The sequence below is a fragment of the Streptomyces marokkonensis genome (assembly GCF_008312835.1).
Taxonomy (GTDB): domain Bacteria; phylum Actinomycetota; class Actinomycetes; order Streptomycetales; family Streptomycetaceae; genus Streptomyces; species Streptomyces marokkonensis_A.
In genome coordinates, this window is sequence record NZ_VSKS01000004.1 from 55,759 (window position 1) to 110,967 (window position 55,209).

The 55,209-nt window shown below is 70.9% G+C and carries 53 protein-coding genes, 2 tRNA genes and 3 pseudogenes (2 of these 58 cut by a window edge); 30 read left to right on the top strand and 28 right to left on the bottom strand.

Features of this window, described 5'->3' with window-relative positions; genetic code table 11:
* Together F1615_RS08610 and F1615_RS08615 are read left to right on the top strand one after the other, a co-directional pair.
* A protein-coding gene (locus F1615_RS08610) for an ABC transporter ATP-binding protein (protein ID WP_149548300.1) crosses the window boundary here: on the top strand, positions 1–516 show its 3' portion. It extends 501 nt beyond the left edge of the window; the window shows 516 of its 1,017 coding nt (coding positions 502–1,017); its start codon lies beyond the left edge, outside the window; it ends in the stop codon at positions 514–516.
* Between the two features lie 61 nt (positions 517–577).
* Positions 578–1,357 carry a DUF1707 SHOCT-like domain-containing protein gene (locus tag F1615_RS08615; protein ID WP_149548301.1) on the top strand — a complete coding sequence of 260 codons (780 nt, stop codon included), beginning with the start codon at positions 578–580 and terminating at the stop codon, positions 1,355–1,357.
* Positions 1,358–1,480: 123 nt separating this feature from the next.
* Here F1615_RS08615 and F1615_RS08620 read toward each other — a convergent pair whose 3' ends face one another.
* Positions 1,481–2,848 (bottom strand): SGNH/GDSL hydrolase family protein, encoded by a 1,368-nt coding sequence (locus tag F1615_RS08620; RefSeq protein ID WP_149548302.1) that lies wholly within the window; start codon positions 2,846–2,848, stop codon positions 1,481–1,483.
* A gap of 210 nt (positions 2,849–3,058) precedes the next feature.
* On the opposite strand from F1615_RS08620, the gene F1615_RS08625 reads away from it, so the two are divergent.
* From F1615_RS08625 to F1615_RS08635, 3 genes are all read left to right on the top strand, one after another.
* Positions 3,059–4,450 (top strand): DUF445 domain-containing protein, encoded by a 1,392-nt coding sequence (locus F1615_RS08625; RefSeq protein WP_149548303.1) that lies wholly within the window; start codon positions 3,059–3,061, stop codon positions 4,448–4,450.
* 263 nt (positions 4,451–4,713) lie between these two features.
* A complete protein-coding gene (locus F1615_RS08630; RefSeq protein ID WP_149548304.1) occupies positions 4,714–6,243 on the top strand; it encodes an MFS transporter in 1,530 nt (509 codons plus the stop codon).
* A gap of 124 nt (positions 6,244–6,367) precedes the next feature.
* Positions 6,368–6,727: a VOC family protein gene (locus F1615_RS08635; protein ID WP_149548305.1), complete on the top strand. Its 360-nt coding sequence runs from the start codon at positions 6,368–6,370 to the stop codon at positions 6,725–6,727.
* A gap of 29 nt (positions 6,728–6,756) precedes the next feature.
* On the opposite strand, the gene F1615_RS08640 is transcribed toward F1615_RS08635, so the two are convergent.
* Positions 6,757–7,059, bottom strand: coding sequence for a hypothetical protein (locus tag F1615_RS08640; protein ID WP_149548306.1), 303 nt, complete (start codon positions 7,057–7,059; stop codon positions 6,757–6,759).
* A gap of 210 nt (positions 7,060–7,269) precedes the next feature.
* On the opposite strand from F1615_RS08640, the gene F1615_RS08645 reads away from it, so the two are divergent.
* From F1615_RS08645 to F1615_RS08680, 8 genes are all read left to right on the top strand, one after another.
* Positions 7,270–7,698 (top strand): Hsp20/alpha crystallin family protein, encoded by a 429-nt coding sequence (locus tag F1615_RS08645; protein ID WP_208818274.1) that lies wholly within the window; start codon positions 7,270–7,272, stop codon positions 7,696–7,698.
* Between the two features lie 118 nt (positions 7,699–7,816).
* Positions 7,817–8,308, top strand: coding sequence for a DUF2267 domain-containing protein (locus tag F1615_RS08650; protein ID WP_149548308.1), 492 nt, complete (start codon positions 7,817–7,819; stop codon positions 8,306–8,308).
* Positions 8,309–8,612: 304 nt separating this feature from the next.
* Positions 8,613–8,987 carry a VOC family protein gene (locus F1615_RS08655; protein ID WP_149548309.1) on the top strand — a complete coding sequence of 125 codons (375 nt, stop codon included), beginning with the start codon at positions 8,613–8,615 and terminating at the stop codon, positions 8,985–8,987.
* A 39-nt stretch (positions 8,988–9,026) separates the two neighbouring features.
* Positions 9,027–9,608, top strand: coding sequence for a sugar O-acetyltransferase (locus tag F1615_RS08660; RefSeq protein ID WP_149548310.1), 582 nt, complete (start codon positions 9,027–9,029; stop codon positions 9,606–9,608).
* Between the two features lie 15 nt (positions 9,609–9,623).
* Positions 9,624–10,169, top strand: a complete 546-nt coding sequence (locus F1615_RS08665; protein WP_149548311.1) for a TetR/AcrR family transcriptional regulator — start codon at positions 9,624–9,626, stop codon at positions 10,167–10,169.
* Positions 10,170–10,295: 126 nt separating this feature from the next.
* Complete coding sequence (locus F1615_RS08670) at positions 10,296–10,703, top strand: YciI family protein (RefSeq protein WP_149548312.1); 408 nt, start codon at positions 10,296–10,298, stop codon at positions 10,701–10,703.
* 8 nt (positions 10,704–10,711) lie between these two features.
* Positions 10,712–11,857, top strand: coding sequence for an RNA polymerase sigma factor (locus F1615_RS08675; protein ID WP_149548591.1), 1,146 nt, complete (start codon positions 10,712–10,714; stop codon positions 11,855–11,857).
* A 169-nt stretch (positions 11,858–12,026) separates the two neighbouring features.
* The gene (locus F1615_RS08680) at positions 12,027–12,491 is read left to right on the top strand and encodes a PPOX class F420-dependent oxidoreductase (RefSeq protein WP_149548313.1); all 465 of its coding nucleotides are present in this window, start codon (positions 12,027–12,029) and stop codon (positions 12,489–12,491) included.
* Between the two features lie 58 nt (positions 12,492–12,549).
* Here F1615_RS08680 and F1615_RS08685 read toward each other — a convergent pair whose 3' ends face one another.
* Positions 12,550–13,452, bottom strand: coding sequence for a helix-turn-helix transcriptional regulator (locus F1615_RS08685; protein WP_149548314.1), 903 nt, complete (start codon positions 13,450–13,452; stop codon positions 12,550–12,552).
* Between the two features lie 103 nt (positions 13,453–13,555).
* On the opposite strand from F1615_RS08685, the gene F1615_RS08690 reads away from it, so the two are divergent.
* From F1615_RS08690 to F1615_RS08700, 3 genes and pseudogenes are all read left to right on the top strand, one after another.
* Positions 13,556–15,079 carry an MFS transporter gene (locus tag F1615_RS08690; RefSeq protein WP_149548315.1) on the top strand — a complete coding sequence of 508 codons (1,524 nt, stop codon included), beginning with the start codon at positions 13,556–13,558 and terminating at the stop codon, positions 15,077–15,079.
* Positions 15,080–15,170: 91 nt separating this feature from the next.
* A pseudogene (locus F1615_RS08695) lies at positions 15,171–15,365 on the top strand (GNAT family N-acetyltransferase); the annotation flags it as partial.
* A 77-nt stretch (positions 15,366–15,442) separates the two neighbouring features.
* On the top strand, positions 15,443–15,985 hold the full coding sequence (locus F1615_RS08700; RefSeq protein ID WP_149548316.1) for a GNAT family N-acetyltransferase: 543 nt from the start codon (positions 15,443–15,445) through the stop codon (positions 15,983–15,985).
* Positions 15,986–16,018: 33 nt separating this feature from the next.
* Here the strand turns inward: F1615_RS08700 and F1615_RS36165 are convergent.
* The 6 genes and pseudogenes from F1615_RS36165 to F1615_RS08730 form a co-directional block, all read right to left on the bottom strand.
* Positions 16,019–16,363, bottom strand: a pseudogene (locus F1615_RS36165) (methyltransferase domain-containing protein); the annotation flags it as partial.
* 108 nt (positions 16,364–16,471) lie between these two features.
* Complete coding sequence (locus tag F1615_RS08710) at positions 16,472–17,446, bottom strand: GNAT family N-acetyltransferase (RefSeq protein ID WP_167533692.1); 975 nt, start codon at positions 17,444–17,446, stop codon at positions 16,472–16,474.
* A 382-nt stretch (positions 17,447–17,828) separates the two neighbouring features.
* Positions 17,829–18,116: a hypothetical protein gene (locus tag F1615_RS08715; RefSeq protein ID WP_149548317.1), complete on the bottom strand. Its 288-nt coding sequence runs from the start codon at positions 18,114–18,116 to the stop codon at positions 17,829–17,831.
* The gene (locus tag F1615_RS08720) at positions 18,113–18,409 is read right to left on the bottom strand and encodes a DUF6247 family protein (protein ID WP_149548318.1); all 297 of its coding nucleotides are present in this window, start codon (positions 18,407–18,409) and stop codon (positions 18,113–18,115) included. The genes F1615_RS08715 and F1615_RS08720 overlap by 4 nt, the downstream gene beginning before the upstream one ends.
* Positions 18,410–18,490: 81 nt before the next feature.
* The gene (locus F1615_RS08725; protein ID WP_149548593.1) at positions 18,491–18,676 is read right to left on the bottom strand and encodes a DUF397 domain-containing protein; all 186 of its coding nucleotides are present in this window, start codon (positions 18,674–18,676) and stop codon (positions 18,491–18,493) included.
* Positions 18,677–18,687: 11 nt separating this feature from the next.
* Positions 18,688–19,536, bottom strand: a complete 849-nt coding sequence (locus tag F1615_RS08730) for a helix-turn-helix domain-containing protein (RefSeq protein ID WP_149548319.1) — start codon at positions 19,534–19,536, stop codon at positions 18,688–18,690.
* A 246-nt stretch (positions 19,537–19,782) separates the two neighbouring features.
* On the opposite strand from F1615_RS08730, the gene F1615_RS08735 reads away from it, so the two are divergent.
* On the top strand, positions 19,783–20,400 hold the full coding sequence (locus F1615_RS08735) for an ATP-binding protein (RefSeq protein ID WP_149548320.1): 618 nt from the start codon (positions 19,783–19,785) through the stop codon (positions 20,398–20,400).
* Positions 20,401–20,461: 61 nt separating this feature from the next.
* On the opposite strand, the gene F1615_RS08740 is transcribed toward F1615_RS08735, so the two are convergent.
* The 7 genes from F1615_RS08740 to F1615_RS08770 form a co-directional block, all read right to left on the bottom strand.
* On the bottom strand, positions 20,462–21,814 hold the full coding sequence (locus tag F1615_RS08740) for a DNA cytosine methyltransferase (RefSeq protein WP_149548321.1): 1,353 nt from the start codon (positions 21,812–21,814) through the stop codon (positions 20,462–20,464).
* 9 nt (positions 21,815–21,823) lie between these two features.
* A complete protein-coding gene (locus F1615_RS36955; RefSeq protein ID WP_341873422.1) occupies positions 21,824–23,644 on the bottom strand; it encodes a DNA cytosine methyltransferase in 1,821 nt (606 codons plus the stop codon).
* A 2-nt stretch (positions 23,645–23,646) separates the two neighbouring features.
* Complete coding sequence (locus F1615_RS35915) at positions 23,647–24,540, bottom strand: hypothetical protein (protein WP_208818275.1); 894 nt, start codon at positions 24,538–24,540, stop codon at positions 23,647–23,649.
* The gene (locus tag F1615_RS08755) at positions 24,537–26,489 is read right to left on the bottom strand and encodes a hypothetical protein (RefSeq protein WP_149548322.1); all 1,953 of its coding nucleotides are present in this window, start codon (positions 26,487–26,489) and stop codon (positions 24,537–24,539) included. Before F1615_RS08755 ends, F1615_RS35915 begins: the two co-directional genes overlap by 4 nt.
* On the bottom strand, positions 26,489–27,514 hold the full coding sequence (locus F1615_RS08760) for a PD-(D/E)XK motif protein (RefSeq protein WP_149548323.1): 1,026 nt from the start codon (positions 27,512–27,514) through the stop codon (positions 26,489–26,491). Before F1615_RS08760 ends, F1615_RS08755 begins: the two co-directional genes overlap by 1 nt.
* On the bottom strand, positions 27,511–30,060 hold the full coding sequence (locus tag F1615_RS08765) for a Z1 domain-containing protein (protein ID WP_149548324.1): 2,550 nt from the start codon (positions 30,058–30,060) through the stop codon (positions 27,511–27,513). The genes F1615_RS08760 and F1615_RS08765 overlap by 4 nt, the downstream gene beginning before the upstream one ends.
* Positions 30,061–30,263: 203 nt before the next feature.
* A complete protein-coding gene (locus F1615_RS08770; RefSeq protein ID WP_149548596.1) occupies positions 30,264–30,656 on the bottom strand; it encodes a very short patch repair endonuclease in 393 nt (130 codons plus the stop codon).
* Positions 30,657–30,781: 125 nt separating this feature from the next.
* On the opposite strand from F1615_RS08770, the pseudogene F1615_RS08775 reads away from it, so the two are divergent.
* A pseudogene (locus F1615_RS08775) lies at positions 30,782–31,180 on the top strand (iron chaperone).
* 406 nt (positions 31,181–31,586) lie between these two features.
* Entirely contained in the window at positions 31,587–32,420 is an 834-nt protein-coding gene (locus F1615_RS08780) for an alpha/beta fold hydrolase (RefSeq protein WP_149548597.1), read from the top strand.
* Positions 32,421–32,501: 81 nt separating this feature from the next.
* Here F1615_RS08780 and F1615_RS08785 read toward each other — a convergent pair whose 3' ends face one another.
* Positions 32,502–33,515: an SEC-C domain-containing protein gene (locus F1615_RS08785; protein WP_149548325.1), complete on the bottom strand. Its 1,014-nt coding sequence runs from the start codon at positions 33,513–33,515 to the stop codon at positions 32,502–32,504.
* Between the two features lie 314 nt (positions 33,516–33,829).
* Here F1615_RS08785 and F1615_RS08790 point away from each other — a divergent pair, with 314 nt between their 5' ends.
* The 3 genes from F1615_RS08790 to F1615_RS08800 all read left to right on the top strand — a co-directional run bounded on the left by F1615_RS08790 (position 33,830) and on the right by F1615_RS08800 (position 35,988).
* Positions 33,830–34,153 carry a DUF6412 domain-containing protein gene (locus tag F1615_RS08790; protein ID WP_149548326.1) on the top strand — a complete coding sequence of 108 codons (324 nt, stop codon included), beginning with the start codon at positions 33,830–33,832 and terminating at the stop codon, positions 34,151–34,153.
* Between the two features lie 119 nt (positions 34,154–34,272).
* The gene (locus tag F1615_RS08795; RefSeq protein WP_149548327.1) at positions 34,273–34,989 is read left to right on the top strand and encodes a YidC/Oxa1 family membrane protein insertase; all 717 of its coding nucleotides are present in this window, start codon (positions 34,273–34,275) and stop codon (positions 34,987–34,989) included.
* 147 nt (positions 34,990–35,136) lie between these two features.
* The gene (locus tag F1615_RS08800; RefSeq protein ID WP_149548328.1) at positions 35,137–35,988 is read left to right on the top strand and encodes a fumarylacetoacetate hydrolase family protein; all 852 of its coding nucleotides are present in this window, start codon (positions 35,137–35,139) and stop codon (positions 35,986–35,988) included.
* Positions 35,989–36,094: 106 nt separating this feature from the next.
* On the opposite strand, the gene F1615_RS08805 is transcribed toward F1615_RS08800, so the two are convergent.
* The gene (locus F1615_RS08805; protein ID WP_149548329.1) at positions 36,095–36,595 is read right to left on the bottom strand and encodes a heme-degrading domain-containing protein; all 501 of its coding nucleotides are present in this window, start codon (positions 36,593–36,595) and stop codon (positions 36,095–36,097) included.
* Positions 36,592–37,659 (bottom strand): Gfo/Idh/MocA family protein, encoded by a 1,068-nt coding sequence (locus F1615_RS08810; RefSeq protein ID WP_149548330.1) that lies wholly within the window; start codon positions 37,657–37,659, stop codon positions 36,592–36,594. The genes F1615_RS08805 and F1615_RS08810 overlap by 4 nt, the downstream gene beginning before the upstream one ends.
* 56 nt (positions 37,660–37,715) lie before the next feature.
* Between F1615_RS08810 and F1615_RS08815 the strand changes: the two genes are divergently transcribed.
* The 5 genes from F1615_RS08815 to F1615_RS08840 all read left to right on the top strand — a co-directional run bounded on the left by F1615_RS08815 (position 37,716) and on the right by F1615_RS08840 (position 43,231).
* Positions 37,716–38,828: an ROK family transcriptional regulator gene (locus F1615_RS08815; RefSeq protein WP_149548331.1), complete on the top strand. Its 1,113-nt coding sequence runs from the start codon at positions 37,716–37,718 to the stop codon at positions 38,826–38,828.
* Between the two features lie 547 nt (positions 38,829–39,375).
* The gene (locus F1615_RS08825) at positions 39,376–40,092 is read left to right on the top strand and encodes a hypothetical protein (RefSeq protein ID WP_149548333.1); all 717 of its coding nucleotides are present in this window, start codon (positions 39,376–39,378) and stop codon (positions 40,090–40,092) included.
* A gap of 82 nt (positions 40,093–40,174) precedes the next feature.
* Complete coding sequence (locus tag F1615_RS08830) at positions 40,175–40,954, top strand: HAD-IIA family hydrolase (protein WP_149548334.1); 780 nt, start codon at positions 40,175–40,177, stop codon at positions 40,952–40,954.
* Between the two features lie 104 nt (positions 40,955–41,058).
* The gene (locus F1615_RS08835; protein ID WP_149548335.1) at positions 41,059–41,739 is read left to right on the top strand and encodes a sortase domain-containing protein; all 681 of its coding nucleotides are present in this window, start codon (positions 41,059–41,061) and stop codon (positions 41,737–41,739) included.
* A 454-nt stretch (positions 41,740–42,193) separates the two neighbouring features.
* Complete coding sequence (locus tag F1615_RS08840) at positions 42,194–43,231, top strand: glycoside hydrolase family 6 protein (RefSeq protein WP_149548336.1); 1,038 nt, start codon at positions 42,194–42,196, stop codon at positions 43,229–43,231.
* Between the two features lie 124 nt (positions 43,232–43,355).
* Here F1615_RS08840 and F1615_RS08845 read toward each other — a convergent pair whose 3' ends face one another.
* The 3 genes from F1615_RS08845 to F1615_RS08855 all read right to left on the bottom strand — a co-directional run bounded on the left by F1615_RS08845 (position 43,356) and on the right by F1615_RS08855 (position 47,863).
* Positions 43,356–45,296, bottom strand: coding sequence for a kelch motif-containing protein (locus F1615_RS08845; protein ID WP_149548337.1), 1,941 nt, complete (start codon positions 45,294–45,296; stop codon positions 43,356–43,358).
* Complete coding sequence (locus F1615_RS08850) at positions 45,293–47,326, bottom strand: glycosyltransferase family 2 protein (protein ID WP_149548338.1); 2,034 nt, start codon at positions 47,324–47,326, stop codon at positions 45,293–45,295. The genes F1615_RS08845 and F1615_RS08850 overlap by 4 nt, the downstream gene beginning before the upstream one ends.
* A 463-nt stretch (positions 47,327–47,789) precedes the next feature.
* A tRNA-Lys gene (locus tag F1615_RS08855) sits at positions 47,790–47,863 on the bottom strand.
* Between the two features lie 761 nt (positions 47,864–48,624).
* Here F1615_RS08855 and F1615_RS36960 point away from each other — a divergent pair.
* The 3 genes from F1615_RS36960 to F1615_RS08870 all read left to right on the top strand — a co-directional run bounded on the left by F1615_RS36960 (position 48,625) and on the right by F1615_RS08870 (position 51,265).
* Positions 48,625–49,302, top strand: coding sequence for a peptidoglycan-binding protein (locus F1615_RS36960; protein WP_341873423.1), 678 nt, complete (start codon positions 48,625–48,627; stop codon positions 49,300–49,302).
* A 78-nt stretch (positions 49,303–49,380) separates the two neighbouring features.
* Positions 49,381–50,535, top strand: coding sequence for an SPFH domain-containing protein (locus tag F1615_RS08865; protein WP_149548340.1), 1,155 nt, complete (start codon positions 49,381–49,383; stop codon positions 50,533–50,535).
* Between the two features lie 124 nt (positions 50,536–50,659).
* A complete protein-coding gene (locus F1615_RS08870) occupies positions 50,660–51,265 on the top strand; it encodes a lytic polysaccharide monooxygenase auxiliary activity family 9 protein (protein WP_149548341.1) in 606 nt (201 codons plus the stop codon).
* Between the two features lie 54 nt (positions 51,266–51,319).
* Here the strand turns inward: F1615_RS08870 and F1615_RS08875 are convergent.
* The 6 genes from F1615_RS08875 to ehuB all read right to left on the bottom strand — a co-directional run.
* Positions 51,320–51,393: transfer RNA gene (locus tag F1615_RS08875), tRNA-Lys, on the bottom strand.
* A gap of 85 nt (positions 51,394–51,478) precedes the next feature.
* Positions 51,479–52,237, bottom strand: a complete 759-nt coding sequence (locus tag F1615_RS08880) for an IclR family transcriptional regulator (protein ID WP_149548342.1) — start codon at positions 52,235–52,237, stop codon at positions 51,479–51,481.
* Between the two features lie 192 nt (positions 52,238–52,429).
* Positions 52,430–53,221: an ectoine/hydroxyectoine ABC transporter ATP-binding protein EhuA gene (gene ehuA / locus F1615_RS08885; RefSeq protein ID WP_149548343.1), complete on the bottom strand. Its 792-nt coding sequence runs from the start codon at positions 53,219–53,221 to the stop codon at positions 52,430–52,432.
* Positions 53,211–53,861: an ectoine/hydroxyectoine ABC transporter permease subunit EhuD gene (gene ehuD / locus F1615_RS08890; protein WP_149548344.1), complete on the bottom strand. Its 651-nt coding sequence runs from the start codon at positions 53,859–53,861 to the stop codon at positions 53,211–53,213. Before ehuD ends, ehuA begins: the two co-directional genes overlap by 11 nt.
* Positions 53,861–54,574: an ectoine/hydroxyectoine ABC transporter permease subunit EhuC gene (ehuC, locus tag F1615_RS08895; protein WP_149548345.1), complete on the bottom strand. Its 714-nt coding sequence runs from the start codon at positions 54,572–54,574 to the stop codon at positions 53,861–53,863. The genes ehuD and ehuC overlap by 1 nt, the downstream gene beginning before the upstream one ends.
* A protein-coding gene (gene ehuB / locus F1615_RS08900; protein WP_149548598.1) for an ectoine/hydroxyectoine ABC transporter substrate-binding protein EhuB crosses the window boundary here: on the bottom strand, positions 54,571–55,209 show its 3' portion. 279 nt of this gene lie beyond the right edge of the window; the window shows 639 of its 918 coding nt (coding positions 280–918); its start codon lies beyond the right edge, outside the window; the stop codon is at positions 54,571–54,573. Before ehuB ends, ehuC begins: the two co-directional genes overlap by 4 nt.

Genomic DNA, 55,209 nt, shown 5'->3' on the forward strand with positions numbered 1-55,209 from the left:
GATCCGGAGGTGCTGTACCTGGACGAGCCGACCATCGGCCTGGACGTGATCTCCAAGACCAGGGTGCGGGAGTTCCTGCGGCAGTTGAACACCGAGCGGGCCACGACGGTGCTGCTGACGACGCACGACCTGCAGGACATCGAGCAGTTGTGCTCGCGGGTGATGGTCATCGACCACGGCCGGCTGGTGTACGACGGCGCGCTCGCCGGTCTGCACGAGGTGGGGGAGAGCGAACGGACCCTGGTGGTGGACCTGGAGCGGGAACTCCCGCCGATCGACGCGCCGGCGCCCGCGCGGGTGGTACGGGTGGAGGGTCCGCGGCAGTGGCTGGCGTTCCCGGCGTCGGAGTCGGCGGCGGGGCTGGTGGCGCGGATCGCGGCGCGGTATCCGCTGGTGGACCTGTCGGTGCGGGAGCCGGACATCGAGGCGGTCATCGCGAAGATGCTGCGCGGGACGGGAGACGTCCCCGAGCCGCCGCCGGATCGCGACGCGAGCCCCGTCACGGAGCCCTCGTAGCCCGCGTGGCTCTCGCGGCCCTCGTAGCCGTGTGACGGAGACAACTCGTAGGCTGCTGTGTATGACCGACGACGCAGCCGCACCGGATCTCCGCGCCTCCGACGCCGACCGTGAACGGGTCGCCGACATCCTGCGCGACGCCCTGGCGGAGGGCCGCCTCGACATGGAGGAGTTCGGGGAGCGGCTGGACGCGACGTACAAGGCGCGCACGTACGGCGAACTGGCGCCGATCACCCGCGACCTGCCGGGCCCGGGCACGACGGGCGTGCCCGCCGTCTCCCTGACGAAGGACCCGGAGGCGGGTGGCGACTGGGCGGGCCGGATCGTCGGCGACGGCGACGGGGGAACGTCGACGTGGGCCGTGGCCGTGATGTCCGGCTTCCAGCGCAAGGGCCGCTGGACAGCCCCGCGCCGCTTCAACTGCTTCGCCTTCTGGGGCGGCGGCGAGATCGACCTGCGCGAGGCCTACTTCGCCGACCGCGAGATCGTGATCAACGCGGTCGCGATCATGGGCGGGGTCGACGTCGTCGTCCCGCCCGGTGTCGAGGTCGTCGTGCGCGGCATCGGCATCATGGGCGGCTTCGACCACAGTGAGGAGGGCGTGCCGGGCGAGCCCGGCGCCCCCAGGGTGATCGTCACGGGCGTGGCCTTCTGGGGCGGCGTGGGCGTCCAGCGCAAACTGCCGCGGGCTGAGAAGCAGCGCCTGCGCGAGGAGCGCCGCCGCGAGAAGCTGGAACGCAAGGAGGAACGCCGCCGGGAACTGGAGTCCTCCCTCCAGGACCACCTGAACCTCCACCCCATGCGGAAGGAACGCGACCCCCACCGCCGCGACGACCGCTGAGCGACCCGGACGCCACCCACCCGGCTCAGCCTCGCGCGCCCCACTCAGCCCCTCCGGCGCTTGAGGAGCGGGGTCCGGGGCGGAGCCCCGGGGCGAAGAACTTCCCATGCCCCCCGGCAACCGCTACAGCTCCGCCGGAGCCCCGCCCTTCAGCGAGCCGAGCTCGAACGCCTCCGCCATCCGCGTGTACCCGCGGTCACTCGGATGCAGATGGTCCCCGGAGTCGTACACGGGACGGAACCGCCGCGGATCGTACGGATCCCGAAGCGCCGCGTCGAAGTCGGCGACCGCGTCGAAGACACCTCCCGCCCGGATCTCCGCGTTGATCCGCTGCCGCACCGCCTCCCGCGCCTCCGTGTACCCGCGATGCCCGCCGAACGGCATCAGCGTCGCCCCGACGACCTTCAGGCCCCGCGCGTGCGCCCGCTCCACGAGCGTCTCGAGCCCCGTCACGATCCGCTCCGGATCGGCGGCCCCCGGCGTACGCAGGATGTCGTTGATGCCGAGCACGACGACGACGGCCCTCACGTTCGTCCGCCCCAGCACGTCCCGCTCGAAGCGGTGCAGCCCGCTGGGGTTCTCGGCCGGCCGGCCGAGCCCGTCGGCGAGCACCTGGTTCCCGCTGATCCCCTCGTTCACGACGCTGTACCGCGGCACGTCCCGCCCCGAGGCGAGCGCCGCCCGCAGCCGGTCCGACAGCACGTCCGGCCAGCGGTTGTTCGCCCCGGTCGTGGAGGTGATCCCGTCGGTCAGCGAGTCACCGAGGACGACGACCGTGCCGTCGGACTCGTTGCTCAGCACGTCCAGCGCGGTCACGTACCGCCAGACCGAACTCCGCCCGGTGTACGCCGTCCCGGTCGCGTCCCTCGTGTGCTCGCCCTCGGCGACGTACGAGATCTGGCGCGCGTGCGGGTGGTAGGTCACCGGCCCGGACTCGGTGGGGGAGTAGGTGGTGATCAGGACGTCCCCGTCGTGCGGCACACGGACGCGCACGATGTCGCTCATCACCTGCCCGCCGGCCGGGACGACGACCGACGTGTTCCCGGTGAACGTCAGCCGGCGCACGGTGCCCGCGAGCGCCGCCGCCGTGTCAGGACCCGCCGAGACGGCGATCGAGGCGTGGCTGACGGTCAGCGGCGCCTGCCCGTAGAGGTTGGACAGCGTGACGCGGGCACTCGTACCGCCGGCGCTGGTGTGCACGACGTTGCGCACGGAGCGGCCCGCGAGTCCCGTCAGCTCGGTGCCGGGCTCGCCGCCGACCGGGGAGGCCGCCCAGGAGGCGACCCAGGTTCCGGTGGAGGCGGGCGCGGCCGGGTTGTTCTGTGCGCCGCGGCCACCGGCGAGGGTGTTGCGGTGCTTCGTACCGTCGTCGGCCGCCACACCGACGTAGATGGCGGCGGACACCGCCATGATCGCGGCGACGATCGCGGCGAGCAGGGCGCGCTGCCTGGTGGGAGGCGTCCCCGCGCGCCCGTCACGACCCCGGGTCATGCTGTTCTGTTCTCCTCGGGAGACGGGAGCCCGATGCTCCGATCCGACGAACCCATGATGAGCCATGGGCCGGGAAGGCTGACGGAAGGGACCCCTTGGGTGATCCCCCTGGACAATCCCCCTCCGGACAGACGCCGGGAACTCCTGTTCCGTTCCAGGAGTCGGTCAGGAAGGGACAATGTGTGAGGGATCACCGAACGGGTGGAGCGGATGGAACGGACTGAAAAGGACCAGACGTCGGAAAAGGCGAGAAGGGCGGGCGCGGCGGGAACGGCTGGATCCGGAGACCGGGGCGCCGCGGGGCAGCATGCCCGCACCGGCGCCTTCACGAACCGCGCGATGAACACCTTCAGTCCCGCGGACGAGGAGAAGCGGCGCGGAGTACGCCGGATGAAGCTCACCGCCACCGGCCTGCTGCTGTTCGTCGCCCTGGTCTACGTCCTCACCAAGTGGGCCTCCCACCAGGGCGCCGGCCCCTGGGCGGGCTACGTCGCCGCCGCGGCCGAGGCCGGCATGGTCGGCGCGCTCGCCGACTGGTTCGCCGTCACCGCCCTCTTCCGCCACCCCCTCGGCCTGCCCATCCCGCACACCGCGATCATCCCCACCAAGAAGGACCAGCTCGGCGTCTCCCTCGGCGAGTTCGTCGGCGAGAACTTCCTCTCCGAGGACGTCGTACGGCAGCGGCTGCGCGCCGTCGGCATCGGCAGCCGGCTCGGTGCCTGGCTCGCCGTCCCCGAACACGCCGACCGGGTGACCGCGGAGCTCTCGGCCGCCCTGCGCGGCGCGCTGACGGTGCTGCGCGACTCCGACGTCCAGGCGGTGGTCGGCGAGGCCATCACCCGCCGCGCCGACGCCCAGGAGATCGCGCCCGGCATGGGCAAGATGCTGGAGCGGATCGTCGCCGACGGCGGACACGAACGGGCCGTCGACGTCATCGTCACCCGCGGGCACGACTGGCTGGTGCTGCACAGCGACACCGTGATGGACGCCGTCCACGGCGGCGCCCCCGGCTGGACCCCCCGCTTCGTGGACCGCAAGGTCGGCGAGCGCGTCTACAAGGAACTGCTGCGCTTCGTCACCGAGATGCGCGACATGCCCTCCCACCCCGCGCGCGGCGCCCTCGACCGCTTCCTCACCGACTTCGCCTCCGACCTCCAGTCCGACACCGACACCCGTGCCCGTGTCGAACGGCTCAAGAGCGAGATCCTCGCCCGCGGCGAGGTGCAGGACCTGATCGCCTCCGCCTGGACCGCCGTACGATCCATGATCGTTTCCGCGGCGGAGGACGAGCGCAGCGAACTGCGGCTGCGCGTGCGGGCCTCGCTGCTCTCGCTCGGCGCCCGCATGTCGCTCGACCCCAAGATCCAGGGCAAGGTCGACGGCTGGCTGGAGAGCGCCGCGGTGTACGTGGTCACCACCTACCGCAAGGAGATCACCTCCCTGATCACGGACACGGTGGCGGGCTGGGACGCCGAGCACACCACGAAGAAGATCGAGGCCAACATCGGCCGCGACCTGCAGTTCATCCGTATCAACGGCACGGTGGTCGGCTCGCTCGCGGGCCTGCTGATCTACACGGTGTCGCGGGCGCTGGGGGCGTAGCGCGGGCGACTGCCCGCACCCCTGTGCCCGCCGACCGACGGTGACCGCACCCCCGCCGCGGTGGTGACCCGTGCGGCCCGCCCCCGCGCCCCGGGCCCTGCCGGCCGGCGGTGACCGCACCTCCCCAGGGGCGCGGGGAACCGCGCGACCGGCCACGACGCGCCGCAAGCCGGAACGGCGCCGGCGTGAGCGGGCGGCGGCCGGGCGTGAAAACGGCAGCCCGGGGCAACCGACGGGGGTTCGCTTCGTCGGGGAGGGAGCCCATGACCACCGCGCAGTCCGAGTCCGGCCGCACCATCACCACCAGCATTCCCGCCCGCCTGGACCGCCTGCCGTGGTCCCGCTGGCACTGGTCGATCGTCATCGGCCTGGGCACCGTGTGGATCCTCGACGGCCTGGAGGTCACGGTCGTCGGCAACATCGCGAGCCGCCTGTCCGAACCCGGCAGCGGACTGCCCATCACCTCCGGCGAGGTCACCGGCATCGCCGCCGCCCTCTATGTCGCCGGCGCCTGCGCGGGCGCCCTGTTCTGGGGCCGGCTGACCGACATCTGGGGGCGCAAAAAACTCTTCATGATCACCCTGGCGGTCTACCTCGGCGCCACCGCCCTGACCGCGATCGCCTTCGACACCTGGTGGTTCTTCCTCTTCCGCTTCCTCACCGGCTTCGGCATCGGCGGCGAGTACGCGGCCATCAACTCCGCGATCGACGAGCTGATCCCGGCGAAGTACCGGGGCCGCGTCGACCTGCTCATCAACGGCAGCTTCTGGCTGGGCGCGGTCGGCGGCTCGCTGCTGTCGATCCTCGCGCTGAACACGTCGGTCTTCCCGGCGAACGTCGGCTGGCGCCTGACCTTCGCCCTCGGCGCCGTCCTCTCCCTGGTCATACTCCTGGTACGCCGTCACGTCCCCGAGAGCCCGCGCTGGCTGCTGATCCACGGCCGGGACGAGGAGGCGGAACGCATCGTCGGCGACATCGAACGGCGCATCGAGGCCGAGCGGAACGAGCCGCTGCCCCCCGCGGAGGGCGAGCTGACCATCCACCAGCGCGAGCGGGTCACCTTCCTGGAGATCGCCCGCACCGTCTTCGCCAAGTACCGCAAGCGCTCGGTCCTCGGCTTCTCCCTCTTCATCGGCCAGGCGTTCCTCTACAACGCCATCACCTTCGGCTTCGGCGCCATCCTGACCACCTTCTTCGACGTGCCCTCCGGCAGCACCGGCTACTACTTCGCCGTCATCGCACTGGGCAACTTCATGGGCCCGCTGCTGCTGGGCAAGCTGTTCGACACGGTCGGCCGCCGCGTGATGATCTCCGGCACCTATCTGCTCTCCGGCCTGCTGCTGTTCGGCACGGCCTGGCTGTTCGACCGCGGCGCGCTGGACGCCGCCACGATGACGGCCTGCTGGTGCGCGGTCCTCTTCTTCGCCTCGGCGGGCGCGAGCAGCGCCTACCTGACGGTCTCCGAGGTCTTCCCCATGGAGACCCGCGCGATGTCCATCGCCTTCTTCTACGCCATCGGCACCGCCGCCGGCGGTATCAGCGGCCCCCTGCTGTTCGCCGACCTGACGGGCACGGGCGAGGTCGGCGACACGGTCCTCGCCTTCCAGATCGGCGCCGGACTGATGTGCGCGGCGGGCCTGGTCGCCGTCTTCCTCGCGGTGAACGCGGAACGCCGCTCCCTGGAGGACATCGCCAAGCCGCTGACGGCGGCGGCGACGAAGGCGAAGACGAAGACGAAGACCCGCGTGGGCGCGGACCCCGACGCGGGCGGCTCGAAGCCGGCGACCACATGACGGGTACGGCGACGGCGTGACGGGTACGGCGACCACATGACGGGTACGGACCGGCCGGGCCACCCTGGAACCCTCGGCCCTCCGAACAGCCGACGGGCCGAGCAGACACGAGGAGCAGCCCCCGATGACCGTCCGCAGGATCGTGCCCGACATCCAGGTCGCCTCACGGGAGGCGCTGAACACCCACCGGGACTTCTACGGCCTCCTCGGCTTCCAGGAGGCCATGGACATGGGCTGGGTGGTGACCCTGGCCTCACCGGCCAACCCCACCGCCCAGATCAGCTTCTTCACGGAGGAACGCACGGCACCGGTGGTCCCCGACCTCAGCGTGGAGGTGGAGGACGTCGACGCTGTGTACGAACGGGTACGGGCGTCCGGCGCCGAGATCGTCCGGGAGGTGGCGGACGAGGAGTGGGGCGTACGCCGCTTCTTCGTCCGCGACCCGGACGGCCGCGTGGTGAACGTCCTCACGCACCGCACCTGACGGCGCGGGCCCGCGTCCGGCCGGGCGGCTCAGCCGCGCCGGTCGGCCACCGCCCACGAGGCGAGCGCCACGGCCCCGGCCACCCCGAACACGGCCGGCCAGGCGCCCACCTTCTTCGCCAGCGGATGCGACCCCGCGAAGGCGGCGACGTACGCCACCGACAGCGCCCCCGCCGCCCTGCCGCCGGCCCGCTCCCGCCACTGCTGCGCCGCGGCGGCCCCGGCCGCGGCCAGGACGACCCCGCCCAGCTGCCGCTTCCGGGTCCAGCGGGCCACGCCGTACCCCCCGACGAGTCCGCTCGCGGCCACCACCGAACTGGGAACCTTCGCCATGTCTGCCTGCCTCCTGCCGCGACGCCCGGGAAGGGCGAGTCTCACCGGCCTTCGAGGCTAACGCCCGGGCGTGGGCAGGGCGGACAGGGCCCCCATGGCGCGATCACCCGCTCGACTTGAGTCGCAGCTTGTCAAGTTTCCTCCTCCGAGCTATATAAGAAGAGACCCCGGGCATCGCACCGATGACACCGCAGAGAGGAGTGGACTGTGATGCTCATGCGTACCGACCCGTTCCGCGAATTCGACCGACTCGCGCAGCAGGTCCTCGGCTCCACCGCCACCGCCCGTCCCTCGGCGATGCCGATGGACGCCTACCGGTCGGGGGACGACTTCATCGTCCACTTCGACCTCCCCGGCATCGACCCGGAGACCATCGAGCTGGACGTCGAGCGCAACGTCCTCAACGTGCGCGCCGAGCGCCGTTCGCCCGCCCCGGAGGGCGCGGAGACGGTGGTCGCCGAGCGTCCCACCGGCACCTTCACCCGCCAGCTGTTCCTCGGCGAGACGCTGGACACGGAACGCATCGACGCCTCCTACGAGGCCGGCGTCCTGACCCTGCGCATCCCGGTGGCCGAACAGGCCAAGCCGCGCCGCATCCAGATCACCGGCGGCGACAGCCGCAAGCAGATCGGCAACTGACCGCACCCCCCACGCGTCCCGCGGACACCGGCCGTCCCCCCCCGGCCCGTCCGCGGGACGCCCCATGCCCGTCCGCCCGCCGTGCGACCAAGGCCCCCGAGAAGGAGAGGAGCCGCACATGACCACGCTGACCCCGCACGATCCCGCCCTCGCGAGCCCGGAAGCGGTGATCCCGCCCCCGGCCGGAACCCTCGACCGCCGCGGCCACGACGACGGCTGGCGCGCGCTGGTCGACGCGGTGCGGGAGTCGGGTCAGTACCCGACCAGGACGGAGGCGGAGAGCGTCACCCGCGTTGTCCTGTCCGCCCTCGGCGGCCACGTCGTCGGTGACGAACGCGTCGACCTGGCCCGCGCCCTGCCCGAGGAGGCGGCCAGAGTGGTCGCGTCCCAGATCCCGGCGACCCGGGAGCTCACGGCGGCGGAGTTCGTCGACTCCGTGGCACTCCGCATCGAGGGCGCGACCCCGGCCACCGCCCGCTGGGACGTCAGCTCGGTCCTGAGCGTGCTGCCCGGACTGGTGGGCGACGCCCTGGTGAGCCGCATCCTGGCCCACCTGCCCCCGGGATACGCCCTCCTCTTCGGCCGGGCGGAACTGGCCCCGCTGGGCTGACGGGGTTCGAAGGCCGCCCCGGCCCACCGCTCCGCCCCGGCCCACCGCTCCTCCCCGGCCACCTCCGGGGCCCGCCGCCCACCGGCGCCCGTGCCCGCGCCCGCCCCGCCCCACCCCATCGCGCGCCCTCGCCCGCCGCGGCCCGTACCGCGGCGGGGGCGAGGGCGCGCGGTCGTGACGGGACGGACGTACCGGACATCGACGGGACGGACGTACCGGAAATCGTTCGACGTCCTCCCTCCCCGCACGCGATCCTTCGAGCCGGAAGTCACCAGCAGCTCGACCCACCGCGTCCGGAGGACCGTTGAACCCCACCATCCGCCACCTCACCTTCGACTGCACCGGCGACCCGTACGACCTCGCCCAGTTCTGGAGCGCGTTGCTGGGCAGACCGCTCGCCGACGACGACAAGCCGGGTGACCCGGAGGCCCTGATCGCGGATCCGGAGGGCGGTCCCGGACTGCTGTTCGTCCGCGTGGAGGAGGGCAAGACCGCCAAGAACCGGCTCCACCTCGACCTGCGGCCGACGGGCCGCACCCGCGCGCGGGAAGTGGCCCGCGCCATCGAGCTCGGCGCCCGCCAACTGGCCGACCACACCCGCCCCGACGGCAAGGGCTGGGTCACCCTGGCCGACCCGGAAGGCAACGAATTCTGCATGGAACGGGGTGAACTGGACTAACCCCGCGGAACCGGCACCCTTGAGCGTACGATCGTACGCATGTCGACGGACCACTTCGCGGACGATCCGCGCACCAACCTCGAGCGGATGCTCGCGGGCGACCTCTACATCGCCGACCACCCGGACATCGCCCGCCTGCAGCGGCAGGCGATGCGGCTCGCGGCCCGCTACCAGGCCGCGTACCTCGAGGACCCCGCCGAGGCCAGGACGCTCCTCGCCGAGCTCCTCGGCTCCGCCGGGGAGGACATCGACGTACGCCCGCCCCTCTACGTCGACTACGGCAGCAACATCAGCATCGGCGACCGTACCTTCGTCAACTACCACCTGACCGCGCTGGACGTCGCGCGCATCACCATCGGCGAGGACTGCCAGATCGGCCCCAACGTCCAGCTCCTCACGCCCACCCACCCCGTGGAGCCGGAGCCCCGCCGCGCCAAGCTGGAGGCCGCGCTGCCCATCACCATCGGCGACAACGTCTGGCTCGGCGGCGGAGTCATCGTCTGCCCCGGGGTGACCATCGGCGACAACTCCGTCATCGGCGCCGGCGCGGTGGTCACCAAGGACATCCCCGCCGACGTCGTGGCCGTGGGCAACCCGGCCCGCCCCGTCCGCACCCTCTGACCCGCGGACCCCGTCATGGCCACCGGACACGCCGACCCGCACCGCCGGGACCGCATCCTCGCCGCCACCCTCGACCTGATCGCCGAGGAAGGCGTGGCCGGCGTCTCCCACCGCAAGATCGCCGCGCGCGCCCGGGTCCCCCTCGGCTCGATGACGTACCACTTCACCGGCATCGACGGCCTGCTCCTCGAGGCGTTCACCGGCTACGCCGACCACGTGGTGACCGTCTTCGAGCGGCACCTCGCCGACGCCGCCACCCCCGACCAGGCCCGGGAGGCGGTCACCGACCTCATCCACACCCTCTCCGAGGGCCCCCGCCGCGACCTGATCCTCACCCAGGAGCTCTACACCCTGGCCGCCCGCCACGAGCCCTACCGCGTCCTCAGCCGACGCTGGATGCGGCGCAGCCGCGACCTCCTGGAACACCACTTCCCCCCGCCCACGGCCCGCAGGCTCGACGCGTTCATCGAGGGCCTGACCCTCCACCGCGCCCTCGACGACAACCCACCCGACCGCACCCTCACCCGGGAGGCCGTCCTGCGCCTGACCACGCTCCCGTAGGCCGGAGAAGGCCCGGAGAAAAAATCCGGAGAGAAATGTCGGCGGCGATGTCGAGAAGCCGCGTCCGGCTCCGTCCCCGAGGTGAACGCGACCACAATGGGTCGTACCGCACCGAGGAGAACCACGATGGCCAAGTACCTGCTGCTCAAGCACTACCGCGGCGCACCGGCTCCCGCGAACGACGTGCCCATGGACCAGTGGACGCCGGAGGAGATCTCGGCCCACATGCAGTACATGAGCGACTTCGCGGCCCGGCTGGAGAAGACCGGCGAGTTCGTCGACGGCCAGGCGCTGGCCCCCGAGGGCACGTGGGTCCGCTACGACGGCGAGGGCCGCCCGCCGGTCACCGACGGCCCGTTCGCCGAGACCAAGGACCTCATCGCCGGCTGGATGGTGATCGACGTCGACAGCTACGAACGCGCCGTCGAGCTGGCCGGGGAACTGTCCGCCGCCCCCGGCGCGGGCGGCAAGCCGATCCACGAGTGGCTCGAGCTGCGCCCGTTCCTGGCCGCTCCCCCCACCATCACGGAGTGACCTCATCGATGAACGAGGACCTGCTCAGAAGCCTCACACCGAGCGTCCTCGCGATCCTCGTCCGCCGCGGAGCCGACTTCGCGGCGGCCGAGGACGCCGTCCAGGAGGCGCTGGTCGAGGCGGTCCGCGTGTGGCCGGCCGACATGCCCCGCGACCCCAAGGGCTGGCTGGTCACCGTGGCCTGGCGCAAGTTCGTCGACGCCACCCGCGCGGACACCGCCCGCCGCCGGCGCGAGGACCGCTTCGACGAGGAGCCGGCCCCCGGGGCCGCGCCCGCGGTCGACGACACGCTCCAGCTCTACTTCCTGTGCGCCCACCCGTCGCTGACGCCGTCGTCCGCGGTCGCGCTCACCCTGCGTGCCGTCGGCGGGCTCACCACCCGCCAGATCGCCCGCGCCTACCTGGTCCCCGAGGCGACCATGGCGCAGCGCATCAGCCGGGCCAAGCGCACCGTCTCCGGCGTGCGGTTCGACCGGCCCGGCGACGTGTCCACAGTGCTGCGCGTCCTCTACCTGGTCTTCAACGAGGGCTACTCCGGCGACGTGGACCTCGCCGCCGAGGCCATCCGGCTCACCCGCCGCCTCGCCGCCGCGATCGACCACCCCGAGGTGGCGGGGCTGCTCGCCCTCATGCTGCTGCACCACGCCCGGCGCGCCGCCCGGACGGCACCCGACGGCAGCCTGGTCCCGCTCGCCGAGCAGGACCGCGGCCGGTGGGACACCGCGTCGATCGCCGAGGGCGTCGGCATCCTCCAGGCGGCACTCGCCCGCGACCGGCTGGGCGAGTTCCAGGCCCAGGCCGCCGTCGCGGCCCTGCACGCCGACGCGCCCACCGCCGAGGAGACCGACTGGGTGCAGATCGTCGAGTGGTACGACGAACTCGTGCGCCTGACCGACAGCCCGGTGGTCCGGCTCAACCGCGCGGTGGCCGTGGGCGAGGCCGACGGTCCGCGCGCCGGCCTGACCGCGCTCGCGGAGCTGGACGACTCGCTGCCCCGCCACACCGCGGTGGCGGCGTACCTCCACGAGCGGGACGGCGACCTCGCGCGGGCGGCACGGCTGTACGCCGAGGCGGCCCACAAGGCACCCGATCTCGCCGAACGCGACCACCTCACCCGCCGGGCCGCCCGCCTCAACAACCGCCGAAGCCGCTGAGGGCGGGCACTCCTCGGGCGGAAACACGCCATCCCCGCATCGCGCGTACCGTGGACGCCCCGCCCCCGCCCCCGCCCCTTCCCCGCCCCGCCGGCACGACGGGCAGGTTCCGGCCATCCATCCCCCCGCGTCCAGGAATGCGCCCTCCCACCCACCAGTTGATCACGGCATGACTCAACGACCCGGCCCACGCCCCCTGTCCGACGAAGCCCTCTCCGGCCTGCTCGCGGAACGGCAGTTCGGCACGCTCGCCACCGTCAAGCGCAGCGGCCACCCCCATCTGACCACCATGGTCCACAGCTGGGACCCCGAAGCCCGCGTGCTGCGCTTCTCGACCACGGCGGACCGGGTCAAGGTCGCCCACCTGCGGAACAATCCGCGCGCGGCACTGCACGTACAGGCCGGCGACCCGTGGTCCTTCGCCGTCGCCGAGGGCGAGGCCGAGGTCTCCGACGTCACGACGACCCCGGGCGACGCGGTGGGCCGCGAACTCCTCGCGGCGGTCCCGCAGTCCGCGAGACCGGAGGACGAGCAGGCCTTCCTCGAGCAACTGGTCGCCGAGCGCCGGGTGGTCATCCGCCTGAAGGTGGACCGGTTGTACGGCACGGCACTCGACATCGAGGGCCAGGTGTGACGGGACAGGACATGGCCGAGGGCCTTCCGGGGCCGCCCCACCGATGCCGCGGGGGTCGTCATGAGCTGTCCGGAAGCCGGACCGCCGCGGCGCGGGCGGCCTCCGGTTCCCGGTCATCGGCGACGTGGCCGGACAACAGGCGCAGCGCGTCGGCCGAGGCCGTGTCGTTGGGTGTGTAGACCTCCAGCCGGTGGTCGGGGCTCTCGGGTTGGAGCCACACCTGGTAGTCGACGTCGACCCTTCCGACGGTCGGGTGACGCAGGCGCATCGTGCCCACGGTGCAGTCCGAGACATCGCCCTTGGCCCAGAGCTTGGCGAAGTCAGGGCTGCGCATGGCGAGTTCGCCGATCAGTTCGGCCAGCCGGGCGTCGGTGGGATACCGGCCCGCGGTGAGCCGCAGGTAGGCGACGTGGATGCGGGCGAGTTCCTCCCAGTTCTGGTGCAGGTCGCGGGCGAGGGGGTCGAGGAAGAACATCCGGGGGACGGACGGCCGTCGCGCGAGATCGTGGGGCGCGTCGCGGTCGACGTGCTCCGCGACGAGCGCATGTCCGGTGCGGTTCCAGGCCAGCACGTCACCGCGGCGGCCGAGCACGACGGCCGGCATGGTCTCGCCCAGGGACGCCAGGAGCGCCAGGACCCGCGGGTGCGGTCTCTCGGGGCGGGGCCGGACGAGGCGTGGCGTGGTGGGCTGCCGGGCGAGGTTGTGCAGGTGGGCCGTCTCGGCCGGATCGAGCCGGAGCACCTTGGCGAGCGCGTCGAGGACCTGCCGGGAGGCCGTGCCGGCCTGGCCCTGCTCCAGCCGCGTGTAGTAGCCGGCGCTCACTCCGGCGAGCTGGGCGAGCTCCTCGCGGCGCAGTCCCGGTACGCGGCGGGCGGCGCCGTACACGCGCAGCCCGACGTCGGCCGGAGTGACCCGGTCGCGGCGGGTTTTGAGGTAGGCCCCGATGCTCTCCAGCTCCATGCGTCCGAGCGTAGGCGCCACGGTCGGCGCCTGAGTGTCCCTGCGAGGTGTACCCACGACGCGGGGATGGTCGTCGGCTGGACGGTCCCGCACCGTCGGCCGCATGAATGAACGGCGTCTTCCTCACTCGCCGGGCCCGCGGGCGTGGCTCGGTCTGCTGGTCGTCCTCGGCCCCGTCCTGCTGGTCGCGATGGACGGTTCCGTCCTGTTCCTGGCGATGGCCAGGGTCTCCGAGGCACTGTCGCCGAGTGCCGATCAGGCGTTGTGGATCCTGGACGTCTACGGATTCGCCGTCGGGTCTCTGCTCATCGCGTTCGGGAGCATCGGCGACCGGTACGGCCGGCTGAAACTGCTGATGGGCGGCGCGGCGGTGTTCGGTGCGGCCTCCGCGGGAGCCGCGTTCGCCCCCGGGCCGGAGGTGCTGATCGTCTGCCGGGCGCTGATGGGCGTGGCCGGTGCCACACTGCTGCCCTCGGCGCTGGCGGTCCTGAGCGAACTCTTCCCCGACCCGCGCCAACGGTCGAAGGTGATCGGTGTCTTCGCCGCCACCTTCGCCGCGGGCTTCGCGATCGGCCCGATCGTCGGCGGACAACTGCTCAACAGCTTCTGGTGGGGATCGGTCTTCCTCATCAACCTCCCCGTCGTCGTGCTGTTCCTCGTCCTGGCCCCGGTCCTGCTCCGCGAGGTACGCGCCACCCGGAGCGGCCACCTCGACGTCCTGAGCGTTCTGCTCTCCGGCGCGGGCATCCTGCTGACCGTCTACGCGGTCAAGCACGTCGCGGCCCAGGGGCTGACAGCTCCCCCCATGGCCACCGGGATCGTCGGCGTCGTCACCCTGGTGTGGTTCGTCCGGCGGCAACTCCGCCTCGAACACCCGCTGATCGACGTCCGCCTCTTCCGCGACCGGACCTTCACCGTCGCGGCCGTCACCGGGCTGCTGCCGTTGGCCGCATGGTCGGCGACGGCCTACCTCGGCGGAATCCACCTCCAGTCCGTCCTCGGACTGACCGTCCTGGACGCGGCCCTGGTCGCCCTCCCCGGTGCCGCCGTGCTCACCGCGACCTGCATCGTCACACCTGCCGTGGTCGCGCGCATCGGAACCCGCTCAGCACTCATCACCTGCCACTTCCTCATCGCCACGGGCATGCTCCTGCTGCTGGCCACCAGCGTCTCCGACGGCGTCGGCTGGTACGTGGCCTCCACAGTCGTCGCCGGCATCGGCTACGGCATTTCCTTCAGCGTCGTCGCCGACACCGCCGTAGCCGCCGTTCCCGCAGAGCGCGCCGGGTCCGCGGCGGCGATCGCCGAGACCAGCAACGAGATCGGCAACGCCCTGGGCATCGCACTCCTCGGCTCACTCGCCGCCCTGATCTTCCGGCTCCAGGGCCCCGGCCTCGCCGGCACCCTCAACGAGACGCTCCAGACCCCTGGGCTCACGGCCGCGGTGATCGCCGACGCGAAGGCCGCCTTCGTCACCGGTCTGCACGCCGCAGCCGCCGTCGCAGGCGTCCTCCACGCCGCCCTCGGCGTCTTCGCCCTGCGCCACCTGCCGAGGGTTCACCGGCCCGAGGACGCCCTTCCCGGCCCCGCGGCGCAGGACACCGCCGAGGAAGGAAGCGTTCGGTGACCCGTCCCGACGTCCCGCTCGGCGTCGAGGGCTGACGACGCCCCGCCGAGCGATGCCGGAGCCGGCCGACCGCCCACGGCGCGGCCGACAGCGGGGCGTGCACCGGCACCACCACGACCGCGGCCACGGCAGGGCGATCACCGTCGCGGCGGCCGCACTTCGGACACTGGGCTCGTCGAGCGTGCTGGTCCGCACCCCGAGTGCCGACGCCGGCGCGGTCACCACGTACGAGTCGGCCGGGTTCCCGGCACGCCGCGAAGTCCGGGACCGGTACCGGGAGGCGTAAGTCTGCTGGACCGGGCGGCCGTTGAGGTGTTCCTTAATGGTTTGCCACCGGCCGGCCCGGTCGGATAGGAAGCTCACATGCTCAGAGGCGGCAAGGTCGGGCTGAGGGCCCGGCACGAGGACGACATCCCGATCCTGCGGACCGAGCTCTACGACGACGTGGTCAACGGCTCGCGGGCCGAGGGCGGACCGTGGCGGCCGATCACACCCGGCTCGAAGGACCCACGGCTCGTCCCGGACGACAAGGAGCAGGGGGTCGTCCCCTTCTCCGTGGTGGAGCTGAACGGCGGCACGCTGGTCGGCATGGCGACGCTGTGGGGCATCGACAACCACAACCGGTCCGCCCACATCGGCCTCGGCCTGCTCCCTGGCGCCCGCGGACAGGGCTACGGCACGGACGTCGTGGCGGTGCTGTGCCACTACGGCTTCATCGTGCGGGGCCTCCAGCGGCTGCAGATCGAGACGCTCTCCGACAACACGGCGATGCTCCGCTCCGCCGAGCGCAACGGCTTCGTCCGCGAGGGCGTACTGCGCTCCTCGGCCTGGGTGCTGGGCGAGTTCCTGGACGAGGTGGTGCTCGGGCTCCTCGCCCACGAATGGAAACCGGACGCGACGGCGTAGGTGGCGACGACGGACGGATCGACCGACGTGCCCGAGAGCCCCGCCCGGTCTGCGGAGCAGTGGCTCGGACAGCGTCGGTCCCCAGTCCTCCAGGTAGTGCGGGACCAGCGACGCGACCACGTCGTCGAACGCACCGTCGTCGAACGGCAGGGGGTCGTCCAGGTCCACCCTGTGCAGGGCCACGTCCTCACTCAGCCGCCGCCTTGCCAACGCCAGGCCGGCCACGTCTCCGGCGAGGGCCGGCATCGCGGGCCGGGCGTAGTACGCATTCATCTCGGTCTCCGCCGCGTACGCCTCGGCGAACGCCGGATCCTGGACGCGGGCTGCGGCACGGGCCGCTGACGTCTCGTGATCCCTGCGGTATGCCGACGTGGTCAGCAGGAACGGTGCCGGGCGGTCAGCGACAGGTCGTTCAGCGTGGAGTCCTGGTGTCAGTCGTCTCCTGACGGCATCGGGTCTTCCCCGAAGCCGCGTACGGCGGTGGACTCAGCGCCAGTCGTCGATCACGTAGGCGTCCGGGTGGCTGTAGCCGGGTTCGTTGGGCTTGTGCATGGTCACGCCTTGCAGCCAGGTACGGAAACCGCGGTCGGCCATGAGCCGGTAGGCATCCTGGCGGGCCAGGTTCATTCCGGCGTCCAGTTGCCCCAGTCCCTTCTCGGCGGCCAGCTGCTCGCACGCACTCAGCAGTCGTTCGAACCGGTCCGCGGCGCCCGGGCCCGGGCGTACGGCACCGAATTTGACGAAGCACACGTCCTCACCAGCCTCCGACCCCGCTGCGCAGTGGCAGACAGCCAGACCGTCGAGGCCGGGGTCGGCGCCCTTGAGGAGGATGGTGTCACCGAGCCCCTGCGCCTGTGTGGCCGTGATCTCGCGCTCCAGGCTCAGGCCCTCGTACACGGCCCCCGTCAGTGCGCGACTGAGGCTCAGTGCGTCCGGCCGCTCAGCGGCGGTCAGCTCGCCGTACAGCACGCGGCCGGGGACCGCGTCACTGACGGCGACCTGTTTCTTCATGATGGCTGTGAGGAATCGGGGCCAGAAACCGTACCGGCGGTAGAGCTCGAGGTGCTTGGGACTGTGCGAGAAGGTGAACAGCCCGAGGTGGCGGTTCTCCCAGGTGTCGAAGCAGGCCATCACGGGTTCCATGAGGCGCCTGCCGATGCCCTGGTCCCACAGATCCGGGCGTACGGTCAGCGGGCCGAAGTACCCGACGCTGCCCCAGTCGGCGGCGAAGTTCGATCCGACGACCTCGCCCTCGACGGTCGCCGCGAAGGCCGCGTGTGGATCTGCCGCCCAGCGGGTGCGGACGTAGTCGGCGGTCCCGAAGAACGTCTCCGGCTCAGGGACCCCGAGGAAGGTCCCGAAGGCGACCCTGAAGATCTCGTCGGCCCGATCCAGGTCCGGCTCGACCAGCGGGCGGACCGACACCGAGGCGGCGACACTCGTTCGCTTGGATGCGGTCATGATCGCGCTCCTTCCGCCCCCGGTTCCATCGCACCACGGACGTGCGTCGCGGGCGAAGCGAGAGGTCCGGCGGTCCCTCGAGGATCGAGCGGCGGCGTTCCCCGACGACCGGGCGGCCGTCTTCGTGAGTTCGAAAGCTCACAGCGAGGATGCCGCGCCCCTCACGGCCTTCATCCTCTAGGTGGCCAACCGCTGCAACATCGACTGCGACTCTCGCTCGAACTCCGCGCCCTGGCGGCGTCACGGTCCGGGTACAGCCGGGGCGAGTGGATGACGGACCGGGACCCCCACGTGCGGGCTCTTCACCGGACGCTGGCTTAACCGAGTTCGACGGAAAGATCGTCTACCGGGTGGACGCCGGGGTGGGGTGACGCGGCCGCTTCTACTCTTCGCGGGCTCCGTCATCCGGCGTCACAGCGACGATCGCCACGGTCGGGGGCGGCGGAGACGGCGTGTACACGTACGCCACGGCCAACCCTGGCACGCTGTCCCGGGGCTCGATTCTCGTCTTGCGTACTTCTGTGCCGTCGTGACGGGAAGGCCCGAGCCGCACACCGAGGCGCGGAGCCTGCTCGAGCTCCTGCCGCAGCGCTTCCAGATCCTGCTCGGCTCCCAGCTCCTTCGCACGCTGGGCAGCCCGTACGGTGACGGCCGCAATCACACCGCTCACGCGCGGGGGCCCTCCTGCTTCAGCTGTGCCGCCAGGTCGATGCCCTCCTGTATGGCGATGTCGAAGTCAGGGTCTTGGTACAGACGAATGCGGCCTCGGTAGTCGACGATCACTGCCGCCACTGCATTGAGATCCGTTTCCGACGAGGCCTCCAGAGCACGCTGTAGATCTGCTTCGAAGGCTTCCTGGTCGCCGGGGAAGCCGTGACCGGACCGCAGAGCAGCCCGGATGTCGCCAATGGTCCTCAAGGGAAATGGCGCAGGAATCGCTGCTTCTGCGTGCTCAGCGCTCACGATCTTCCACTCCTCGATCTTCCCTGTCCTACGTAGAGTGTCCTACACATTCGCCACTGACGGGCGGATAAGGCGTCCGGTTCATGTCCGCCGGATCATCCGGACGAAGGACGCCCAGGCGTCGTGGTCCACTGCGATCATGGCCCCCTCCGCGTTCTTGGAATCGCGGATGTGAACCCTGACGTCGCTGATCACGCACTCCACGCACTCACCTCCGGCGCCATTGCTGTAGGACGACCTGACCCAGACCGGAGGGCGCCCTGCCATGGCTGCTGCGATCACTTGGAGTACTCCTTCACGACGGACTTGATCAGGTGGGCGGAGCGCTGAGGGCTCAGGGCCGCGGCGCGCAGGCCGTCGAACGCCCTCGTGTACTCCCGAACATGATGCTCACCCTCCAGGTAGACCGCGTCCGTGATGCCGTCGCGATACACCAGATCCGGGTCTTCCGGTGCGGGAAAGCCCAGCATGGTGAAGGAACCCGTGGCGGGATACGTGCCCGAGTCGAAGGGGAGCACCTGCAGGGTCACGCTCGGCAGTTCGGTCGTCGCGAGAACCCGTTCGAGCTGCTCCCGCATGACCTCCCGGTCCCCGATGACGTTGCGCACAGCACCCTCGTTCACGACGAACCAGGCCTCGGGCGCGTCGGGACGCGTCAGCATCTCATGGCGTTCCAGTCGTACGCGTACGGCCCGGTCGATGTCCTCGGCCGACATGTGGGCGCCGGCCGTGTGGAGTTCGCGGGCGTACGCCTCGGTTTGCATCAGGCCCGGCAGCAGCTCGCACTGGTACTGGCGGAGCGTGGAGGCGTCCTGCTCCAGACCGATGTAGATGTTGAACCACTCGGGCACACCCGCCCCGTGCGCCTGCCACCACCCGCGCGTCTTCGCCTCGCGCGCCAGGGACTTGAGGAACTCGCGCAGTTCGTCGCTCGTGCCGTAGAAGCGGCACAGCGCGTCGACGTCCGAGGGCTGCACCCTCCCGCTGCCGGTCTCCATGCGGTTGACCTTGGAGCCGCTCCAGTCCAACGCCTGGCCGACCTGGGCGCAGGTCAGTGCGCTCTCCTCCCGGAGCTTCTTCAGCTCGATCGACAGACGCCGACGGCGTGCCGTCGGTGAACCGGCCATGACGTTCCCCTCAAATCTGCGGTGCGTAGCGAGAGTTCAGTCTGCTGCCAAGAGTGCCGCGTGCCAATCACACGGAAGTGGGAATCCCGCCGTGCACATTGCACAACGGGATGGGATCCACCCATTCTGGAGTCACGGAGCGACGGAGAGTGATCGACGGTCACGCTCCGGGACACGCCGCGAACGCACGTGATGGGAGAGGACGTCGTGATCCAGGGACACCGGGTGACGCGAAGGTCGTGGGACGTGGCCTTCAACGCACACCCTGAGGAAGTCGCCCGTCTGCGCCGGGTCGTACGGCTCCGCCTGACGGCATGGGGCCACGACGACCAGGTCGACACGGCACAGCTGTGCGTCAGCGAGCTCGTCTCGAACATCGTCACGCACGTCGGCGCCGGAACGCCCGGCTCGCTCGTACTGTCCGAGCACGGAGGACGACTGCGCATCGAGGTGCACGACCCGGACACGCGGGCGTTGCCCACCCTCGTGGACGCGAAGGTCGACGCGGAGGCCGGACGGGGGATGGCGCTCGTCGATGCGATGGCCGATCGCTGGGGCGTGCAGTTGTACGAGGACCACAAGGTGACGTGGTGCGAGTTCGTCGTGGAGGGCGCGTCGGCACCGGCCGGCTCGGACGGGGAGCCGTCGGTGGAACGCGCCGATGCCCTGCTGGACGTCTACGCGACACTGAAGCCGCCGGCGTGCTCGTACGACCGCGAGTGGGGCAGGGTACACCGGCGGGTCGAGGAGGAGTCCGTGATCGACATGGTCACGGACCTCCTTCACCGACTGCGCGCCCACGGCGGTGACGTGGACCGGGTATTGGACTGCGCGCAGAGCCGCCTCGAAGCGGGCCGGTGGTGAACATACGTCGGTGCGGGGCGTTCTTGTCCGCCCTGAACGCGGACGCGCAGGGCGAGGTCGGTCAGCCTCGCAGGAGTTCGTAAATGGCGGACGCTATCGCTTTCCCGAGAGGGATCGGCACCGCGTTGCCGATCTGCGTGGCGATTTCCGTCTTCGTCCCGCACCAGCGGAAGTCGACAGGGAAGCCCTGGATTCGCGCGGCCTCGAAGTGGGTGATCGGGCGATGGTCCTCGGGGTGCAGGTAGCGCCCCTTCTCAGGCTTGTAGAACTCGGTCCGGATGGTGACCGAGGGCTCACCAAGACGAAGGCGTCCCATGACGTCGCCGGTGCCCGAGTTGTGGCTGTCCCAGCTCTTCGTGGACAGATACACGGAGTCCTCGTGAGCGGCAGCCTCTTCCTGCGTGAGGATGCGAATGCCTCCGAAGTCGTCCAGCACGAAGTACTTGCCACGGAGATCCTTGCGGTTGCCTCCCGCCGGAATGGCTCGGTACCGGGCCTGGGACAACAGCTCAGGGTTCCGGCCGAAGTGCAGGTCCTCCGTCGTGAAGATGCCGGGCACCTTGACGTTGACCTCCGGGACTTCCTTCTTCCTGTCGGGCAGCTCCGTGCCGCGCAGCCCACGGCGCGCGGACTCGGCGAAGACGTCGTCCACCGTGTTCCAGTACGTGACCGAGGTCTCCATGCCGTCCAGCAGGGACGCAGCGGAGTCGGCCACCGTGTGCTTCGGTCGCCGGACGTGGGTCGGTATCGGGTAGGACATGTTCCGTCCGGTGCCCGTGTTCTTGCGTACACCGATGACGATGGCTCGGCGTCGCGCTTGATGTGCCCCGTAATCGGCCGAGTTCAGCAGGTAGCGCTTCGCCCTGGTCTCGGCGCTGTCGGTCGGCTGGTGCCCCGGAGGATCCACGAGACGGTAGTCGGCCAGCCTGCCCCCGGGCTCGACCTCCCGAAGCAGACTCCTGAACTCGTCCGACCTGACGAAGCGGTCGACGTTCTCGATTACGAAGACCTTGGGACGCACCTCGGCGACGATGCGTACGTAGTCCTCCCAGAGACGATTGCGTTCGCTGCCCTTCTTCGCGCGGTTGAGGGCAGAGAAACCCTGGCACGGCGGACCTCCGACCACGACTTCCGCGCCGAGGGCATCGTGGGTGGGACTCCACTTCTCGATGTCACCGACGTGCACCTGAGCCGGCGGGAGCTGCTTGTCGAGGCGGAGCTCGCCGAAATTGACCGCGTACGTGGCCGCCGCGGCGGTGTTGTGCTCCACCGCGGCGACGCTGTGGAACACGGGTCCGACGTCGCCGGTGTGCGCGGGGCGGAACTCGTGAAAGCCCTGCGTGAACCCCCCGCAGCCGCTGAAAAGATCAACCACGGTGATGGGCTTGGGGGTATCCGGACGGGGCGTGCGCATGAATGGATCCTAGCTGCGGAGAGCTGCCGCGATGCTGCGGCCCACAGCAGTCGCGAGGGGCGGGGGCATGGCATGGCCGATCTGGCGGTAACGGGAGGTCTTGCCGCCGACGAACGTCCACCCGGTGGGGAAGGACTGGATGAGGGCAGCCTGCTCCACGGTCAACTTGGGCATGTCGACCGGGGAGAAGTCGGCACCGGGCGGTTCGTCGCCCAGGCTGTTGCCGTTGACCCCCAGCACCGCCCAGGCCTTCTTGCTGCCCGTGGGGCCGAGATCTGCGCCACCGCGCCGGTCGGAACCGCCGACGAGCGCCGGGGCGACCCGGTCGGCGTTCCTGACCCACGTCTCGGCGCCGGACCAGCCGCGGGAAGCCATTGAGGGCCCCAGGACCTGCCCCACGCTGGGGGCCGGGGGTCCGCTCGGCTCGGGCCAGGAGAAGGCACCGAACCAGGGCTCGCGCAGAGCGACGAGGAAGCCGCTTCTCCGGTTCTGCGGTACGCCGAAATCCGAGGCGTTCAACACCTTCCAACTGCACCGCAGTCCGATTTGCGCCAGTGTCGTCTCGATCCAGTACCGGTCGGACTCGAATTCCTGTCCCTCGACGAGTTCGGGAACGTTCTCGAAGAGGACGGCGCGCGGCGTGATTCTCCACGTGAGGTCGATCGCGACGCGCAGTACCCGACGTTCTTCGGCATCCTCGGGGCGGGAAAGGCTCGCCACCGACTTCACCCTGGGCAGCCCGCCGCTGAGGAGATCGACGTTCATCACGTCGGGGCGCTCGTCCGGCTGGAACTCTGCCAGGTCGATGCAGATTGTCTCCCACCCGGGGCGGTTCCGGATGAGGGTGGAACAGGCGTCGGGCTTGCTGTCGATCAGTACGACCGGGTCGAAGCCGGCAGCCTCGAGTCCCAGGGCCTGGCCTCCGGCCCCGGCGCAGATCTCCACCGACGTGAAGCGTCGGTCGGCCGGGTCCGGCGCGGGTACGGGCTGCGGGGCGGCCTCGACGGCGGTCGACGTCTTCGCCTCGCCGATCTGCTGAGCGGGGATCGAGGGTGCAGGCGCCGGGTCCGTCGACGAAGTGCCGCGTTGGGCATCGACCGCCTCCTGGGCCACGGCACGCAACTCGTCGTCCAGAGCCCGCTCGTCGATGCCGTCGAACAGCACGAAGGGGGCGAGGCGGAGCAGACGCTTGAGGAAGTCCTGCAGGGTCTCGCGCTTCTTGAGCCCCGTCAGATCCACTTCGATCCAGACCCGGAGGATGGCACGCACCAGATGAGGGCTTCCGCCCAACGCGGCACGACGGGCGTAGATCTGGTCGAACGCGGCCTCGCCCAGGATGTGCAGCGCATGGTACGGCTCCGGGTCCTCGGGCGCCCGTACCAACTGGGCCCGCCACCAGAGCCGACCGAACACGTGACGTGTCAGGTCCGTACCGAGGATGCGGTCCCCCGGCGGCTGCGGGTAGCGCCAGAAGGCAACGTCCGGCATGAGGACCAGAGCGAGGAACGCCCATACGTCCCGGGCCGCTGCCTCGGCCGGCACCATGCCCGTCTCGGCGTGCAGGAACGCGGCCAGCGCCAGGTCGAACTCGGCCTTGCGCGCACGGTCAGAGTCGTCGGGGAAGCCTGCCCGTCTCGCGAGATCGAGGACGCCTTCCCGTAGTTCCTTCAGACGGGACTCGGGGACCCGGTCTCCTCCCGTTGCCACGTAAACGGCGGATTCGTGCGTCACGTCGACACGGGTGGCGAGTTCGGTGACGGTCAGCTCGCGGTAGTCGTGGAACAGCGGCCTCGCCTGTTCGGCGAGCAGCCGAGGATAGAGGAAGCCCATGATTACACCTCGAAGATCTTCACTGCCGCCTGCAGGTCGGAGGCGAACAAGGCAGGGGACTGCTGCCGGCGCAATCGGATGTCGGTGATCGACTGTCCGGGGAAGAGTTGTTCCACGAGGTTCAGGAGGGTGGCACCCAACGATCCCTCGGGGAAGTCGGTGTCCTCGGTGAAGTCGTCCTGGTTCAGAGCATGCTCGACCATGATGCGTGCCGCGTCCGCGTAGACGGCGGACAGTACGACCCGGTCCACGGGGCCGGGTTTCGACGCCTTCTGGAACGCGTTGGCGGTGGTGCTGTTGCGCTCGTTCACGAGGAGCAGCAGGGACCCCATGGTCGCGCTGTCGAGGCTGCCGCTGATCTGCAGGTGCCAGGCGGCGTCGTCGGGGAACGACGTCCGCGCGAAGTCGATGACGGCCATGGGGAACTGCGGCGCGTCACCCTGGAGCCGCAGGGTCTGCCGGTCGCTCCACAGCACCGACCCCGCCCTGCGGGGGGTGGAGGGGCGGGCGTCGACCCTTCGTTCGGCGAGCAGCAGCGCGGTGTCCAGGAGGAGCAGACCCCCCAGGTCGGCGCCGCGCAGACGGAAGTCGAACTCAGCCATGCCGGTGGCGTGCGCGGGCATCGGGATCTGCTGGGCCGGACCGCTCAAATTGGAACCGGTGGCCGTCCAGACCGCCGACAGTACGAGTGGCGCGTCGTCGGGCAGTCCTGACTGGAGCCGTGCGCGCTCGAGATCGACGCGAACGGTTCGGCGCAGGGGCAGGTCCAGTTGGTAGTCCCAGTCCGGCATGGCCTCCGGCAACGGCACCTCGCCGTCCTCGACGACGAGCCGCCAGGTCTCGGCCGAGACGACGTCCTCCGTCGGGGCGCGGTAGGGAAGTACGCGGCGGGTCACGGCTCCTTCACCGCCTCGACCTTGATGCCGATCTCGGTCATGGTGTCGGGGGCGGGACGGACGAGCGCGCGCCACAGGGCGTCGCTACCCTCGACGACACAGGGGTCGCCGTCGTGCACGCGCCCCGACTCGTCCTGCCAACCGACGAGCACGGGCATGGTCGCCCCTATGGGCGGGTCCGTCTCGCGTCCACCCGTTCCCGGCAGCGTGACCGCGAGGTCGCTCCGGACACGCTGTGGACCGGGCACCGGCAGGCGGAACTCCTGCACCAGCAAGGTGCTCTCCCCGTGGTCCTCGTAGTAGGGGTCGCCGAAGTACTGCACCCGGGGGCGTCGGCGGGGCGTGGAGTCGTCCGCGCCGTGCGGCGCACCGGCGTCGTCACGGTCCCCGCCGCCGACGGCCGCCCCTCCCGAGGCCTTGCCCTTCTTCGTGGTTCGCCGCCCGCGTCCACCGGTGTCGTCGTCGACGTCGGTCGACCGGGTCGCGGTGCTGCCCGGCTTGGAGTAGTCGGTGGCTCCGCCGATGCCCCATGCTCCGCCCACCAGGCCGGAGAAGTACGAGCTGGCGGCTCCCAGGGCCACGGTGCCGGCGCCCTGGCCGGCGTTCCCGTTGAGGGAGAGCAACCCGTTCAGCGCCTCGCCGATACGGGTGAACGTGGTGTGGACGTAGGTGCTCTCGGGCCGCTCCAGCGAGTGAGGGTTCCAGGCGTCGTGGGTGGGTGGTTCGGCCTTGGCGTAGACCTCGTCCATGGACTCGTCGGCCCGGAAGACGCCCGCGTAGCCCTGATGGATGCTGGGTGGCTTCGGTCCCGGACGGTAGGTGACGACGAGCTCCGCAGGGCGCATCAGGCACACGTGATGAACGACGTCCTCGATACCGAGGAGCTCCCTGGCACGGGACCGTTCGAGCGCCGGCATGATGCGCTTGTCCAGGCCGAGCCGACCCAGATGCTTCTTCGGCTTCAGACATGCGAGGTCACGGCCCTGCCCGCTCTTCATCACCTCGTACGCCTTGACGAACATGTGCAGCGGGGACGTGGTGCGAGGGTCCGGTACCTCGTACGGGACGCCGTCGCAGGTGACGGAGAAGCGCATCGCCGAGGACTTGCCGTCCGTCGAGATCATCTTGGGCCAGAGGTGCCAGGCGATCGTCTCGGCCAGGTAGTCGGCCGCGTCCGTCGGCTGCTCGAACTCGTCGAGGTTCGGGTCGATCACGACCACGGTCGTGCCCGTCTCCTGTGGGCCGAACGGCCGCAGACCCAGCCGCTGGGCGGCGGCGTCGGCCGCCGTGCCCACGAAAGGCTCCACCACGTCGCCCGAGGTGTCGCCCCACCAGTGCCGGCCAGTGTAGCGACGGTCTTCTCCGCGTTCGGTGGCCACGTAGCTCTTCCAGAGCGTGCACCCGATGAGACGGGTCTCGTAGCTTCCTTCGGAGGTGCGGCAACGGGAGTGCACCAGTACGGAGCCGGACTTGGAGAGCAGGTAGAAGATGCCCTTTCCGAAGCCGTACGTGCCGCCCCCCAGCGCTCTGTCGCGGGGCTCGCCGATGTTGCGGATGAACGACACGAAGTCCCGGTCGGCACCGACCGCGTCGTTGGCGCGCGTCGGACCTCCCAGGCCACGCGTCCCCCGGTCGGAGACGGCGAGCACGCGGATGACGGGGTGCCTCAGCGTGTTGCGCAGCGGGAAGTGGTCGGGGTTCGTCGGGGCTCCGGCCGGGAGGAGGGTCCGCCAGGCCCCGGCGTGCGCGGGTGTGACCGTCCACATGTCGATGCCGTAGTCGACCGGCACCGAGGAGTCGGGCAGGCGGGCGTCCCAACTGTTCTGGGCCGACTCCCGGACCAGGATGGTCAACAGGTCCAGTTCCGGACGTCCCAGCTGGTTACGGATGCCCTCGGCGGCGCTGGCCCCCTCGGGCGGGTAGGGCTGGGAGTACCACGAGGCCTCCATCAGTCGGACTCCTGAGTGATGCGCTCGACGACACGCGACACCTCGTCGGACGTCAACGTGCCGGAGACCTTGCCCGTGAGGTCGATGGTGTATTCGACGTCGAGCACGGAGACCGGAAGGCCGGCCGCGGCGAGGGCACCGCCGGTCAGTCCGGGAAACCCGGGGAGCACGCCGAACCACGTCTCCTCCCCGACACCGAAACGGACGTCCCGGTAACGGTCGGCTTCGAAATGGCGGTAGCCCGCCTCGGAGAGGAGACCGAGCAGAGCGCTTTCGTCGTCGCAGCGCTGCAGCGTGCGTTCGACCAGTTCCACGAAACCCGTGCCGCCCCCTGACGCCGTCATCCGGTGCAGCCCGACCCACACCAGGTGAAGACTCCCGTCCTGCGGAGGCTCCAACTGGTCCAGTCCGTGTATGCGGGGCTTGCGACCGGAGGGGTCCACCGCCGTCTTGACCTCGATCGCGTCGAGACCCGTCGAGAAGTCGTGGCGGTGGCCCTTCGGACCGACCCACAGGCGATGGGCGCCGGAATCGCGCTGCAGCAGCCGGTCCAGGACGAGCAGCTCGCCGAACAGACCCGCTAGCTGCTCCGGCCCCAGAGCGGTGCCCTGGGTCTGGAACAACGCCTTCCAACGGTCGAGAACGCGATACAACCCCTTGACGGGGTGCTCGGGAGCTTCCCGCACCGTGGACAGCACATCGGCGCACAGTTTGGTGAACAGGTCCTCGAAGTCGTCCCGAAGACAGGCCAGGTCCGCGTAAGTCTGGTAGGTCTCCTCGTCCTCCAGAGGGCGCTTGCGCAGGCGCAGCACCGGACCGTCGAGCCCGGAGCGAACCTTGGTGCGGCTGTTCACCGGCACCAGCAGATGGTGGTGGCCCTCGTGGTCGACGGCCGCGGCTATCGGCCCCTCGCCCGTCGTCACCGGGAGGGGGGACACACGGAGGCGGTGCTCACCGGTGGTGGGTCTTGCCTCCAGCGCGCTCCAGTGCTCCTCGACGAGCTTGTTCCATGCGGGCTCTGTCACGCCTCCTCGCTCTCCAGGAGGCTGAGGTCCTCGTCCTCGATGCGGACGCCGGAGAGGTCGGCCGAGATGTACTTCTCCACGGTGCTGTCCCCGTCGCGGGGCTCGGGGAAGACGAGGCCGACGCCGATGACGTGTTCCTCGGCGTTCAAGGGCCGACGCGTCGGCTTGGGCGGGTTGGGCGCGGACGTCTTGTCGATGGGGTAAAGGATCAGGAGTCCGGTGTCCGGAAGCTGGGCCTTCCGCTCCCGCATGATCTCCTCCTCCTTCAGCTTCGACACGTCGCCCGACAGGTCGACCGCGGCGTCACGGCGGCTCATCAGCGTCTTGATGTCGGCGTGCTCTGGGCCCAACGTGTCGGCCAGGCGGGCACGGACACTCCGACCGACGGCCACGTTCGGCGCGAAGGAGAACGGTTCGCCCTTGGGGTTGCCGACGACGGCCACGTTCCAGCGGCGCAAGGAGCCGGCCGCGGAGATGCGCTTGCGGATGTACGCGCTCATGAGCTCGCCGTCGTTCTCGGGCGACTTCTCGTGGAACTTGTACTCCGCCAGGAAGTCGGTCACCACGTCGTAGGGGACGTCGCGGAACACGAAGCGCCCCTCGGACGACCGGTCCTCCACCCGCACACCGTTCGCGATCGACGCCCCGACCAGCTTGCGAGCGGCGTCGATGTTGCCGCGCAGCCACTCGGCGTCGGTGCGGAAGTAGTGGGTCTGCACGCGCCGGCCACCGTAGGACGACGCGGCCGTGACCGCCGACCGCATCTTGGCCGCTGCCGTGACGCGCAGCGACGGGTGCGTGCGCAGCCGGACCGCGAAGGTCAGAGGGGTCTCGGACTCCGTCATGTAGACGTCGATGTCCCGCCGCATCTCGGTCTCGACCGTCGCCAGGTGGCGGAACCACTCGGCCAGTTCGTCGGTCATCCAGATCCTGGGAAGGTCGGCGTAGCCGTTGCGGAACCCGAACCAGCGCCCCATCTGCAGAAGCGTGTCGTAGGCGGAGACCGCCCGCACGAAGTAGCTGACGGACAGGCCCTCGAGCGTCAGGCCGCGCGACAGCGTGTTGCCGCCCACGGCGATCGCGACCACCGGGCCGTTCTCGTAGTCCAGGCGGTCCTCGCTGCTGGAGTTGTCCATGATGACCCGGCAACTGTCGAGGACGCCGGGCAACTCGGGGAGCAGCGAGTCGAACGGCACCTTGGTCTCACCGAACTCCTCGGCGGGGACGCGAGCCGTCTCCTCGTCCCACAGCGCGCGCAGTCGTCTCAGCACGTCGGCGTCGCCGAGCGACTCTGCCCTTCTCCGCCTGAGGTGTTCCAACGGCCTCTTGAAGCTGTTGTGCACCGCCGTGTTGACACTCGTGTGGATGAGCATCGTGCTGTGCGGGTTGCCGGTGTTACGGAATCTGCGGGCGGCGGTGACCAGCCAGAAGTAGTCGATGGCCCGCTGAAGGGTGTCCGTGATCACGGGCTCGAAGCCCTCGACGTCGGCCTTCGTCTCGGGGCGGACGCACGGCACGTCGTCCTTCGGCACCGAGCGAATCATGTCGTGGCCGTCGTCGACGTCCTCCTTGTCCTCGCCTTCCAGCGCGTACCGGCCGAACAGCACCTCGGTGCCGAAGTGGCCCTTCGGCTTCGGCAGGTTGACGACGAAGTCGCGGGGATACAGGTCCTCGGCGGCGGGGTCGATCAACAGGTTGGCGAACGGGGAGGCCGTGTAACCGACATAGGCGGAGCGTGGCAGGCTGCTCATGATGCTGAGGATCAGCGGGTTGATGGACTTGGTCGCCACCGTCGCCTGGTCGGCCTCGTCGTCGATGATCAGCGCCGGGCAGTCCTCCAGGTAGTCGGACGCCTTGGCCAGCCACTGCGACAGCTTGCGCAGCACCGTAGCGTTCTTCTTCACCACGCACAGGACGTGCGTCTTGTTGCTCTTCCCGAAGTAGCTCGCCGGGTTCTCTTGCGGCGTGAAGTCCTTGTCCAGGCCCGTGAGCTGCGACCACATCGAGGGGTTGGGCTCGACCAGTTGTTGCACCAATCGGGCCTGCGTCTGACGGCGGAGCCCGTTGTGGATGCCGGCCAGCACGATGAAGAGCTTGTAACCGCGGTCGGCCGCCTTGGCCATGACCGAGGTGAAATTCGTGGTCTTGCCGGACTGCACGTACCCGACCACCAGGCCGCGGGTCGAAAAAGCCTTTTCCTTCGGGTGATTGAGCAAGGAGACGACCCGGGTGGACGAGTCGTCGAGATCCTGGATGGCGGGTTTCTCCGGCCAGCCGTCCTTGCGGAGCAATTTCACGATCGCGGGCCAGCACTTGTCTTTGGCCTGCGGGCCCGTGTACCAGGTGTCCCGATTGCCCAGGACCACCGCGTGGGGTTCCTCGAGCTCCCTGATGCGGATCGTGCGCTCCTCGTGGCGCCGACGAATCTCCTCGATGACGTGTTGTTCGACGCCGAGCAGTTCGAGCCGCTTCACGGCCTCCGAAGGAGGAAACGTTTCCAGAAGCGCCTGGAACGTCTCGTACATGGCATCGAAATCGTCGGTCATGTGGTCGACCGCCCCCCGGCTCTCGTTCCTAGTTCGCCTGTTCGGCAGGCGTGCTGCGACACAGATCAAGGCCCCCCGCGCTCACATCGCCTACACATTATTGGTGTAGGTCGTTGCTGAGTAAATCGATCTCGCAATCCCCTCCGTCCGTGCGTGGACTCATAACGGATGAAACGGGCGGGGTGTGGTGGACCCGCCTCCGTTCAGACGCGGTCGTCCGCCTCCCGCCGCGGTTTCACCACGGCGGCGATCCGGGAGGCCACGTCGTCGACGGGTTCGTGCTCCCAGAAGCGGAGGACGGTCCAGCCCTCGTGGGTCAGATGCTCGGTCGTCTCGGCGTCGCGGGCCATGTTCTTGTCGAGCTTGGTGCGCCACCACTCCGCGTTGGACTTCGGGCTGGTCGCGTGCTGCGGGCACCCGTGCCAGAAGCAGCCGTCGAGGAACACGGCGACCTTGGCCTTGGGGAAGACTACGTCGATCGTGCGGCGGGGCATCCCGGGCACGGGCACGTTCACTCGGTACCGCAGGCCTCCGGCGTGCAGAATCCGCCGGACCGCCACCTCGGGAGCCGTGTCGCGACGGTTCTGGCGGCTCATGCGGGCGGAGACGCTGGGGGAGGACGGGACGACTTCGGACACACCAGCATTCTGCCGGCGTCGCAGGTGTGGACGGAGGCCTTCATGATCGAGGAAGCAACGCCCGGCCCGGCATGAGTTCCTCCATGGTGCAAAGCCGCGCGACCGATGTCGACGCCTACCTCACCGAGGTCCCCCGACGACCGCAAAGCCGCCCTGACACGTCTGCGTAGCTGTGCCGGGCCGAACTCCAAGGCTTCACGGAGGTCATGGCTGGCGGGATGCCCGCGTACGAGCGGGATGGGGCCGCGGAGATCGCCTTCGCGAGTCAGAAGCGGTACATCTCGCTCCATCTGAGGCGTGGCGACGTCCGGGACGCGTTCGAGGAGCGGCCGGCCGGACAGGACATGGGCAAGGGGTGTCTGCGGTTCCGCAGGCCGGAGGGCGTCGATTTCGGGCTCGTGCGGGATCTGCTGAGGGTCGCCGCGGCCGAGCCTGGTGCCGCCTGCTTGCCGGTCATGCCGTCCTGCCGAGGACTGGCTTGATCAGGCACACCGCAGAGTGGGCTGCCGTCCCCGTACGGCCGCTTCACAGGAACGCCGTCACGCCCATCCCCACCCCGAACAGCACGAAGGAGACTTCAGTTGGCCTGGGGGAGACGGACGCGGTCTGCGGCGGTTCCGGGGCGGTTGGTGGGGGACGCCGGGGGCTTCCTGCAACCAGCGGTAGAGGCGTCATCTCCGCCGGGTGGCGGACGTGGCGGCCGGCGGTGTCGCGTGGAATGAGCGGTGCAGGCGGGGCATCTGGCCGCACGACTGGGCAGCGCCCGGCCGCGTGGAATGAGACCGTCCATTTGAGTTGTGCGCAATCTAGTTGTGCACAACTAGATTGCGCGCTATGTTTTCTCTCGTGCTCGACCCCACCGGAACCACACGGAAGGCACCCACCACCATGCCGTTCATCACCGTCGGCCAGGAGAACTCGGCCTCCATCGACCTCTACTACGAGGACCACGGCACCGGGCAGCCCGTCGTGCTGATCCACGGCTACCCGCTCGACGGCCACTCCTGGGAGAAGCAGGCCGCCGCCCTGCTCGCGGCCGGCTACCGCGTCATCACCTACGACCGGCGCGGCTTCGGCCGGTCCAGCCAGCCCACCACCGGCTACGACTACGACACCTTCGCCGCCGACCTGAACACCGTCATGGAGACCCTCGACCTGCACGACGCGGTCCTGGTCGGTTTCTCCATGGGCACCGGCGAAGTCGGCCGCTACCTGGGCATCTACGGCTCCGCCCGGGTCGCCAAGGCGGCGTTCCTCGCCTCGCTCGAGCCCTTCCTGCTCAAGACCGACGACAACCCCTCGGGCGTGGACGGCAGCGTCTTCGAGGGCATCAAGGAGGCGGTCACCGCCGACCGCTACGCCTACTTCACCGCGTTCTACAAGGACTTCTACAACCTGGACGAGAACCTCGGCACGCGGATCAGCGAGGAGGCCCTGCGCAACAGCTGGAACGTCGCCGCCGGCGCCTCCTGGTACGCCTCGCTGGCCTGCGTGTCGACCTGGACCACCGACTTCCGCACCGACATCCCGAAGGTCGACGTGCCGGCGCTGATCCTGCACGGCACCGCCGACCGCATCCTGCCGATCGAGGCCACCGGTGAGCCGTTCCACCGGGCTCTCCCGGGGGCCGAGTACGTCGTCATCGAGGGCGCCCCGCACGGCCTGCTGTGGACGCACGCCCAGGAGGTCACCGACGCCCTGCTCGCCTTCCTGGCCAAGTAGGGGCAGGTGGGAAGCAGGTAGGAGCACTCACACCGGTGCGCCCGTCCGCCGAGGCCCGGCGGACGGGCTCACCGTCGTCGTTCAGCCGGCGCCGTGGCAGTCGCCGTACGTCCGTCCCGAACCGCACCAGCACGCCGCCGACCGCTCCGGCGGCCACGCCACCGCTCGGCCCCGGGCCGCCAGCGTCGTCGCGTACTGCGGGAGCAGGGTCGCGTCGGCGGGGGAGCTGAGCTCCGAGGCGGCGAAGGCCTCGTACGACGGGACCGTCCCCGTCACGATGCCGAGGTTCGCGGTGCCCGAGGAGGCGAGTTCGCGCAGGGCCGCCTCTATCGTCGCCAGGTGGGCGTCGTAGGACGGGTACTCCCGCGCCAGGTCCGGGTACGCCTCGGTCAGTTCCGCCAGTTCGGCCGCCGACCAGTGCAGGACCGCCACCGGGAACGGGCGGGACAGGGCCTCGCGGAAGGCGCCCAGCTCCGCGCGCAGGCGGACGATCTCCGCCTCCAGCTCCGCCGGGTTCTCCGAGCCCAGGGACCACACGCGCTTCGGGTCGTGGAGTTCGTCCAGGGTGATCGGGAGGGAGTGCACGGTGTCCGCCAGGGCGTCCCACTCGTCGTGCGCCGCCCCGAGCATCCTGCGGACGCGGTGGCGGCCGAAGAGGAGCGGGTGGGCGGGGCGCGGGGGCGCGGTCCCGTCGCGCAGGAGGAGGTGCACCGCCTGCGTGAACGTCTCGTGCGCCTGCTCCAGCTCGTCGTGCGACTCCAGGGCCTCCGCGACGATCACCCAGGGCGCCGGGTCGCGCGGGGCCGCCGAGCGGATGCCGGTGATGATCGCGCGGGCCTCCGCCTCGTGGCCGTACTCCCAGAGGTTCGACGCCTTCAGGGCGCGGACCAGGAACGGCTGGTCCAGGGCCGCGTCCGAGGCCAGCAGGCGGTCGTAGAGGGCGGTGGCGGCGGGGCGGTCGCCGGAGAGTTCGCGGTGGGCGGCGGCCCGCAGGAGCAGGGCCTCGGCGTCCTCGGGATAGAGGTCGGCGGTCCGCTCCAGGCGGGCGGCTTCGGCGGTGTGATCGACGTTTTCGGCAGGCGTGTCGGGGCGCATGCTGGACACGGTACTGCCGACGGGTGACAGAAGGTGAGGGCGCAGGGGTGGGCGGGCCGCCCCGCGCCCGTTCCCGCGGGCCACGACGGCCGCGGTCGTCACCCCGGCCCGCCGGGTGCGGCATCGGGGCCCGGTCCGTACGGCTCGCGCCAGGTCCGCGGGACCGCCGTCCGGCGCGGATACGACCGAGGGGGGAACCGCCACGCCGGTGCCGGACGTTGTGGAGATGCCGGGGACCCGGGCGCCGTCCTGGCCCGGTCCGGTGCGACACTGGTGCGGGCGGAAGTGACGACGTGGGAAGGAGGGGACGACGGGTGACGCGTCATCGGGTGACCGTGCGTTCCGGCTTCGCCGTGCTCCTCCCGCTGCTCCAGGTCCTCCTGCTCCTGCTGCCGGCCGCCGGTGGCCTCTCCGTCGTCGACGTCGCGCTCGCCGCGACCGCCGCCGCCGGTACCGCGCTCGCCGTCTGCGCGCTCGTCGCCGCGCGCTGCGCGCCCGCCGTCCCGCCCACCCGGGTGCGTACGGCCATGCGCGACCGTGACCGGCGTACCGCCTTCCTGCCCCAGCGCGACCCCGACGCCAAGGGGCGCACCCGGCCCCGAGCGCCCGGACACGCCCTCCTGGCGACCGCCGCGTAGGGCACCTCTTCACGTTCGTTCACCACGCCCCGCCGCGGGTCGTCATGCCGCCATCCCGTACGTCCGTCCCGGTTCGCCCGGGACTTCCGGCACGACGAGACCCCTTGGAGGGCTCACCCATGTCCGTCTTCGCCAGCCTGGTCGAGCACCTGGCCGACCTGCTCCAGCCGCTGTTCGGCGTCTTCGCGGCGGCCGCCGCGATCGTCCTGTTCACCGCGCTCGTACGCCTCCTCGTCCACCCCCTCTCCCGGGCCGCCGCGCGCGGTCAGAAGGCCCGGGCGGCGCTCCAGCCGCGCATCGCCGAGCTGCGCCGCAAGCACGGCCGCGATCCCGAGAAGCTGCAGCGGGCCGTACTCGAACTGCACACCCGCGAGAAGGTGTCGCCGCTGTCCGGATGCCTGCCGAGCCTGTTCCAGCTTCCCGCGTTCTTCCTGCTGTACCACCTGTTCTCCAGCGAGACGATCGGCGGGCGCGCCAACGAACTCCTCGGACACCGCCTGTTCGACGCGCCGCTCGGCGGACGCTGGGCGGACGCGCTCGGGGACGGCGGGGTGTTCGGCGGACCCGGGCTCGTCTACGTCGGACTGTTCGCGGTCACCGCGGTGGTCGCCTGGTTCGGCTACCGGCTGTCCCGGCGGATGATGGCCGCCCAACCCCTGGTGCCCGCCGCCGGGGACGCCGAGCAGGTGCCGGGGCTGGGGGCGGTGACCAAGGTGATGCCGTTCATGTCCTTCTTCACGCTCGTCACCGTCGCCGTCATGCCACTGGCGGCCGCGCTGTACATGGTGACCAGCACGACCTGGGGCGTGATGGAGCGGGCCGTGCTGTACCGGTGAACGCCCGCGGCGCGCGGTCCAGTACGTGAACGGGGTATTGCGGACTGGACCGTCGGATCGGAGGATCGACCAGTCCTCCGACGGCCGCGCCTCGCCGCATCCGGGTCGTCCCCGTCGGACGGGCCCGCGATCGAGGGAGACGTGACCATGAAGCTGCTGCGAGTCGGTACGGCGGGACAGGAGCGGCCCGCGCTGCTCGACGCCGAGGGAACCCTGCGGGACCTCTCGGGACTCGTCGCCGACATCGACGGGGCGCTGCTCGCCGACGGGGCGGCGCTCGGCCGGATCCGCGCCGCCGCTGGCGAACTGCCCGCGCTGGACGGGGCGGGGCTGCGGATCGGGCCCCCGCTGGCGCGCATCGGCAAGATCGTGTGCATCGGGCTGAACTACCACGACCACGCCCGCGAGACGGGCGCCGAGCCGCCCTCCGAGCCGGTGATCTTCCTCAAGGCGGCGGACACCGTCGTCGGGCCGAACGACACGGTGCTGGTGCCGCGCGGTTCGGTCAAGACCGACTGGGAGGTCGAGCTGGCGGTCGTGATCGGGCGTACGGCGCGCTATCTGGAGTCGGCGGAGGAAGGGCTCGCGCACGTCGCCGGGTACGCCGTCGCGCACGACGTCTCCGAGCGGGAGTTCCAGATCGAGCGGGGCGGGACGTGGGACAAGGGGAAGAACTGCGAGACGTTCAACCCGCTCGGGCCCTGGCTGGTGACGGCCGACGAGGTCGCCGATCCGCAGGACCTGTCGCTGCGGCTGTGGGTGAACGGGGAGCTGAAGCAGGACGGGACCACCGCCGAGCAGATCTTCCCCGTGGGGGAAGTCGTGCGGTACGTCAGTCACTTCATGACGCTCCATCCCGGGGATGTGATCAACACCGGGACGCCGGCGGGGGTGGCGCTGGGGCGGCCGGAGCCGAAGCCGTACCTGCGGGCGGGGGATGTGGTCGAGCTGGAGATCGCGGGGCTCGGGCGGCAGCGGCAGGAGTTCAAGGGGGCTTGAGCGGGGGGCCTGGGCGGGGGCCTGGGTTGTCGCCCCCGCCGCCCCTTCCCTTCCCGTCCCTGGGGGCTTCGCCCCCAGACCCCCTTTCGCGCAGTTCCCCGCGCCCCTAGGTGTCCTGGGCCTGGGCCAAAAAGCGGGTCAGGGCTTCCACCACCAGCTTGTGGTCCTCGAGTTGGGGGAGGCCCGAGACCGTTACCGCGCCGATGACGCCGGCGCCCTCCACCGTGATGGGGAAGGAGCCGCCGTGGGCCGCGTAGGTGTCGGGGTCGAGGCGGGAGGACTCCTCGAAGGTCGTGCCCTTGGCGCGGTGGCGGGCGCCCACCAGGTAGGAGGCGGAGCCGTAACGCTCCACCACCCGGCGCTTGCGGGCGATCCAGGCGTCGTTGTCGGGCGCGGAGCCGGGCAGGGCGGCGTGGAAGAGCTGCTGGCCGGACCGGTGGATGTCGACGGCGACGGGGGCCTGGCGCTCGCGCGCCATCTCCACCAGCAGGGAGCCGAGCGCCCACGCGTCGTCATAGGTGAACCGCCGGAACACCAGGCGGCGTTCCTCGGCCTCCAGCTCCGCCACGGTCGGAGCGATTTCCGGGATCTGGCTCGGGGTGGTCACAGGGTCACTGTCACCTTCTCGTGGGCGGAACGGCGGGCCGCCTCCAGTACGTCGAGGGCGGCGGCCGCCTCCAGCGCGGTCACCGGGTTGGGACCGCCGGACAGCAGGGCCCGCGCCACGGCCGCGTAGTAGGCGGGGTAGTCGCCCGGGAGGGTGGGCTCGGGGCGTCCGCCGCCGGTCATTGGGGACTCCCCGGCACCGACGCGGCCCCACAGCTCCTCCGGTTCCCTGCCCCAGTCCGCGCCGGGGCGCAGGCCGTCGCGCAGGGCCGCTTCCTGGGGGTCGAGGCCGTGCTTGACGTAGCCGGCCTTCGAGCCGAGGACGCGGAACCGCGGGCCGAGCTGGGCCGTGGTCGCGGAGACATAGAGGTGGGAGCGGACGCCGCCGGCGTGCGTGAGCGCGATGAACGTGTCGTCGTCGGTCCGCGCGCCCTCCCGCCGGACGTCCGACTCGGCGTACACGGAGGTCACCGGGCCGAAGAGGACCAGTGCCTGGTCGACGACATGGCTGCCGAGGTCGTAGAGCAGACCGCCGATCTCCGCGGGGTCCCCGGACTCGCGCCAGCCGCCCTTGAGCTGCGGACGCCAGCGCTCGAAGCGGGACTCGAAGCGGTACACGTCACCGAGTCGGCCCTCGTCGATCAGCTTGCGCAGGGTGAGGAAGTCGTTGTCCCAGCGGCGGTTCTGGAAGACGGAGAGGAGCAGGCCGCGCTCCTCGGCAAGCGCCGCCAGCCCGCGCGCCTCGGCCGCCGTGCCGGCGACGGGCTTGTCCACGACGACCGGCAGACCGGCCTCGAGGGCGGCGGTGGCGAGCGGGACGTGCGTCCTGTTCGGGGACGCGATGACGATCAGGTCCAGTTCGCCGGCGCGGGCGAACAGCTCGTCCGGGGTCGCGGCGAGCGTCACGTCCGGGAACTCGGCGCGGGCCTGCCGCTGCCGCTCGGGGTTCGAGGTGACCACCGTGTCGAGCGCGAGGCCCTCGGTCGCGGCGATCAGCGGGGCGTGGAACACGGAGCCCGCGAGACCGTAGCCGACGAGGCCGACGCGGAGGGGAGTGCCAGTCATGACCCCCACTTTCGCAACGCTGTTGCCAAAGTGCAAGCGGGAGGGAGAATGGGCGGGTGAAGAGGACGAACGAGGGCAGCGGCGAGCAGCAGCTGGGGGCGAACCTGCTCGCCCTGCGCAGCCACAACACCGCGCTCGTGCTGGATCTGCTGCGGACCGCGGGGACGGAGGGCATCAGCCGGCTGGAACTGGCCGAGCGCACCGGTCTCACCCCCCAGGCGGTCAGCAAGATCACGGCCCGGCTGCGGGCGGACGGGCTCGCCGCGGAGGCGGGGCACCGGGCGTCCACGGGCGGCAAACCGCGCACGGTGCTGCGGCTGGTGCCGGAGGCGGGGCACGCGGTGGGGGTGCATCTGGACCGCGACGAGACGCGGGCGGTGCTGGTCGATCTCGACGGCGCGGTGGTGGCCCGGCGCGAGGCGCCGCTGGACCTCGGCGCGGGGGCGGAGGCGGTACTGGCGGGAGTGGCCGGACTGGTCGGGGCGCTGCGGTCGGAAGCCGCCGGGGGCCGGCCGCCGCTCGGCGTGGGGGTCGCGCTGCCCGGGCCGCTCGATCACCGGCGGGGCGTGCTGCACCGGGTGACCGGGTTCCCCGAGTGGGACGGCTTCCCCTTGCGGGACGCGCTGGCCGACCGGCTGGGGGTGCCGGTGGTCGTCGACAAGGACACCAACGCGGCGGCGCTCGGGCTGGCCGTCGGGGGAGTGGGCGGCTCGTTCGCCTACCTGCACCTCGGTACGGGTCTTGGGGCGGGGCTGGTGATCGGGGGGAGCGTGCACCGGGGGCCGCGGACCGGGGCGGGGGAGTTCGGGCACCAGGTGGTGCAGCTGGACGGGCCGCCGTGCGGGTGCGGGGACCGGGGGTGCGTGGAGGCGCTGTGCCTGGGCGCCGTGGCGCGCGGTGAGACGGAGGAGGCCGCTCGCGTGCTGGGCGCCGGTGCGGCGAACCTCGTGGGGCTGCTGGACATCGACCTCGTGCTGCTCGGCGGGCGCACGGTGGAGGCGGAGCCGGAGGTGTTCGTGCGGGGCGTGCGGGGGGTGCTGGGCGCGCGTGCCGAACGTACCGGTGGCGTGACGGTTCCGGTGCGGCTGGCCTCCGGCGGGACGCTGGGGGTCGCGTCGGGGGCGGCGCAGTTGGTGCTGGCGCCGGTGTTCGGGCGGGGGGATGCGTAGCGTGTCGGTGCGGCCCGGCACGATGTGTGGCCCCGCGTCGGTCTGGGCCGGGGGCGGCTGCGCAGGGGTGCTCACCGGGTGCCCGGTGTTGGTGCGGGCCGGGGGGAGGTTGCGCAGCCCGGCGCTTACGGGGTGCCGTCGCGCCCACCCTCCCCCACTCTCGGCTTCGCTCGAGCGGGGGGACCCCCATCGCCCCAGCGGCACGACTGCCCGCGGAAGCGGTGGTGGCGGCCGGCGGGAGCGGTGGGTGCGGCACGACTGCCCGCGGGAGCGGCGGCGGCTCGCGGATGCGGCGTGGCGGGGGCGGCGGAGCGGTCGGCAGGCGCGTACGGCGCGGATCGTGGTGGGCGCGTACGGCGCGGAGGGGGCGGGGCGGGGGTGTGCGCCCGCAGCGGCTGGTGCGAGTCGGCGCCCCGCACCTCCACCGAGCGACCCGGTCGCGCCAGTCCGAGGACGTACACCCCCGACCCGGCCCCGACCCACCCACCACCCTGGGCGTCCGCCCGAACGGCGGTGTTCCCGAGACACAACGCACCGGCATGCTCGTATGTTGATGCGACTGTTCTCGCGTGCGGCCCTCTGCCCGGTGGTGGCGGTCGCCGCCGTCCTCCCCGGTGCCGCCGCCGCACACGCGGCCGCCGCCGGACCCCTCCCTGCCTGCGCGTCCGCCGAGGACCGCAGCTTCCCCCTCACCGCCCGGATCCACGGCGGCCCCGCCGCCTACACCGCCGGCGGCGGATTCGGCACCTGGGAGCTGGAGCTGACCAACACCACCGGCCGCCCCTGCACCGGCGTGCACCCCGTCGTCGTACTCGTCGACGAGGAGCGCGAGCTGAAGCCCTCCCAGCCCCGGCTGGAGTTCTACGACGGGCTGACCACCCACCCCGTCCGCTTCGAGGCGACCGACGCGGACGAACTCGTCGGGGTCTTCGCCGACGACACCGCCGGCTTCCCCGGATTCACCGTCGGCCCCCGCACGACCCTCACCGTGAAGGTCCGCCTCGCGGTCACCTCGGACGCCGTACCCAACCAGGTCACCGCCACCGCCGCCGTCATCCAGCGCCGCGCCGACGACGGCGACTGGATCGGGCAGTCCGACGGCTACCGCTTCCGCATCGACAGCGGGCGCACCGGCACCGGCCTCCCCTTCGCCGAGGAGCTCGCCCCCACCGGAACCGGCGGCCGGATCCTCGCCGTCGCCACGGCCGCCCTGCTCACCGGCGCCCTGTCCCTGCTGCTGGCGCGCCGTCGCCGCCGCCACTGAGTGGGATCGGCCATTCCCTCATGATCCGGGTCTGTTTAGGCTGGGGCGCACGCAGGACCGCGTACGGCAGGAGATCCCGCACATGGCAGACCGCAAGCCGATCGAATCGTGGCTCACCGACATGGACGGGGTGCTGATCCACGAGGGCGTACCGATCCCCGGCGCCGACGCCTTCATCAAGAAGCTGCGCGAATCCGGCAGGCCCTTCCTGGTCCTCACCAACAACTCGATCTACACCGGGCGCGACCTGCACGCCCGGCTGCGCCGGATGGGTCTGGAAGTCCCGATCGAGAACATCTGGACCTCCGCCCTCGCCACCGCCCAGTTCCTGGACGACCAGCGCCCGAACGGCTCGGCGTACGTCATCGGCGAGGCCGGACTGACCACCGCGCTGCACGACATCGGCTACGTCCTCACCGACCACGAGCCCGACTACGTGGTCCTGGGGGAGACGCGTACGTACTCCTTCGAGGCCATGACGAAGGCGGTCCGCCTGATCAACGACGGCGCCCGTTTCATCTGCACCAACCCCGACGAGACCGGCCCCTCCACCGAGGGCCCGCTCCCGGCGACCGGCGCGGTGGCCGCACTGATCACCAAGGCGACCGGCAAGCAGCCGTACTTCGCGGGCAAGCCGAACCCGCTGATGATGCGCACCGGGCTCAACACCATCGGGGCCCACTCCGAGAGCAGCGCGATGATCGGCGACCGCATGGACACCGACGTCCTGGCCGGCATGGAGGCCGGGATGCAGACCTTCCTGGTGCTGACCGGCCTGACCAGGCCGGAGCAGGTGGAGAACTTCCCGTACCGGCCGTCGCAGGTCGTCGACTCGATCGCGGACCTCGTCGACCTGGTCTGACGTTCGGCGCACGGAGCCGTTCACCCGCACGGAGTAGCGGCCGCGCGCACGAGGGTGCGGGGCCGGCCCCGGAGAGGGACCCTCCAGGTGTCTGGAGGTTCACGATGGGAGACAGTGCCCCGTCAGGAAGCGCCCCGTCCGGCACCGGACGGCTGCTCGCCGGTGTGGCCTGGCTGGTGCTGCTGCTCGGCCTGTGGCTGTGGGGCGGTACGGCGCCGGCCGGTGCGCCCGCCGGCGCGCCCGGACCCACGACCGGCGACATGGCGGCGGCCGGACGTCCGTCCCGCGCCGAACCGCCCCCGGCGCACCACGCCGCCGTGCCGCGGCGCCTCGACATCCCCGCCCTCGGCGTCCGCGCGCCGGTGACCCCCGGCGGACTGGACGAGCGCGGGACCCGCGAACCCCCGTCGCCGGGCGGGCGGACGGGCGCGGTCGCCTGGTACGCGGACGGGGCGGCCCCGGACGAGCCCGGCACCGCGCTGATGGCGGGGCGGCTGGAGGGCGGACCCCGGCCCGCCGTCGGCCAGGAGATCCAGGTGGTCCGCGCGGACGGCGAGGTCGCCGGATTCACCGTGACGGACGTCCGCGCCGTGGACCGGGACGTGGACCGGGACGGGGACGGGGACGCTTCCGACGCCCGCCGGGCGGCCCACGCCCCGCGCCGCGACGCACCGTCCGGGCTGAGGGTGACGCTGACGCTGATCACCTGCGCCGGGACCCACGACCGGGCGGTCGGCACCTGCACGGACCGCGTGGTCGTCGACGCGCATCCGACCGTCACCTGAGCGCCGGGTCCGGCGCCCGCCCGGCCCGGCCGGCGGCCCGCTCGCCGGAGGCCCCGCCCGGCCCGGCCTCGACCGCGCGGCCGGCACGGGCCGGTCGGGCGGCACGGGCCGCGGGAGCGACCCGGCGGGCCGGCCGCGCGGTCGAGGCCGGGGATGGCCCGGGCGCGAGGGAGCACCGGCCGGGAAGGCCCCGGCCGGATCGGTGCGCACGACTCCAGATCGAAAGCCGGGCCTGGCCCATGGGTGTTCGACGCCAAGTCCCGGGCCGGTCGCTTTCCGTGATCATCGCAGGTGGCCGTGGTGCCCAGACCCCACCGGCGCCGCGACCACCGGCCCGGCACACCGGGCCGTAACAGCTCACGGACAAGGCGGGCCGGGCCGCACGGGCGCCGCGGGACGTATGTCAGGATTGAGGCTCTGAACACGTGGAACAAGTGCACCCAAGGGGGGTTGGATGTACGGCAGCAGGGGGGTCGGGGCGTTCGCCGGGAGGCGGGCGTCCGCAGCGGCGCTGGGGGCGGCACTGCTGGTCGCGGGGTGTTCCTCCTCCGGCGATGACGGGGGGAAGGACCAGGGGGAGGCGGCCGGCGCGGTCATCACGCAGCAGCCGAAGGAGGCCGACCCCTACTGGGTCAATCCCGAAGGCCTCGCCGTGCGGAAGGTCGCCGAGCTTCAGCAGGACGGCAAGAAGACGGAGGCCGAGCAGATACGCAAGATCGCCGAGCAGCCCGTCGGCGAGTGGATCAGCCCGGAGAACCCCGAGGAGCAGGCGCGCGGCCTCACCGAGGGCGCCGACAAGGTCGGCCGCACCGCGCTGCTGGTGCTCTACAACATCCCGCACCGCGACTGCGGCCAGTACTCGCAGGGCGGCGCAGCCGACGGCGATGCCTACCGCGCCTTCGTCGACGGGGTCGCCAAGGGCATCGGGGACCGTCCGGCGACGGTGATACTCGAACCGGACGCGGTGCTGCACCTGGTGGACGGCTGCACTCCGCAGCAGTTCCACGAGGAACGCTACGACCTCCTCAGCGGCGCCGTCGCCAAGCTCAAGGGCCTGAAGAACACCAGGGTGTACCTGGACGCGGGCAACGCGGGCTGGGGCAACCCCGACCAGATCTTCGAACCGCTCAAGCGGGCGGGGATCGACCAGGCCGACGGCTTCTCGGTGAACGTGTCGAACTTCTACTCCACCGAGGACTCCATCGCCTACGGCAAGCAGCTGTCCGCCAAGGTCGGCAACAAGCCGTTCGTCATCGACACCAGCCGCAACGGCAACGGGCCCTACACCGAGGGTGCCGCGGACGAACGCTGGTGCAACCCGCCCGGCCGGGCGCTCGGCGAGACCCCGACGACCAGGACGGCCGACCCCCTCGTCGACGCCTACCTGTGGATCAAGCGTCCGGGCGAGTCGGACGGCGAGTGCAAGGGCGGCCCGAAGGCCGGCCAGTGGTGGGCGGACTACGCCCTGGGACTCGCCAAGGCCAGCGACTGACCCGACGCGCACGGAACGAGTACGGAAAAGGGGCGCCCCCCGTCACGAGGGGGGCGCCCCTTTACGCATCCGGTGCCGCTACGGCTCCGCATCCGGTGCCGCTACGGCTCCGCATCCGGTGCCGCTACGGCACCCGGACCCACTGGGCCTTGCTGGGCGTTCCGTCGCCGGTGTTGACGAAGAGCATGTACCAGCCCGCCTGCACCAGGTTCCGGTTCTCCGGCACCGTCACGGTGATCTTGTCACCGTCGGTCTCGAAGTCCAGCGCGATCGAGCGCTGGTCCACGTCGGTGACGTGGGTCGAGGCGCTCGGCCGGATCAGCCGGACGCTCTTGACCGACGCGGCGTCCTTCGAGGTGAACGTGCCGGACCCACCGCGCTCGATGGTCTTCGGGCCGCCGGACAGCTCGGGCTGCGGGCTGTCGCCGTACAGGTACGGCGGGGTGTAGATCTCGATGCGCTGCTCGAACTCGCCCGGCTTGGTGTTGGCCTTGTCGGCGTAGAGCGAGTCGGAGCCGAAGACCATCAGGCGGCCGTCGGGCAGCAGGATCGATCCGGAGTGGTAGTTGCGGCCCACGAGCGGATCGGCGACCCGCTTGAGCTCGTTCTTCTCCGTCTCGTAGATCCGTGCTTCGAGGATGTTGGAGTCGCTGCGGCCCCGGTAGTCCTCCGAGCCGCCCGTGATCAGCACGTCGTCGTTGGGCAGGATCGAGGCCTGCGGGTAGCGGGTGCCCTTGTCCAGCGACGGGCCGTCCACGAACTTCGGGTCGTCGGCCTTGAGGTCGACGATCCGGGTCTTCTCGCTGGACAGCCTGGACTCGCCGACGCCGCCGCCGCCGATCACCATGTACTTCTCGTCCTGCGCCGGCGGCAGCAGCACCGTGCCGGACGTCTCCATCATGTTCGGGTCGCTGAGGCCGGGGATCTTGTCGAACTTGTTGGTCTCCACGTCCCAGACGCCCGGCTCGCGGCCCACGTCGTCCGGCCCGTAGCCCGCGTTCGAACCCGAGTAGAAGACCTTGCCGTTCTGCATCAGGAACAGCGCCGGGTACGTCGGGAACTGGCGGACCTTGTCGGTGTAGGTCCACTCCTTGGTCTCCGGGTCGTAGATCTCGTTCTTGCCCGGGACCAGCTGGCCGATGTCGTCGAGGCCGGAGACGCTGAGGATCCTGCCGTCGCTCAGGGTGGTGAGCGTCGGGTACCAGCGGGACTCCTTCATCGGGTCGACCTTGATGTACTTCTCGGCGACCGGGTCGAACTCGAAGGCGTCGTCGATGCCCTGGAAGTCCTTCTTGTCCAGGGCGAGCTTCTCGGCGATGCCGTACGTGTTCTTCGCGTCCTCGCCGGTGAGCCCCTGCACGCTGTAGTTGTCCTGCGTGCCGGTCGCGTACTTGGCGCCTTCCTTCTGCGCCTCGACGTAGGTGCGGCCGTACCCCGGGGTGTTGCCCAGGAACTCGCCGGTCTGCTTGTCGAAGTTCTTCTTCGCGCGCGGGACGAGCACCGGGTCCTTCGAGACGAAGGTCTTGCCGTTCTCCTTGCCGACGAACTTGGTGCCCGCCGGCAGGGTGATCGGCTTGTCCGGGTTCTCGTTGTGGACGACCATCAGGCCGCCCGCCTTCTTCACGTCACCCTTGAGCTTCTCGTACCGCTTGGTGCCGCCGGCGATCAGCAGGTTGCCGTTGGCGAGCTGGGTGTGGCCGGTGCAGAACAGGTCGGTGGGCGTCGGCACCTTCTTGATGGTCCCCTTGACGGGGTCCCAGATCCGGGTGTCGTACCGCTTCGCGTCGAAGTTGTCCTGGTTGTTGCCCGACCCCGCGACGAGCAGCACCTTGCCGGTGCGCAGCAGGGCCGCGTGGATCGTGTTCTGCCGGTACTCCTCGGGAAACTCGACGATCTCCCACTTGCCGTTCGCGGCCTTGTACTCGAGCTGGTTGATCTTGTACTGGTGGTATTTCTCGGTGCCGAAGCGGTACAGCCACGGCCCGTTCATTCCGGCCAGCGCTAGTACCACCGCCGTGCCTATCGCGATCCGACGGGCGCGGCGGCGGCCTGCACGGTCAGTCATTCCTTACGTCCCCCAAGTCCACCAAGGGCGATTTGCATGGTCTGGTCGTTGCCGGGGTTGCCGCCCCCGGGTCCTCCCGGCCCTTCGGGGCCACCTGATCCGCCCGGCGCGCCGTGGGAGCCGGCCCAGCTGGGCCGGGCGTGCGGGTGGTGCGGGGCGTGCTGCTGCGGCAGCTCCTGCGTCCGGGGCGCCTCGGCGTCCTCCGGCTGCCGGCCCCCCGCGTGGGCGCCGGGCTTCTTCCGGTCCTGCCGCATGCCGTGACGCCAGGCGAACATCGGCGCGGCGGTGATCAGCAGGGCGAAGGTCGCCCAGATGACCATCGCCGGGTGCGAGTGTCCGTAGACGAAGCCCGCGGTGATGGAGCCGGCGAAGATCAGGATGAAGTACCAGTGGTACCGGAAGGTTCCGAACCAGGTGTCCGGGCTGGCCGAGTCGCCCTTGGGGGTGACCACGAACTTGCTCTTCTTGCGCAGGACGGAGTCGATCAGCGCCTTCGCGTAGAGCGGGGCCGACAGCGCGGACATCACCATGCCGGCCACACCGCCGGAGCCCTCCGGCTCGTGCGGCGAGACGTTGTGGCGGCGGTTCCAGACGTACAGGCCGATCTGCAGCGCGGACGCGTTGCCGTAGAGCATCAGCCAGATCGTGGGGTCGATGTTCACACCCGAGGCGCCCAGGCCCAGGAACAGCGCACAGCTGACGGCGGCCAGGATCCAGTTCAGGGCCGACATCGGGTAGAAGATGATCATCATCGTGTAGTTGAAGAGCTTGCTCGGCGGAAGCGAGTAGAAGCCCTTCCAGTACTGTCCGATGATCGTCTCGTACGTACCGCGCGACCAGCGCATCTGCTGGGTGAAGAAGTCCGTCCAGGCGTTGGGGCCCTCACCGACCGCGAGTACGTCCGGGGTGTAGACCGAGCGCCACTTCCTGCCCGTCGCCGGGTTCTTGTGGCGGTGCATCTCGAAGCCGGTCGCCATGTCCTCGGTGATCGAGTCGTACAGGCCGCCGATCTGCTTCAGGGCCTTGATGCGCACGGCGTTGGAGGTGCCTACGAACATGGGCGAGCCGTAGCGGTTGCCGGCCCGCTGGATCAGCGCGTGGAAGAGGAACTGCTGGGACTCGGCGGCCTTGGTGACGAAGTTGTCGTAGTTGCCGTAGACCTGCGGGCCGATGACGAAGCCGACGTCCGGGTCGCGGAAGAAGCCGAGCATGCGCTCCAGGTAGTTCGGCAGCGGCACGTGGTCGGTGTCGACCGAGGCGAAGTAGTCGTAGTCGTCGCCGTGCGCGTCGAGCCAGGCGTTGTAGTTGCCGTGCTTCGTCTTGGCGCGGTGGGCGCCCTTCTTCTGGTTCCACTTCGCGACGCCCTTGCGGGAGAAGTGGTGCACGCCGAGCCGGGCGCAGACCTCCTTCACCTCCGGGTCGTCACCCTCGTCGAGCAGCCAGACGTGCATCAGGCCCCGGTGGCGGATCTTGACGGCCGCCTCCAGGGTCTTCGTCACCATCTCCAGCGGCTCCTTGCCGGGCACGAAGGAGGTGAGGAAGGCCACACGGGTGCCGGTCTCGGGCACCACCGGGATCGGGTCGCGGGCGACCAGGGTGGCGTGCGCGTTCGACAGCACGTTCATGCAGCGGAAGAACTCGATCAGGCCGATCGAGACGAGCATGACCATGTCGAGGGCCGGCAGCCACTCGAACTCCACGTAGTCCCGCTCGGTCCAGTGCGCGGGCTGCAGCAGCCACACGAGCAGCACCAGCGACAGCACCGGGGCCGCGGCCAGCATCAGCGCGATGCGGATGCGGTGCGGCTCCTGGCCGATCAGCGAGCGGTACTGGACCTTGTAGGGCTTGTTCGGATCGGGCTGGGTGAGGGGACCCGCGAGCCGGCTGTAGTGCTCGTAGTCGTATCTCGGCAGCGTCTTCTTGATCCGGCGGAAAGCGCCCGTGTTTCCTGTCCGGTGGGCAGGCACCCTGAGCTGGGTGGTCTCGGACGGGTCGTCGTCCTTCCGGGCGCCCGTCGGCGTCGACGTCATGAGTCATCCCCCCACACACGGCTCCGCCGCGTGTTTCGTCGCTTCCGTACGTCCGCCACGGTCCCCCTCGACCTTCACGGACGTGTCAGTGGTAGACCGCTGTCACCACGTCATCCACACTTTATAGACACGGCGCAGCGCTCTTCCGGTTGCATGATGCCCCCCTCGGCATCCACCCCGGGAACGTGGCCCTCGCCCCGCCCGGTCGGCAACCGGTTCCTTGCCCCCCAACAGCCGCGTACCCGCGGCATCTTGAAGAGACCAGGTTCTACGGTGTTCATCATGATCGCAAGATGCGAAACACGATGTACACCGGACATACGCGGCCATTGTGACGCCTGAGCGTGACGCGTGGGGCCACAGTCCCATACGTGCGCCGAGAGGGTTGCGCTCAACGCGGCGAGACGGTATCCGGCCAAAAACCGACGGGCCCCCCGTCTTCACGAGGAGCCCGTCCTGTCGGTGCGCCGCCAGGGACTCGAACCCCGGACCCGCTGATTAAGAGTCAGCTGCTCTAACCAACTGAGCTAGCGGCGCGCGCTGACGGCGTAACTCTACAGGACCCCGGAGGGTGCCTCCGACCACCGGAGTCCGCCGCACACCCGGGGCCGGACCGGCCGCCGGTCCCTTACGTCATTCGGACCGTCAACATGCGCGCCGGGAGGACAGTTGCGAAACTGGCCGTCGTGCACAGGTGTGGAGGAAATGAGCGGGCGTGTGAGGGGAATCGCATGGAGTCTCCGGTATTCGAGGAATTCGAACCGGCGGGCGACTGCGACTGCCCCGGCTGTGCGCACCGGCGGCGGGTTCTGCCGCGTTCCCCGGCCGGCCGCTCCCCGGGGCATCCGGCGGCGCACAGGACCGCTCTCGTCGTGGCCGCCGTGGCGTCCGCGCGGACGCCGGCCCGGCAGCCCAGAGGCCCGGATGTTTCCGCAGGTGAGGAGGGTGAGGCGGCGGGTGGCAGCCCGCAGGGGCCGAGAGCGCCGCTGCACGGTCCGGGGAGTTGGACGGCCCCGGTCGCGGCTCCCGTCCTGGCTCCGGCGATCAGCCGTGCGGGCACCATCGAACGGGCCCGGGCCTGGGTCGCGCGGAAGATTCCGTACAGCGTGTCCTCGTACTGGTCCGACGGTTACCGGCAGGACTGTTCGGGTTATGTGTCGATGGCCTGGAACCTGCCCGGGAACGAATGGACCAGAAGTCCCGGGAAGTACGCCGGGAAAAGCAGCAGGAACGAAATCCAGCCGGGGGACATGCCGCTGTTCCATCATGCATCCGACTCCTGTCGCGGGTCCCATGTCGTGCTTTTCGACGGCTGGACCGACTCCGCGCGCCATGTCCCCTACCGCTGCAGAGGGGTGACCGACGGCGCGGCGGGCGCGGGAGCGGAGGCGGCGGCCGCGGTGTCGTCCCTCCTGCCGCCCCGGACGCCGTTCCCCGGAGTGGCGTATTTCGGCCCCGGCGCGCACAACTTTCACGTCACCGAGTTCGGCCGCATGCTGGTGCGTCGCGGTGCCGGCCGCTTCCACGGCTCCCCGCCGGGCCCGCGCTCGACGGACGAGGACCGCGGGGCGACGCGGGCGTTCCAGGAGGCGCAGGGGTGGCGGGGCGGCGCCGCCGGCGGGCTGCCGGGGCCGTCGACCTGGGAGCTGCCGGTGGCCGGCGAGGGCCGGGACATCCCATCCGGAGCTTCCGCTTCCGGGGTGGCGGGTCCGTGGCCCGCCCCTTCCTCGCACGGGGTGCCGGGCTGTCCGGGCCGGGCTCCCTTCCGTCCCGGCGCCGAGAACGTCCATGTCACCCGGCTGGGGAGGGAGCTGGTGCGAAAGGGGTTCGGCCGCCATTGCACCAGCGGGCCGGGGCCGCGCCGGGGCGAGGAGGACCGCCGCAACGTGGAGGCCTTCCAGCGCGCCCAGGGCCGGCGCGGCGGCGCGGCGGACGGCTGCCCGGACCCGGAGACCTGGCGGCGGCTCTTCTCATGACCCACCCCGGGCGCCGGGGCACCCCTGACGTCCGAGTCCCCCGACGTGACGCATCTGGCGCGGAGGCTGGAGGCACGCATGACCACGACGACGTCCCACATTCCCGAGCACGTCCCCGAGCCCGGGGTGCCCCCGGACGGCGCGGCGGCCGCCCGCCCGGTCCGGCTCATCCACACGGAGTCCACCACCGAGATCCCCGTCCATCTGCTCTTCCGTGACGAGCGTGACGAGCGCGACGACCGCGATCACCCCGCGCCGGAACCGGTGCGGCTGCGGCCCGCCGTCGTCACCCGCAGACCGGGCACGGGGCGGGACAAGGGGGAGCGGCCCCGCCCCGCCGTCCCCCTGGTCGACCCCGACCTGGTGGAGCGGCCCGCCCGGGTGCTGCCCGGTGCCGCGGGGGTGCTCGCCGGGCTGTGCGGGGCGGCCGGGTGCGTGGCCACCTCGTGGTGGGCGGGGGTGCTGCCGGCGTTCGCGGCGGAGGCGCTCGGCCTCACCGCGCGTGCCGGCGCGGCCGGGCCCGGGCCCGCGCAGTGGGCGGCGTACGCGGGGGCGGGTGCCCTCGGGCTGTTCGGGTTCGGCGGGCTGGCCCGCGGGCGGACCGGGCGGGCCTGGGTGCTCGACCTGTTCGGCCGCTACCGGGGGACGGTCCGGCGGACCGGGCTGCTGTGGGTCAACCCGCTGCTGCTGCGCCGCCGGGTCGACGTGCGGCTGCGGCACTGGCGCGGTGAGCCGATGCAGGCGGCCGACCGCGGCGGGGTGGCGCTGCGGGTGGCCGTGCTGGTGGCGTGGCGGGTGCGGGACACCGCGCGGGCGACGCTGGGCGTCGAGGACCACGAGACGTATCTGCGCGCGTGCGTCGAGGCGGCGCTGCTGCGGGTGCCGTCGGCGGCACCGGGCGCGGGGCGGGGCGAGACGGAGGCGGCGCAGGACGCGCTGACCCGGCTGGTGGCGGCGGACGCCGCGCCGGTGGGGGTGGAGGTGTTCGCGGTGCGGCCGGTGCGGGTGGAGTACGCGCCCGAGGTGGCCGCCGCGATGCACCGGCGCAGGATCGCGGCGCTGGACGCCCAGCGCCGGGCGAGCGTGCTCAGCTCGGTCGTGGATTCGGTGGAGGACACCGTGACCAGACTGACGATGCGAGGGCTGGTGGAGTTGGACGACTGCGAACGCAAGGTGCTGGTGAAGGACCTGACGGTGGCGTTCTGCGCGGGGCGGGGGGAGGCGGGGCCGTGAACGGTGGGAGAACGAGCCCGGCGATTGGTATGGACATGTTCAGCTCGCGCCCATAATCTGAACTTGGTCTAGACCTACTCGCACGGCTCAGTGAAACTCCCCCACGTTCTCCAGGAGCGGCAGCATGCGCACACGGACCAAGATGTACGCGGCCGCGGTGGGACTGGCGACGACCGGAGCGCTCGTGCTCTCCTCCGGCGGTGCCAGCGGCCACGGCTACACCGATCTGCCGATCAGCAGGCAGAAGCTCTGCCAGAACGGCACGGTCACCAACTGCGGATCCATCCAGTGGGAGCCGCAGAGCGTCGAGGGCCCGAAGGGCTTCCCCGCCTCAGGACCCGCCGACGGACGGCTCTGCTCGGCGGGCAACGCCCCGTTCGCCCAGCTCGACAGCCCGCGCACCCCCTCGGGCGGGGCCTGGCCCACCACCCGCGTGTCGGGCGGCCAGAACTACACCTTCCGGTGGCAGTTCACGGCCATGCACGCCACGACCGACTTCAAGTACTACGTCACCAAGCCGGGCTGGAACCAGAACCACAACCTGTCCCGGTCCGACCTCAACCTCACGCCGTTCCTGACGGTGCCCTACAACGGCCAGCGCCCGCCGCAGACCCTGTCGCACAGCGGTCGCCTGCCGTCCGGTCTCAGCGGTCACCACGTGATCCTCGCGGTGTGGACGGTGCACGACACGGGCAACGCGTTCTACGCCTGCTCCGACGTCACGTTCTGAGCGCCGAGGAGCCACGTCAAAGGGCCTCTCGCTCCCACGAGAGGCCCTTCCAGGTGCGCCGCCAGGGACTCGAACCCCGGACCCGCTGATTAAGAGTCAGCTGCTCTAACCAACTGAGCTAGCGGCGCATGACTCCCGCCGTCCGCTTCCGCGGCCGACGACGGAGAAAATAATACCTGGTCCGGGGCGATGGTTCCGACCACCGCCCGCGGACTAGATCGTCAGCGAGAGCAGCACCGGGGCCACGCTGCGGTTCAGGGTGTCCGCGGCCCGGCGCAGCCGGTGGGCGTGCTCGGCCGGGAGGGACAGCGCCAGGCAGCCCACCGCGGAACCGGCCGTGACCGGAACGGCCGCGCACACCGTGCCGACCGCGTACTCCTGGAGGTCCAGGACCGGAACCGTGGGCGGCTGCGACGCCAGCCGGGACAGCAGCAGCCGGTCGCTGGTGAGGGTGCGCGAGGTGAGCCGGGCCGGCCTGTGCCGGGCGAGGTGGTCGCGCCGGCCGTCGTGGTCGAGCTGGGTGAGCAGGCTCTTGCCGACCGCCGTGGCGTGCGCCGAGCGGCGGAAGTCCACCCACTCGTGGACCTTCGGGGCGGCCGGGCTGTCCGCGTACTGGGTGACCGTGACCTCGCCGTCGACGTATTGGCTGAGGTAGACGGCGGCGCCCACGGAGTCGCGCAGCCGGTCCAGGGTGTGCTGGAGCTTCTCGCGCGTCGCCTGCTCGTGTCCCTCGGCGGAACCGAGGCGGGTGAAGGCGGCTCCGGCGACATACGCGCCGTCGGCGATCTGCTCGACGTAGGCCTCGCGGCGCAGCATCCGCAGGAGCGTGGTCAGTCGCTCCGTGCCGATGCCGGTCTCGCGGGCGAGTTCGGTGTCGTTGACTCCTGTGCCGCGCCGCGCCACCGTCTCCAGAACGCGCAGGGCGTCCTGGACCGAGTGGTACGACGCGGTCGGCTCGTGCCTCAGCGCCACGGTTTCCCCCTGCGCTCGCTCTTGGGCCGCAATCCGGTCAGCGAATCCCCTCCACGATAGCCGTCAAAGGGCTTCAGGGAAGCGGGGGTTGACAGGATTGCGGCCGTCCCAACTGCGGCGCCGGCCCTCTGGCACATGCCAGAGGGATGACCCGGGGCGCGGACCTCGGGGCTTTCCGTTCACGCCCCGTGATTACAGGACCGCGCTGAGGAATTCCCGCGTCCGGTCGTGCTCCGGCTCGCTGAAGATCTTCTCCGGCGGACCGGCCTCGATGATCCGGCCCGAGTCGAACATCAGCACCTGGTCCGAGATGTCCCGGGCGAAGTTCATCTCGTGGGTCACGCACAGCATGGTGATGTCGGTGGAGCGGGCGATGTCCCGCAGCACGTCCAGCACACCCGCGACCAGCTCCGGGTCCAGCGCCGACGTCACCTCGTCGAGGAGCAGCACCTGCGGCCGCATCGCCAGCGCCCGCGCGATCGCCACCCGCTGCTGCTGGCCACCGGACAGCTGGGCGGGGTGCTTGTCGATGTGATCGCTCAGCCCGACCATCTCCAGCAGCTCCCGCGCCCGCTCCTCGGCCGCGTCCTTGGACATGCCGAGCACGGTGACCGGTGCCTCGGTGATGTTGCGCAGCACCGTCATGTTCGGGAACAGGTTGAACTGCTGGAACACCATCCCGATCTTCTTGCGGACCTCGCGGACCTGCTTCTCGGACGCCGGGAACAGCTGGTCCCCGTCGACGGTGATGGTGCCCTCGTCCGGCTTCAGCAGCGTCATCAGCAGCCGCAGGATCGTGGTCTTGCCCGAACCGGACGGACCGATCAGCGTCACGTGCTTGCCGGCGTCGACGGAGAAGTCGAGGTTGTCCAGGACCGTGTGGTCGCCGAACCGCTTGGTGACCTTCTCCAGCCGGATCAGCTCGCCGGTGCTCCGCGGGCGGCCGGGATCCTTCTCGAACGGGGCGTGGGTGTCAGTGGACAAGGCGTCGCTCCAGGGCTCGCAGGGCAAGGGAGGCCAGGTAGGAGATGACGATGAAGGCGAAGCCGATCACCGTCAGGGGCTCGGTGAACTGGAACTGCTGCTGGGCGAAGAGCCGGGCCTCACCGAGCATCTCCAGCACGGTGATCGCCATCAGCAGCGGCGTGTCCTTCAGCATCGAGATGACGTAGTTGCCGAGCGCGGGCACCACCCTGCGCACGGCCTGCGGCAGGATCACCGCGGTCCACGTCCGGAGCAGCGGCAGGTTCAGCGCCGTCGCCGCCTCCCACTGGCCCACCGGCACGGCCTCGATACCGGCCCGGTAGACCTGCATCGTGTACGTCGAGTAGTGCAGCCCGATGGCGAAGACGCCGGTGGTCAGCGCCGAGAAGGTGATCCCCCATTCGGGCAGCACGTAGAACAGGAAGAACAGCTGCACCAGCAGCGGGGTGTTGCGGACGAACTCCGTCACCGCCCCGACCGGCCAGGTCACCCAGCGCGTCGGCACCCGCATCAGCAGCGCCCACACCAGACCCAGCGCGAACGAGATCAGTGAGCCGAGGACCAGGATCTGCAGGGTGACCAGCAGACCGTCCCAGAAATACGGCATGAAGTCGGCGACCGCGCTCCAGTCCCACTTCATCAGACCGCACCTCCCGCGTTGGTGGTCTCGGCCCGCTTCAGCTCCACGTCCGGCTTGCGGACCGGAGCCTTGCCGACCCCCGCCTTCAGCTTCTTCTCAAGACCGCGCATGAGCCGGGTGAGCAGGAAGGCGATCACGAAGTAGATGACCAGGATGTACGTGTAGATCTCGGCGCTCTCCTGCAGGGCCAGGCGCACCAGGTTGCCGCTGAACGCCAGGTCGCCCATGCCCATGATCGACACCAGGGCGGTGCCCTTGAGCAGCTCGATCAGCAGGTTGGAGAACGGCGGGATCATCTCCGGCACCGCCTGCGGCAGCAGGATCAGCCTCATCCGCTGCCAGGGCGTGAAGCTGAGCGCGATGCCGCCCTCACGCTGGGCCGGGTCGACCGCGGCGAGGGCGCCGCGCACGATCTCCGAGCCGTACGCCCCGTAGGTCAGGCCGAGTGCCAGCGTGCCCGCCCACAGCGGCACGAGCTGCCAGCCGAAGGCCGGGGGGAGCACGAAGAACACCCAGAAGATCATCACCAGCGCCGAGGTTCCGCGGAACACCTCGGTGTAGAGGCCCGCGAGGAAGCGGACGAACTTCAGCCGGTGGGTGCGCCCGATGCCGACGACGAAGGAGACCGCCGTCGCCAGCAGCGCGCTGAGGACGAGCAGCTGGATCGTGACCCAGACGCCCTTGAGTACGAGTTCCCAGAGTCCCGAGGTCATCCGCCGCACAACTCCTTCGCGGTCAGATCCGTCATCTCGTCCTCGGTGAAACCGAAGGGCTTGAGGATGCGGAGCAGTTCGCCGCTCTCCTTGAGCTCGGCCAGCTCGGCGTTGAAGGCGTCCCGCAGCTTCGTCTCGGTCGGCCGGAAGGCGAAGGCGCCGCCGTCGACATGGGGCTTGCCGTCCACGATCGGCTTGAAGGGCTCCGTGACCTCCGCCTTGCTCGACTTCTTCACCACCTCGCGGGTGGTGAGGGCCGTCCCGGCGAAGACGTCGACCCGTCCGGCCTCGACGGCGTTCAGGCCGGCGACCTGATCGGGGACGATCAGGATGTCGCTCTCCTTGTACCCGGCCTCGACGGCGTACGCGATCTCCGCGTACCCGGTGCCGGTGGCGAACCTGGCCTTCTTCTCGACGACGTCCCTGTAGCCGCGCAGCCCCAGCGGGTTGCCCTTGCGCACGATGAACGAATCGAGCATCTGGTAGTCGGGGTCGGAGAAGATGACCTGCTCGCAGCGCTCCGGATTGACGTACATCCCGGCGGCCACGACATCGAACTGCTGGGAGTTCAGGCCCGGGATCAGCGAGCCGAACTCCGTGGGCACGGGCTGCACCCGGTCCACACCGAGCCGCTT

What these genes read in the sequence shown, in the direction of transcription:
- F1615_RS08840 (WP_149548336.1), top strand. Translation starts at nt 42,194, where the DNA reads ATGTACGGCAGCAGGGGGGTCGGGGCGTTCGCCGGGAGGCGGGCGTCC.
- F1615_RS08825 (WP_149548333.1), top strand. Translation starts at nt 39,376, where the DNA reads ATGTTGATGCGACTGTTCTCGCGTGCGGCCCTCTGCCCGGTGGTGGCG.
- F1615_RS08700 (WP_149548316.1), top strand. Translation starts at nt 15,443, where the DNA reads ATGCTCAGAGGCGGCAAGGTCGGGCTGAGGGCCCGGCACGAGGACGAC.
- F1615_RS08800 (WP_149548328.1), top strand. Translation starts at nt 35,137, where the DNA reads ATGAAGCTGCTGCGAGTCGGTACGGCGGGACAGGAGCGGCCCGCGCTG.
- F1615_RS08665 (WP_149548311.1), top strand. Translation starts at nt 9,624, where the DNA reads ATGGCCACCGGACACGCCGACCCGCACCGCCGGGACCGCATCCTCGCC.
- F1615_RS08685 (WP_149548314.1), bottom strand. Translation starts at nt 13,452, where the DNA reads ATGGAGCTGGAGAGCATCGGGGCCTACCTCAAAACCCGCCGCGACCGG.
- F1615_RS08740 (WP_149548321.1), bottom strand. Translation starts at nt 21,814, where the DNA reads ATGCGCACGCCCCGTCCGGATACCCCCAAGCCCATCACCGTGGTTGAT.
- F1615_RS08670 (WP_149548312.1), top strand. Translation starts at nt 10,296, where the DNA reads ATGGCCAAGTACCTGCTGCTCAAGCACTACCGCGGCGCACCGGCTCCC.
- ehuC (WP_149548345.1), bottom strand. Translation starts at nt 54,574, where the DNA reads ATGACCTCGGGACTCTGGGAACTCGTACTCAAGGGCGTCTGGGTCACG.
- F1615_RS08710 (WP_167533692.1), bottom strand. Translation starts at nt 17,446, where the DNA reads ATGACCGCATCCAAGCGAACGAGTGTCGCCGCCTCGGTGTCGGTCCGC.
- ehuD (WP_149548344.1), bottom strand. Translation starts at nt 53,861, where the DNA reads ATGAAGTGGGACTGGAGCGCGGTCGCCGACTTCATGCCGTATTTCTGG.
- F1615_RS08730 (WP_149548319.1), bottom strand. Translation starts at nt 19,536, where the DNA reads ATGGCCGGTTCACCGACGGCACGCCGTCGGCGTCTGTCGATCGAGCTG.
- F1615_RS08650 (WP_149548308.1), top strand. Translation starts at nt 7,817, where the DNA reads ATGACCACGCTGACCCCGCACGATCCCGCCCTCGCGAGCCCGGAAGCG.
- F1615_RS08780 (WP_149548597.1), top strand. Translation starts at nt 31,587, where the DNA reads ATGCCGTTCATCACCGTCGGCCAGGAGAACTCGGCCTCCATCGACCTC.
- F1615_RS08835 (WP_149548335.1), top strand. Translation starts at nt 41,059, where the DNA reads ATGGGAGACAGTGCCCCGTCAGGAAGCGCCCCGTCCGGCACCGGACGG.
- F1615_RS08640 (WP_149548306.1), bottom strand. Translation starts at nt 7,059, where the DNA reads ATGGCGAAGGTTCCCAGTTCGGTGGTGGCCGCGAGCGGACTCGTCGGG.
- F1615_RS08795 (WP_149548327.1), top strand. Translation starts at nt 34,273, where the DNA reads ATGTCCGTCTTCGCCAGCCTGGTCGAGCACCTGGCCGACCTGCTCCAG.
- F1615_RS08645 (WP_208818274.1), top strand. Translation starts at nt 7,270, where the DNA reads ATGCTCATGCGTACCGACCCGTTCCGCGAATTCGACCGACTCGCGCAG.
- F1615_RS08660 (WP_149548310.1), top strand. Translation starts at nt 9,027, where the DNA reads ATGTCGACGGACCACTTCGCGGACGATCCGCGCACCAACCTCGAGCGG.
- F1615_RS36955 (WP_341873422.1), bottom strand. Translation starts at nt 23,644, where the DNA reads ATGGGCTTCCTCTATCCTCGGCTGCTCGCCGAACAGGCGAGGCCGCTG.
- F1615_RS08865 (WP_149548340.1), top strand. Translation starts at nt 49,381, where the DNA reads ATGACCACGACGACGTCCCACATTCCCGAGCACGTCCCCGAGCCCGGG.
- F1615_RS08675 (WP_149548591.1), top strand. Translation starts at nt 10,712, where the DNA reads ATGAACGAGGACCTGCTCAGAAGCCTCACACCGAGCGTCCTCGCGATC.
- F1615_RS08845 (WP_149548337.1), bottom strand. Translation starts at nt 45,296, where the DNA reads ATGACTGACCGTGCAGGCCGCCGCCGCGCCCGTCGGATCGCGATAGGC.
- F1615_RS08615 (WP_149548301.1), top strand. Translation starts at nt 578, where the DNA reads ATGACCGACGACGCAGCCGCACCGGATCTCCGCGCCTCCGACGCCGAC.
- F1615_RS08785 (WP_149548325.1), bottom strand. Translation starts at nt 33,515, where the DNA reads ATGCGCCCCGACACGCCTGCCGAAAACGTCGATCACACCGCCGAAGCC.
- F1615_RS08830 (WP_149548334.1), top strand. Translation starts at nt 40,175, where the DNA reads ATGGCAGACCGCAAGCCGATCGAATCGTGGCTCACCGACATGGACGGG.
- F1615_RS08870 (WP_149548341.1), top strand. Translation starts at nt 50,660, where the DNA reads ATGCGCACACGGACCAAGATGTACGCGGCCGCGGTGGGACTGGCGACG.
- F1615_RS08770 (WP_149548596.1), bottom strand. Translation starts at nt 30,656, where the DNA reads ATGAGCCGCCAGAACCGTCGCGACACGGCTCCCGAGGTGGCGGTCCGG.
- F1615_RS08690 (WP_149548315.1), top strand. Translation starts at nt 13,556, where the DNA reads ATGAATGAACGGCGTCTTCCTCACTCGCCGGGCCCGCGGGCGTGGCTC.
- F1615_RS08810 (WP_149548330.1), bottom strand. Translation starts at nt 37,659, where the DNA reads ATGACTGGCACTCCCCTCCGCGTCGGCCTCGTCGGCTACGGTCTCGCG.
- F1615_RS08680 (WP_149548313.1), top strand. Translation starts at nt 12,027, where the DNA reads ATGACTCAACGACCCGGCCCACGCCCCCTGTCCGACGAAGCCCTCTCC.
- F1615_RS08725 (WP_149548593.1), bottom strand. Translation starts at nt 18,676, where the DNA reads ATGGCAGGGCGCCCTCCGGTCTGGGTCAGGTCGTCCTACAGCAATGGC.
- F1615_RS08765 (WP_149548324.1), bottom strand. Translation starts at nt 30,060, where the DNA reads ATGACCGACGATTTCGATGCCATGTACGAGACGTTCCAGGCGCTTCTG.
- F1615_RS08630 (WP_149548304.1), top strand. Translation starts at nt 4,714, where the DNA reads ATGACCACCGCGCAGTCCGAGTCCGGCCGCACCATCACCACCAGCATT.
- F1615_RS08625 (WP_149548303.1), top strand. Translation starts at nt 3,059, where the DNA reads ATGGAACGGACTGAAAAGGACCAGACGTCGGAAAAGGCGAGAAGGGCG.
- F1615_RS08620 (WP_149548302.1), bottom strand. Translation starts at nt 2,848, where the DNA reads ATGACCCGGGGTCGTGACGGGCGCGCGGGGACGCCTCCCACCAGGCAG.
- F1615_RS08635 (WP_149548305.1), top strand. Translation starts at nt 6,368, where the DNA reads ATGACCGTCCGCAGGATCGTGCCCGACATCCAGGTCGCCTCACGGGAG.
- F1615_RS08755 (WP_149548322.1), bottom strand. Translation starts at nt 26,489, where the DNA reads ATGGAGGCCTCGTGGTACTCCCAGCCCTACCCGCCCGAGGGGGCCAGC.
- F1615_RS08850 (WP_149548338.1), bottom strand. Translation starts at nt 47,326, where the DNA reads ATGACGTCGACGCCGACGGGCGCCCGGAAGGACGACGACCCGTCCGAG.